The organism is Rickettsia endosymbiont of Gonocerus acuteangulatus, from assembly GCF_964026435.1.
In the GTDB taxonomy this organism is placed as follows: Bacteria; Pseudomonadota; Alphaproteobacteria; order Rickettsiales; family Rickettsiaceae; genus Rickettsia.
The window spans coordinates 1260480-1318150 of the sequence record NZ_OZ032147.1 but is presented as its reverse complement, the minus strand read 5'-3'; the positions used below and the strand labels follow the sequence as shown (position 1 = coordinate 1318150).

Genomic DNA, 57671 nt, shown 5'->3' with positions numbered 1-57671 from the left:
CAATATCCCTTTTGGGATGAAGAAAAGTTTTTTTTATAACTATAACCTAATTTATTAAGCAATCTTGATATCGTACTTGCAGATACTTTTTGACTCCAGTTATTACTAGCTCCATGGTGGTTTTATCAAAATTTAATTCTATAAATTTTTTAAATCCCTCTATGTCTCTTATTATTCTACGATATCCTGTATGATAACCACTTTTTGCTTTGACATCCCCAGTTTGTTTCTTTAATTTTTTCCACTCTATTATAGTCTTCCTACTAATAGAGTATATCTCTGAAGTCTCTTTTATTGTTTTACCATCTGTTAAACTTTTTATTACTCGTATTCTTAAATCGTATGAATATGCCTTTGCCATAAGTTTTTCATTTAGTATAATCCAACTCATACTATAAGTCACTACCTTATCGCATTAAGCTATACCGGACAGTTTTTATTCTATGTCATTCCCGCTTTAAGGCTTGCTTGCGTAGATCGAGAGTCGTCTGAACTACGCGAATGAAATGAGCGTGGCAATCCAGAAAAAATAATAAAAAATGCTATAAATTAGCATTTTTTAACTGGATTACTTCGTCAATTACTTCGTAATTTCCTCGCAATGACGGAAAAACTGATTCACGCAACAATGCCTACTCGCAATAACGTTTTATAGCATCAAAAAATTCAATGCGTAAAGATATCAATTTCATCCCAGCCAACTAAGTCTAAATTGGCTCTGGTTGGTAGAAATTTAAAGATATCTTGAGCAAGCTTAAATCTATTTTCTTTAACTAACATTTCTATTAAATGCTCTCTTAGCCTATGCAAATAAAGCACATCTTTAGCAGCATATTCTTGTTGGTCAGAAGATAGATTATCAGCACCCCAATAAGAAGATTGTTGTTGTTTGGAAATATTTACTCCTAACAATTCTCTACATATATCCTTAAGCCCATGGCTTTCAGTATAAGTTCTAACTAGCTTTGAAGATATTTTAGTACAAAAGATATTCTCTAAATCGATACCCAAATATTTTTTTATCGCTGCTAAATCAAATCTTGCAAAATGAAATATCTTGCAACGTTCTTTATCACTTAATAAATTTTTTAGGTTAGGAGCATTATAGTTTTGATCTAGAAAATGCACAAGGTGAGCATCACCATTTCCGTTACTAAACTGTAATAGACAAAGTTTATCTCTATGCAAATTTAATCCCATCGTTTCGGTATCTATTGCTAAATCACCTTCTAGATTAAAATCATCTGGTAAATCATTTTGGTAAAGTGTAATAGTCATAATATATTCTTTGGTTAAATTTTAGGTTTTGTGACAGAGCCTATGGTTTGCTATTGGTATTGAATACTTGTTCGTTTGGAGCTGCTATACCTAAAACTTTGCGTGCTTGCTCATCTAGCATATCTTTATCTAATGATTCGGTTCTAAGTAGTTTAACGTTATGTTCAAGCTCTACTCGTTCAGCTCGTAATAATTTCAATTCATCATAGGCTTTTTCAAGCTGTCTATTTACTTTTAAATATGCAATAACTCCTTTATTGCCGTAAATACAGTGAAAAACAAAATATCCAAGTAGTAATGCTAGAAAGATATTTAAAATTATTTTTTTCGTATGATTATTAGAAATTATTAAATTAAGAATACTCATAAATATAATCTATTTATAATAAACAATACTGGAATAGTTAAAATTATACTGTCAAATCTATCTAACACTCCCCCATGACCAGGTATAATATCGCCGCTATCCTTAATATTAAACTTTCGTTTAAAATACGAAATAAATAAATCACTTAACTGAGCTATTAAAGCTAGCGTGCAACTAATTATAAACAAATAAATCCTATTTGAGGAATAGTAATTTTCAATGTAAAAACTTGGTATAAAACTAATTAAGATTGCAACTAAGCCTGCAGATAATATTCCTGTAATTAAGCCGCTCCAAGTTTTTTTAGGGCTAATTTTTGGAGCAAGTTTTGCACCACCAAAGGTTTTACCACCAATCATTGCAAATGTATCTACCGACCAAATTATGCAAAAATAAAGCATAATAAGCCAGTTATTTATAGGATTGCTACTTAAGGATATTAACAAGCTTATGGGAATTGGGATAATAATTAACCCTATTATTAGATACATAGTAGAAGAATAGGTCATATCATACCACTCGCTAAGCATACCTATAGCTACTAATATCATTAAAACATAGAATAAAGGTTTAAGCCATAATATGGCTACCACAAACGATGGTACTAATACTATACCGGACAGTATTCTTAAATATAAATTTGATTTTTGTTTATCTTTTGCCAAATGTTCTTTTCCTTTTTGAATAATCATCTATAGCGTTTATTATGTCTTCTTTATTAAAATCAGGCCAATATTTTTGAGAAAAATATAGCTCAGCATAAGCTGCTTGCCAAAGCAAGAAATTACTAATCCGAAAAACACCGCTAGGTCTTATTAATAAATCTACATCCGGCATTTCCGGATCATACAGTGCATTCTGTATATCGCTCTCAAGAATTTCTGTTTTACCACTTGCAATAATTTTAGTGCAAGCATCTGTTATTTCTTGACGACTACCATAGCTAAAAGCTATACAAAGAGTTAATTTGTTATTATCTTTTGTTAATTCTATAGCATTATTTATTTGTTTTTGCAATGAGTCGCTTAATAAATTAAGCCTACCTATTACTTTTATTTTAATGCCGTTTTTATGCAAATTATCTAGCTCTTTTTTTAAATAAATATTTAATAATCTTATTAAAAATGATATTTCTGTAGTTGAGCGTTGCCAGTTTTCGGAAGAGAAAGTATATAGCGTAACGTATGGGATTTTAAGGTTAATAAATTCCGGTAATAATTCATGTACTTTATCAGCTCCGGCTCTATGCCCCTCAGATTTAGGTAAGTTATGCGTAGCTGCCCAGCGTGCATTACCATCCATTATTATTGCTAAATGTTTTATATTAGTCATTATTAAATATATATTTTTGGTTCTTATCCATATAGTTTATGTGTCATTCCTGCGAAAGCAGGAATCCAGTCATAAAAAACATAAATATAATGAATTTTTAAAATTAAAAGCTCAATTTATTTCGCTTTAGCCTGGATTCCCGCCTACGCGGGAATGACATCGGAGCTATGCAACAACCTAGGGACAAGCCACAGGATTATACATTAATTATAAGTAGGAATTTCTACTCTAACCGACAGCCCACCTAAATCCTTGCTATCTTCTAAGTAAAGAAATCCGTTATGATCTTTTATTATCTCACGAGTAATAGCAAGTCCAAGACCTACATTACTTGAATTATCTAACTGTCTTGCTTTATCCGATCTATAAAATGGCTTTAATACTAAAGGTTTTTCTGCGTTATCTATGCCGCTGCCATTATCTTCAATGATTATCGATAAGTTAGATGAGTTAGCATTTAACGAGATTCTAACTTTAGTACCATATTTTATAGCGTTACTGATTAAATTAGACAAGGCTCTTTCAAAAGAATGTGGTTTAATTCGAAGTTTTATTCCATCTAATTTAGTAGGGTTTATAAACTTTATATCTATATGTGACCATTTATTTAAAAAAGATTTAATCCAGGATAAAATAAAAACCTCTTTAAATTGTTCTGCACTTTCGCCTCTTGCAAAATCTAGATAGGAGTTTATCATTTGCTGCATAGTTAATATATCTTGCTTTAGTCCGTCAGTTTCTTCATTTTCGTCCATTAATTCAAGTTGTAATTTCATGCGTGTTAGAGGAGTTCTTAAATCATGAGAAATCATAGCAAGCATGGTAGTTCTTTTGGTAATTTGCTTTTCTATACGAGATTTCATCTTTAAAAAAACAAGCCCTGCTTTTCTTATTTCTAAGGCACCGGTAGGCTTAAAATTCTTACTTTTTAAGATACCTCGACCGAATTCATCCATGCTATCTGCAAGAGCAACTATTGATTTAATTTGATTTTTAGAGAAAATAATGGAGATGGAAAGTAATATAATAGTTAAAAATATAATCCATAGAACAAAGATATATACTGTTGGGTTAAGTAATAATTTGGCTGGAAAAGAAATATTTAATATCTCGTTATTTAGTTCTAATAATACTTGAATTCTGTTTTCCTTAGTTAAGTTAATTATATTTTTTTCATGAATTTTTGTATTTAAAATATTTTTAAATATAGTTAAGGGTTCGTTTAACTTAGGCTGTTTTGCTAATAGTTTCTTATTAGGCTCAAATTGATAAGATAAATTGAGATAATTTTCTGATAATTGTGTTATTTCTTTGGGATTGTCTTTATGCTCTTTAATTAAAGATTCTATTTCATTGATAATAATGGTGCTAGTATAATATGAAACATTATACCAATGACGATCATAAAACAAAAATATAGCAACTAGTTGTCCTATCAGAATCGGCATAATTATGATAAGCATAAATCTTAGGAATAAAGTCCTAGGTAATAATTTAGATATAAAGTGCATATCCCTCATTACGCACGGTTTTTAAATATTTCGGTTCTTTAGGATTATCTTCTAGCTTATTTCTTATTCTGGTAATTTGTACATCAATAGAACGTTCACTAAGACCTCCCATAATTTTTGAAAGCTCAAGGCGGCTAACAGAAGTACCAAGACGTTCTATAAATATCTCAAGTAACTTCTGCTCAGTAGAGCTAAGCGGAATTATCTGATCATTTTTAGTAAATTCTTTAGTATTATAATTATAAAAATTATTGCCAAATTTAGTTATATTTTTTTCTTTTTTGGGATTATTATAATTATTGATCAAGTTATTTATACGCAATAATAATTCTCGTGGTTCAAAAGGTTTAATAACATAATCTGATGCACCAGCTTCAAGACCTTTAACACGGTCATCAGCTTCCGATAAAGCAGTTAGCATTACTATAGGTATATTATTCCCGGCATCCCTAATGGTAGTGGCAAAATCAAGCCCTGTAACGCTTGGTAACATGACGTCTAAAATAATCAAGTCATAATTAGAAGTTTTTAATAAATCCTTTGCCTCTATAGCTGAGACAGCCGTCGATACTAAAAACTCATTTTTATTTAAAAATTGCTTTAAAAGTGCTAATATTCTGGTATCATCATCAACAATTAGGATATGTGCCTTATATTCTTGCATATATATTCGTTTAATTTGAAAAATTTTTTCCGTCATTGCGAGAAGCATAGCGACGAAGCAATCTTAGGAGTTTGCTTTATGAGATTGCCACGCTCCTTGCAGTCCCTCGCAATGACATAATTACTCTAGTACAAATAACAATTAATAACAATGACAAAAAATTCAGAAAATGATCTTTGGTATATTTGGATTAATGGTGAGTTAGTTCCTTATGAACTTGCTACAGTGCATGCTTTAACTCATAGTTTGCATTACTCAGGATCAGTATTTGAGGGTGAGCGGGCTTATAATGGGAAAGTTTTTAAACTTAAAGAACATACTGAAAGATTGATTAAATCAGCAGAAGCTTTAGGATTAAAAGTGCCTTATAGTGTGGAAGAAATTATAAAAGCTCATGAATTATTAATAGAGAAAAATAAGATTCAGGATGCATATATAAGACCGCTTGTTTGGTGTGGAAGTGAGTCTTTAAATATTATTAACCCTAAATTGTCGACTAATGTTTTGATTGCGGCTGTTCCCTCTATGCCACGAGCATTTGCTGCAGGATTTAATTTGTATGTAAGCAGATGGCGTAAAGCTGCACCTAATATGATGCCAGTGCAATCTAAATCCGCTGCTCATTATAACATGGCAATAACGAGTAAAAAAGAGGCGAAAGCTCTTGGTTATGATGATGCATTATTACTTGATTATGAGGGATATATTGCGGAATGTACTACAACAAATATTTTCTTTGTTAAAGATAATGTGCTATATACTCCAATTGCTGATAGATTTTTAGATGGAATAACAAGACAAACTATTATTGAAATTGCAAAAAATCTAGGATTGGAAGTAAAAGAAGAGCGTCTAAAATTAGAACAGATAGAAGATTTTACCAGCTGTTTTGCTACAGGTACGGCAATCGAGGTGCAGAATATTAATTCTATAGATATTGATAATAAGAAAGTTATTTTTAATGATCACAAAATTGCGAATGTTTTAAAAGAAGAGTATGGTAAAATTGTAAAGGAATGACATCGAAGCCACGGGATGACACAATAGGCTTGCAATGACGAAACAACACAAAAATGAAAAACAATGAATAATATATTTAAGGGTTTGATTACGGCAATAATAACGCCGTTTAAAGATAATAAACTGGATTTAGAATCGCTTGAAAAAATTTTGGAGCATCAAATAAAAGCCAAAGTAAATGCCGTAGTAATAGCAGGTTCAACAGGTGAGGGTAGTAGTTTAAACCTTGAAGAGTATAAATTATTATTGCAGACAACTAAGGATATTATAAATAAGCGTATTCCTGTAATTAGTGGATGTTCTTCAAATAATACCGCATATGCAATAGAGCTTGCGGCTGAATCTACAAAAATTGGAGTTGACGGCTTTATGATTAGCCCGCCGTCATATCTGAAGCCTACTCAAGTCGGGATCTATAAACATTTTGAAGCAATACATGAAGCTAGTAATTTGCCGATTATGTTATATTCAGTTCCGGGTAGAACTGGGGTTGACTTTACCGATGAAGTGATATTTAAACTCGCTAAATTACCTCGTGTTTTAGCTTTAAAAGATTGCGGAGTAGATTTAGAGCGTCCACTACGTATTAGGGCAGTAGTTAAAGAAGAATTTAACCTTTTAACCGGCAATGATGATGTAGCGTTAGCTTTTAATGCTCAAGGTGGAATAGGGTGGGTGTCAGTAGCTTCTAACGTTGCACCTAAATTATGCAAAGAGCTTCAAGAGAAATGGTATAACAATGATGTTAAAGGAGCTTTAGAGATTCATCAAAAATTATTACCTTTATATAAAGCATTATTTGTAGAATCAAACCCAATTCCAGTTAAGTATGCTATGCATTATTTAGAATTCTGCACAAATGAAATTCGTTTGCCTTTAACTGAAGCAGCAGATACAACTAAAAAACAAATTGAGGAAATTATAATATCCTTATCTATAAAAGTATGATGGAATATAAGAAAATTATTGCACAAAATAAAAAAGCTCTCTTTAATTATTTTGTTGAAGAAAGATTAGAAGCGGGTATTGTGCTTACAGGTAGTGAAGTTCAATCGCTTCGTCAAGGTAAGGCGTCAATTGAAGAAAGTCATGCAGCTGATACGGGAAATGAGGTATTTTTGTATAATTGCCATATTGCAGAATATGAAAAAGCAAATAGGTTCAATCATTCTACCAGAAGACCACGTAAATTATTATTGCATAAGAAAGAAATAAATAAAATTATCGGTAAAACTAAAATAAAAGGTTATACTCTAGTTGCCTTGTCTATGTATTTTAACAAAAAAAATAAGATAAAAATTGAGCTTGGCATCGCTAAAGGTAAAAAATTACACGATAAAAGAGAATCGATTAAAGAAAAAGATTGGAAGAGAGATCAGAGTAGATTGATCAGACAGAAGTAAAGGATAAGGTATGGTTGTCGCCCCGTGATTTATTCACGGGGTCCAGGAAAAAATATGTAATATTTTTTATTGTTTTTCTGGTTTCCGTGGTCAAACCACGAGATGACACAGTAGGAGTTGCATCTCCTCGCAATGACATACCTTAGCCCGAAACAAAATAAAATTAATTTTAAAGGTTATTTATGCAGCATATTATTGGAAAGATATTAGTTATATTTGTAGTAGTTATAGGAGTTTTATTTATTTTTAAGACTATAAAAACTTCTTCTACAAAACCTGTTTCCATAGAAGTTAAACAAAATGAAGGACCGAAACAATGTGAAGAAGAAAGAGTTAAGAAGATTATAGAAGAATATTTACTTAATACTCCTGAAATAATAATACAATCAATAGAAAATCTACAAAAGCGTAAAGTACAAGAAAGTGAAACCAAAGTTAATAGCTATATTAAGGATAACAAATTAGATATCGAAAATAGCCAAAATTTCCCTGTCATAGGTAATAAAGACGGTGATATAACTATAGTTGCTTTTTATGATTATTCTTGTTCCTACTGTAAAAAAGGTGATGTTTCTTTAAATGAGTTATTACAAAATGATCCAGAGGTGAAAATTTTGTTAAGACCATTACCTATCCTTGGTGATGCCTCTGATTATTTAGCAAAAATAGCTTTAGCAGTTTATAAAATTAACCCTAGCAAATTTAAAGCTGTTCATAGTGAGTTAATGAAGGCAAGAAATGTTTCTAAAGAAACTGTCGAAGAATTATTAGCTAAAAATGACTTAAATATTACGGAAGTTGAAGAGATAGCTGATAGTTCTGATATAAGAGATTTAATCGCTCAAAATATGCAGATAGCTAGAAATCTTAAAATTCAGGGTGTACCTGCATATGTAATTAATGCTAGGTTAATCCCAGGATCAGTAGATTTCCCTCAATTATTAAGCATAGTCAAAGAAATTAGAGATAGTAAGGATTCATAATTAAGCCTTGTGGGTCAAAGTCGTCATTGCGAGGAGATGCAAATATAATTTTCTCGCTATGACGGAAAAGCTGATCCACTTTTATTAATATTATAGTCAATTTTCAAATTAAACTTCGTCTACCAACTTTTCATTTAATAGCAGTATATACTTGACAATATGCTTTTAGATTGTTAATATCCTTTTACATATATTAAAGCTTTATAAAGCTAACAAATAAAATTAATTCTTCAAGCCACAAGAATAAATCTAAAAATCTAGTTTGATTCCTAATTTAAAACAAACGTAATATTTCCTCTACATTTAAGGAATTAAATTTTTCATTCATGTCAACTATAATCTATTATAATAAAAATAATGAGTATAACTAATAAAGAATCCCCAGAACAACTAAATAACCCTGAATTTAATAATCATTATGCAGAAAACGGCAATATAATTAATTTAAAAGAATTAAAACGTAAATTGCCTGAAGAATTACAAGCTCAAGCAGAAGAGCTAAAAATTGAAAATGTTAGTTCTTTGCGTAAACAAGAATTAGTTTTTGCAATTTTAAAGAAATCTGTAGAGCAGGGTGGTTCAATAGTAGGTGAGGGGGTACTTGAAGTTTTGCCTGACGGGTTTGGTTTTTTGCGTTCTCCAGAAGTAAATTATTTAGCAGGACCTGATGATATTTATATTTCTCCAAGCCAGATTCGTCGCTTTGGTCTTCGTACTGGTGATACTGTGGAAGGACGAATAAGAGCTCCGAAAGAAGGTGAGCGTTATTTTGCTCTACTTAAGGTAAATAAAGTAAATTTTGAAGATCCCTCTAAGGCTTATCACCGCGTCAATTTTGATAATTTAACTCCTTTATATCCCGATGAAAAACTAGGCTTAGAGCTTGAAGATAACAGTAAAGATTTTAGTACACGTGTTATTGAGCTAGTCGCACCAATGGGTAAAGGTCAGCGTGCTTTAATAGTTGCACCTCCTCGTACTGGTAAAACTGTATTATTACAAAATATTGCACATGCTATTACCACCAATAATCCGGAAGTATTTTTAATTGTGTTGTTAATAGATGAGAGACCTGAAGAGGTAACGGATATGCAACGTTCCGTGCGTGGTGAGGTTGTTAGCTCTACTTTCGATGAGCCAGCAAGTAGACACGTACAGCTTGCGGAAATGGTCATTGAAAAAGCAAAGCGTTTAGTAGAACATAAAAAAGACGTAGTGATTTTAGTTGATGCTATTACCCGTCTTGCTCGTGCTTATAATACTGTAGTGCCATCATCAGGTAAGGTATTAACTGGGGGTGTTGATGCTAACGCACTTCAGCGTCCGAAAAGATTTTTTGGTGCTGCAAGAAATATTGAGAATGGCGGTTCACTCACCATAATCGGTACGGCTCTAATTGAAACAGGTTCACGTATGGATGAGGTGATTTTCGAAGAGTTCAAAGGTACAGGTAACTCTGAGATAGTGTTAGATCGTAAGATTGCTGATAAACGTATTTATCCGGCAATTGATATAAATAGATCAGGAACTAGAAAAGAAGATTTATTAGTTGATAAAATAGTGCTAAATAAAATGTGGGTTCTTCGCCGCATCATTGACCCAATGGGTAGCAGTGAAGCAATAGAATTCTTGCTTAAAAAGTTAGAACATACTAAAACTAATAGTGAGTTTTTTGAGATGATGAAAAGCCCAGCAGAACGTAAGTAAGTATACTCGATGAACTTGAAAAATTGGCTGCGTCGTCTTATAAGTTCTGTGGTCCTCACGTATTAAGTATACGCTGCGGTCCGAGGGCTTAGACTCCTTGCTCTTTTCCAAGTTAATCTTCGTATACAACGTTTATTTAGAGTATAGGTTATTGCGAGGAGCGAAGCAATGACGAAAAACTAAAAAACATATTGCAAAATGAATATAACACCTGATTATTTAATTGAAAGAAAACAAATAAAAGCTCGTTTATTAGTTTGGAAGTTAAGAGCAATTATTTTAATTGGTGTTTCATTCTTCCTAATTTGTAAAGATTTTGCTCCAACGGAAGTTTTAGCTAATAATGATTATATAGCTTCAGTATTAATTGACGGCATAATACTTGAAGATGAGAAGCGTGATAAAAAGCTTAAGAAAATCGTTGATGATTCTCATATTAAAGCCTTAATAGTTAATGTAAATTCCCCTGGTGGTACAGTAGTAGGATCAGAAAAAATTTATAATATTCTACTTAAAATATCAGAAAAAAAGCCGGTAGTTATAGTTATGGGAACGATGGCAGCAAGTGGTGGTTATTTAATTTCTCTTGCTGGTGATTACATCATTAGCCATAACGGAACTATTACAGGTTCAATTGGGGTAATATTGCAGACTGCTGAGGTAACTGACCTTGCACAAAAGCTTGGTATTACTTTCCTTAATTTTAAATCAGGTGAGCTTAAGGCTGCTCCAAACCCTACTGAAAAACTAACTGAAAATGTAAGAGTAGCGGTTATGGAAAATATTGAAGATACTTACAATTTTTTCATTGAACTCGTTGCTGAAAGACGTAAAATTCCTATAGATGAAGTTAAAAAACTCGCTGATGGCAGAATATATTCAGGTCGCCAAGCTGTAAAATTAAAGCTAGTAGATAATATAGGTAATGAGGATACAGCCTTAAAATGGCTACAAGATGAGAAAAAAATCGATGCTAAATTAACAATTAAAGACTATCAGCTAAAACCAAAACCTAAATTAGTGGAAATGATGCTTGAAGATTTCGACAGTTTAGTCCCTAGTTTTTTCAAAAATAGTTTTAATGGAATTAAGGCAATTTCTAATCATGGCTACTAAAATTGATTTGATAAATAAAATACATAAGCAGCTTGATTATCTTGCTAAAGAAGATGTTAGTGATTCTGTGAATTTAATCCTTAATTATTTAAGCAATTTTCTTAAAGAACAAAACCGTATCGAAATCAGAAACTTCGGTAACTTTTCTATCCGCACACGAAAATTCCCAGAAAGTGATAAATTTTATAATACTATTTATTACCGAATGCCTAAAAATTTCCTTAAAGACTAAAGTTATTACTTTACAAAGATTAAGATATATACAAATTGTGAAGTGGTCTAAATATAGTTTCTCAGAAAAACTTAAAATAATAAAAAGTAAAATAACGCATAATAATATCATATGCGTAGCTCTTCATACTTATGATTTAGAGCTTTTTGAAAAAATATTAATAACGGAAAAAATTAAAGATATTAATACGATGTTCCTTGTTCATTATGGATTATGTGAAGGCGATAAATATTATATTTTTTTACAAAAAATATATAATTACTTAAATGAAAATGATGTTATTTTAGATAAAGAAAAAGAACAATTATTAGACTATGTATTAAAATATATAGAAATATTTGATCCTTTAAAATTTACCAAAAATGAACAATTACAACCTTGTTATAACGATGAAGACACGTTAGAGTATTACGATCGTACTTCTAAAAATTTAAGTGTAAATAATACAAATCCTACTAATCAAATTGGAGAATCTTCTGAACTAAACTATGCAGATTTGGATTGGACAAGTTAATATCTATTTTCATAAGCAATAACATTACAATAATGCAACTATCCCACATAATTTATAAAATTTAAGACAAAACTTACGCTATGAGTAAAAAAGTGATAAATTATTGTAAAAATAATTAAACATGTCAAAGAGGATAAAGTTGCAAGCAATACCAATTAATAGGACAGATTATTGTCAATTTTTAATAGTTAGCCAAAAGAATTATAGTTTAACCTACTACGCTGAACATGCAAAGAAATGTAGTCATGATGTTATTAATAGATTTTTAAGGAATGAAAAATATACACCTTCTTTGTTATGGGAACACATCAAGAATGATGTTATTTTTTCATCTAATGGATATACAATATTTGATGATACGGTTTTAAATAAAAGGAATACGAAGCAAATAGAAATTGCAAGATCGCAGTACAGTGGAGCTACAGGTAGAGTTACTAAAGGTATAGGAGTAGTGAGTCTGGTATATTATAACCCTGATATTAATAAGTTTTGGGTAATAGATTATCGAATTTTTGCACCTGATCATGATGGAGCAACAAAACTAGAACACCTATTAAACATGTTAAATAATGCTGTTTATAGCAAGAAGATTCCTTTTCAAACAGTACTTTTTGACACATGGTATTCTACACACAAAATTATGCAACATGTTGACTCTCTGGGGAAATATTATTATGCCCCTATTAAAGCCAATAGAAACGTTAGTAAAACACACGATTCTAAACCTTATAAAGCTGTAAAAGAGTTGACATTTTCAGATGAAGAGATCAGGCATGGAGTAGAGATTCATATAAAAGGCTTTGCTAAAAATAAGCATGTTAATTTGTTTAAATTTACTGTTTCTACCAACAGAGTTGAGTATGTTGTTACCAATAACAAAACTCACAAATCTTCTAAAGCTGCACAAGATGAGTGTGGCTTTCGATGGGTAATTGAGAGCATGCACAGAGAAATTAAGCAACTTACTGGGATAGAACGTTGTCAATGCAGGAAACAGCGTATTCAACGTAATCATATTAGTTGGGCATTTTTAGTTTGGGCATTTCTCAAAAGGACTGCAAATACAATCGGTAAAACGGTTTACCAAATAAAGTTAGGGCTTTTAGATGACTATATGCAACAACAGCTGCGTTCTCCATCTTTACGATATTTAGAACCAAACATAGCGTAAGTTTTGAAGAAAATTTAATACTCGCTTGAGTTTGCTTTGAACTATCAACTGTCAAGGGATAAATCTAAAATAATTATAAATATTTATATTGAATAAACTCTTATTCTAGTGTCTACTTAAGAAAAAGTTTTATACTTAAATAAGATATAATTTTTTTCAATAATTAGCTTCTACCAACCCCATTAGTACTTATAATGAGCACAGCAAAAAAAAATAAATTTCAAATAAATACCAATAATAATTATAATGATTTACTTACACCTTTTGGTAAGGCAATCCTGCGAGATCGATATCTCATGAAAGGCGAAGATTTTCAAGATTTATTTGCTCGTGTTTCTAGTTATTATGCTGAAAATAAAGAGCATGCTCAGAAGCTATATGAGTATATGAGCAAAATGTGGTTTATGCCTGCAACACCGATTTTAAGTAATGGTGGCACTGATAGGGGGTTACCTATCTCTTGTTTCTTAAACGAGACCGATGATAGTTTAGATGATATAGTAAATTTATGGATGGAAAATGTTTGGCTTGCCTCACGCGGTGGCGGAATAGGAAGTTATTGGGGTAATGTTAGATCTATTAACGAAGCAATCCATAATAAGGGACATTCATCAGGTATTATACCTTTTATTAAGGTAATGGATTCTATGACCCTTGCTATTTCTCAAGGATCGATTAGACGAGGCTCATCAGCAGTATATCTACCTATTGATCATCCTGAAATCGAAGAATTTATTGATATAAGACGCCCGACAGGTGGGGATGTTAACCGAAAATCTCTTAATATTCACCACGGGATTGCTATAACCGATAAATTTATGCAAGCTGTTGAAAATAATACCGACTTCGAGCTTATTAGTCCTGCTACCAAAAAAGTTGTAACTAAAGTTAGAGCAAGAGATTTATGGGTTAAGCTGCTTACTACCAGAATAGAAACCGGTGAGCCTTATCTTTTATTTATTGATAGTGTTAACAAATCAATACCAAAACATCATAAAAAGCTAGGCTTGCATGTTAAGATGTCTAACCTTTGTAGTGAAATTACATTGCCAACCGGTATTGATCATTTAGGTAAGTCAAGAACTGCTGTTTGTTGTCTTTCTTCTTTAAATTTAGAATATTATGAGGAATGGAAAGACGATAAAGAATTCATACCAACCATTATGCTATTTCTTGATAATGTTTTAGAAGATTTCATCAATAAAGCACCTGATACTATGGCAAGAGCTAAATACTCAGCTTTTCGTGAGCGAAGCGTTGGACTTGGTGTTATGGGATTCCACTCATTCTTACAAATGAAAAAAGTACCGATAGAATCGGTTATGGCAAAGGTTTGGAATAAAAAAATATTTGAATATGTATCTAAGGAAGTAGAAGAAGCATCTGTTAAAATCGGTAAAGAGAAAGGAGCTTGTCCTGATGCATTAGATGCAGGAAGCAATGAGCGTTTTAGTAATAAAACAGCAATAGCTCCTACTGCTTCAATTTCAGTAATAGCAGGAAATGCATCACCAGGAATAGAGCCATTTGCTGCTAATAGCTTTGTACAGAAAACCCTAACTGGTTCTTTTAATGTACGTAATAAGCACTTAGAAAGATTATTAGAGGAAAAAGGATTTAATAATGATCAAGTCTGGTCTTCAATTAGTACTCACGAAGGATCAGTGCAGCATCTAACTTTCTTAACTGAAGAAGAAAGGCAAGTCTTTAAAACAGCTTATGAAATTGATCAAAATTGGTTGATAGAGCTAGCAGCAGATCGTACTCCTTATATTACTCAAGCACAATCTTTAAATGTCTTTTTACCAGGTAATGTTAGCAAAAAATATCTAAATGATATTCATTTTAAAGCTTGGAAAAAAGGAGTGAAAAGTTTATATTATTGTAGATCAACATCAATTCAGCGGGCAGATAAAGTTTCGCACGATGTTTTAAAGGCAGATTTTAAAGATTTAGAAAAACAAAATGACGAGCTAGCTGAAGCTAATAAATATGAAGAATGCTTGGCTTGCCAGTAATATAATAGTACCGGACAGTTTTAAAAAATACCTCATTTTATTTAGGTATAGGTGACCTTATATGTCATTCCCGCGTAGGCGGGAATCCAGTAATAAAAAAGTACAAATATAATAAATTTTAAAAGCTAAAAGCGTAGGTTATCTCGCTTTATGCTGGATTCCCGCCTACGCGGGAATGACATAAAGTAGAAACTGTTCTATACTATTCAATGATATACTAGAAGAACTTCGTATAGTTACTGTTAATATAAAAAATAAATTAAAAAGAAAGCATATGTCATTACTTGATGCAAGTCCGATTTATAAGCCGTTTTCATATCCTTGGGCATATGAAGCTTGGCACACTCAACAAAAAATTCATTGGTTGCCGGAAGAAGTACCGCTTGCTGATGATGTTAAAGATTGGAAATATAATTTAACCCCAGGTGAGAAGCATCTATTAACGCAAATATTTCGCTTTTTTACACAAGTTGATATTGAAGTAAATAATTGCTATATGAAGCATTATTCAAGAGTATTTAAGCCGACTGAAGTGTTAATGATGCTGTCTGCTTTTTCTAATATGGAAACAGTGCATATTGCAGCATACTCACATTTGTTTGATACTGTAGGAATGCCTGAAGTAGAATATTCTGCGTTTCTTAAATATAAAGAAATGAAAGATAAATATGATTATATGCAGCAATTCGGAGTTACTACTAACGAGGATATAGCAACTACGCTTGCAGTATTTGGAGCTTTCACCGAAGGATTACAGCTATTTGCTTCTTTTGCTATTATGCTTAATTTTCCACGTTTTAATAAAATGAAAGGCATGGGGCAGATTATCGCTTGGTCAGTACGTGATGAAACACTACATACTAATTCTATTATTATGCTCTTTAAAACTTTTGTTAGAGAAAATCCTGAAGTTTGGACAGAAAATTTACGTAGTCGTATCTATAAAGCTTGTACAACTATTGTACATTTTGAAGATGCATTTATTGCTCTTGCTTTTGAAGTAGGAGGAATTGAAGGGCTAACAGCTGATGAAGTAAGATTATATATTAGATATATCGCAGACAGACGTTTATTTCAGTTAGGGCTAAAAGATATTTACATGGTAAAAAATAATCCTCTACCATGGCTTGATGAAATGCTAAACGGGGTTGAGCATACAAACTTCTTTGAAAATAGGGCAACCGAATATTCAAAAGCAGCAACTACCGGCTCATGGGAAGAAGTATTCACTGATATAGATAGGAAGTAGTATACTCGTTTTATTTGAAAAATTGGCTATAGCTATTTTAGAAAGCGCGATACAAGCGAATTTTGCAAGATTCGCCTTTGCTCACCGTACTAAGAATGTACGCTCCGCAGGCTCCCCTTTAAATTCATCTTGTCTAGAACTTTCTAAAATACGCTGGACGTTGTCTTTTGCTGATAATCCTCACGTATTAAGTATACGCTGCGGTTATCAGCTTCAAGACCGATTCCTCTTTTCCAAATAAAACTTCGTCTACCAACTCTTCATTTATTAGATGTATATTGTCATTTTTGCGGTGGTGTTATTGCTTGGCTTGGAAAACATCCAGTATGTCATTCCCGCAGAAGTGGAAATCCAGCATAAAGCAAGAGAAATTGAGCTTTTAATCTTAAAATTTTGCTATTTTAAAATTTCTAATTACTGGATTCCTGCCTTTGCGGGAATGGCATATAGCATAAGTCATTAAGGTACTGACAGAGCGAGAGTATCATGTTATAGTAAGCAAATATTAACAAGCATGTAAAGAGATATGGCACGAGCATATGCAATAGAACTAAGACTAAGAGTTATAAAAGCTGTAGAAGCAGGGATACGAATAAGTAAGGTAAGTAAATTATTTAATGTAAGTCGTGATACTATATATAAATGGAAAAAATTAAAAGATAAGCAAGGTACTTTAGAAGCAGCAACTGGTTATCAGAAAGGACATAGTCATAAGATAAAAGATTCAGAATCTTTTAAAGAATTTTTTAAAGCTAATATGAATAAAACATCAAAGGAGTTAGCAAAGCAATGGGGTAATATTGCATCTGTAACTATTTTAAGACAAATCAGAAAACTTGGCTATAGCTATAAAAAAACTCATTTTCATCCGAAAAGAGATATTAAATTAAGAAATGAATTTATAGCAAAGATACAAACCATCACAAAAGACAAATTAGTCAAAACTTACGCTATGAGTAAAAAAGTGATAAATTATTGTAAAAATAATTAAACATGTCAAAGAGGATAAAGTTGCAAGCAATACCAATTAATAGGACAGATTATTGTCAATTTTTAATAGTTAGCCAAAAGAATTATAGTTTAACCTACTACGCTGAACATGCAAAGAAATGTAGTCATGATGTTATTAATAGATTTTTAAGGAATGAAAAATATACACCTTCTTTGTTATGGGAACACATCAAGAATGATGTTATTTTTTCATCTAATGGATATACAATATTTGATGATACGGTTTTAAATAAAAGGAATACGAAGCAAATAGAAATTGCAAGATCGCAGTACAGTGGAGCTACAGGTAGAGTTACTAAAGGTATAGGAGTAGTGAGTCTGGTATATTATAACCCTGATATTAATAAGTTTTGGGTAATAGATTATCGAATTTTTGCACCTGATCATGATGGAGCAACAAAACTAGAACACCTATTAAACATATTAAATAATGCTGTTTATAGCAAGAAGATTCCTTTTCAAACAGTACTTTTTGACACATGGTATTCTACACACAAAATTATGCAATATGTTGACTCTCTGGGGAAATATTATTATGCCCCTTAAAGCCAATAGAAACGTTAGTAAAACACACGATTCTAAACCTTATAAAGCTGTAAAAGAGTTGACATTTTCAGATGAAGAGATCAGGCATGGAGTAGAGATTCATATAAAAGGCTTTGCTAAAAATAAGCATGTTAATTTGTTTAAATTTACTGTTTCTATCAACAGAGTTGAGTATGTTGTTACCAATAACAAAACTCACAAATCTTCTAAAGCTGCACAAGATGAGTGTGGCTTTCGATGGGTAATTGAGAGCATGCACAGAGAAATTAAGCAACTTACTGGGATAGAACGTTGTCAATGCAGGAAACAGCGTATTCAACGTAATCATATTAGTTGGGCATTTTTAGTTTGGGCATTTCTCAAAAGGACTGCAAATACAATCGGTAAAACGGTTTACCAAATAAAGTTAGGGCTTTTAGATGACTATATGCAACAACAGCTGCGTTCTCCATCTTTACGATATTTAGAACCAAACATAGCGTAAGTTTTGTAGTATATCTTGATGAATCTGGAATAGAGGATAATGCTTGCAAAGAGTATGGATGGAGCATTATAGGACAAAGGTGTTATGGAGAAAAGGTGTATCAACATAAATTTAGAATAAGTATGATAGCTGGTCTTTGTAATGGTAATCTTATTGCTCCTGTAATATTTGAAGGTAATTGTAATACAGAGGTCTTTAAAACTTATATTAGGGATGTATTAATTACAGAATTACAACCTGGGCAAACCGTTATTATGGATAACATTAATTTTCATAAAAATTCTAAAGTTAAAGAGTTCATTGAATCCGTTGGTTGTACCATATTGTATTTACCAACTTACTCTCCTGATTTAAATCCTATAGAGCATTACTGGTTTAAGATAAAAAATGAAATTAGGAAAGTTGTAGGAGATTTTGAAACATTTTATGATGCTGTTTTTAATACTATTAAATTGTCAGTATCTTAATGATTTATGCTATATTATGTTAGACATAAAAAGAAAACAAGAGCATATCGAAATTAATCTTACGAAGAATGTTGAATCCGGCTTAAGTAGCGGATTTGAGTCAGTTCAGTTTGTGCATAATGCCTTACCGGAAATCAATTATAGTAGTATAGATACAACTACTACTTTCTTAAATAAAACCTTACAAGCACCTATTCTAATTTCTAGTATGACAGGCGGAACACCTAGGGCAAGAGATATTAATTGTAGATTAGCTGCTGCTGCTCAAAAAGCAGGTATCGCTATGGGACTTGGTTCTATGCGTACGCTAATTAGAGCACCAAGTACTTTAGATACATTTACAGTGCGGAATAATGCTCCTGATATAGTATTACTTGCTAATATTGGTGCGGTGCAACTCAATTATGGCGTAACACCAAAGCAATGCCAATATTTAGTAGATAGCGTTAAAGCTGATGCCTTAATTTTACATCTGAACGTGTTACAGGAATTAACTCAGCCGGAAGGTGATAAAAATTGGGAAAATCTTTTGTCGAAAATAAAAGAAGTCGTAAATTATCTTTCTGTCCCTGTAATTATCAAGGAAGTAGGGTTCGGCTTATCTAAAAAAATAGCCAAGCAATTTATAGATATAGGAGTTAAGATTCTTGATGTTGCAGGAAGTGGTGGAACATCGTGGAGTCAAGTAGAAGCTTACCGTGCTACAAATTCATTACAAAATCGTATAGCTAATAGTTTTATCAATTGGGGAATTCCGACGCTAAATTCCCTTAAAATGGTGCGAGAAGCTTCAAAGGATATTTCGGTTATTGCAAGTGGCGGCTTAAAGTCGGGTATTGACGGGGCTAAAGCTATTCGCATGGGAGCGGATATTTTTGGTCTTGCCGGTCCATTTTTAAAAGCAGCTGATGTTTCAGAAAATCTAGTATCTGAAGAGGTGCAGTTAATAATAGAACAGCTCAAAATTACTATGATGTGTACAGGATCGTGTAATTTGGAGGAGTTGAAAAAGGTTGAATTATTGTAATTGTCACCAACTATGTCATTCTTAGCAGCGGCGGGAAAACATTCAAAACTTACGCTATGAGTAAAAAAGTGATAAATTATTGTAAAAATAATTAAACATGTCAAAGAGGATAAAGTTGCAAGCAATACCAATTAATAGGACAGATTATTGTCAATTTTTAATAGTTAGCCAAAAGAATTATAGTTTAACCTACTACGCTGAACATGCAAAGAAATGTAGTCATGATGTTATTAATAGATTTTTAAGGAATGAAAAATATACACCTTCTTTGTTATGGGAACACATCAAGAATGATGTTATTTTTTCATCTAATGGATATACAATATTTGATGATACGGTTTTAAATAAAAGGAATACGAAGCAAATAGAAATTGCAAGATCGCAGTACAGTGGAGCTACAGGTAGAGTTACTAAAGGTATAGGAGTAGTGAGTCTGGTATATTATAACCCTGATATTAATAAGTTTTGGGTAATAGATTATCGAATTTTTGCACCTGATCATGATGGAGCAACAAAACTAGAACACCTATTAAACATGTTAAATAATGCTGTTTATAGCAAGAAGATTCCTTTTCAAACAGTACTTTTTGACACATGGTATTCTACACACAAAATTATGCAACATGTTGACTCTCTGGGGAAATATTATTATGCCCCTATTAAAGCCAATAGAAACGTTAGTAAAACACACGATTCTAAACCTTATAAAGCTGTAAAAGAGTTGATATTTTCAGATGAAGAGATCAGGCATGGAGTAGAGATTCATATAAAAGGCTTTGCTAAAAATAAGCATGTTAATTTGTTTAAATTTACTGTTTCTACCAACAGAGTTGAGTATGTTGTTACCAATAACAAAACTCACAAATCTTCTAAAGCTGCACAAGATGAGTGTGGCTTTCGATGGGTAATTGAGAGCATGCACAGAGAAATTAAGCAACTTACTGGGATAGAACGTTGTCAATGCAGGAAACAGCGTATTCAACGTAATCATATTAGTTGGGCATTTTTAGTTTGGGCATTTCTCAAAAGGACTGCAAATACAATCGGTAAAACGGTTTACCAAATAAAGTTAGGGCTTTTAGATGACTATATGCAACAACAGCTGCGTTCTCCATCTTTACGATATTTAGAACCAAACATAGCGTAAGTTTTGATTATTTTTACAATAATTTATCACTTTTTTACTCATAGCGTAAGTTTTGCATTATTGCGTGGATCGAAAAACGCCCTAAGGTAGTCATCTAGTTCCCAAGCCACGGGGTGACAAGGGAAAATGATCTACGCAACAAAGCCTGCATTTTTCCCAGAATGACGTTTCTACAGTTCTAAATAAGATTTTAATGCCAAAATTAATATCTCATCTTTTTTGGCATCTAAATCTTTTGTTAATTCTTCATAAACTTGTTCGTCTGATAGGGTAGTGAATTTTTTAAAGAGCTTTACTATTTCTAGAGACGGCATAATCTGAAAAGCATCTTTCAATATTTTGATCTTTTTCTTATCATTCAGATTATTATTTGAATTCAAATAAAGTTCTAGCAGAGGGATGTTTACGAAATTTGTATTTATAGCCGACTCCAAATATTCTGCATCATTTGCCAGCAAATAGTAATCAGCAATCTTTAAAGTATCTGAAATAGGTATAGCTTTATGAAGCTTGGCAATTTTATTTGTGATAAAAGTAAATTTAGACCATAAAGCAAGTTGTCCGTAACAATAAGCTAAAGTAACTAAATTATCTGCATCATATTCATTTGAATTATAAGCTTTAATAGCATAATTCTCAGCTTCTTTATAAAGTCCTTTATCGTAATAAAGTCTGGCTAAATTTTTATTGCTATAAAAAGCAAATTCTTTTGATTTAGAAAGATTTTGCAAATAAGTGATTTTCTTATCTATATCCTCTTCGGTTTCGGCTAAAATTAAGTTATGAAATTCTTTTAAATTTTCACAAGATGAATTCTTGCGGGCAATAGAGCCTGCTTTAGCTTTATTACCAGTAATATATTTTGCAAAGGCTAGAACTAATGAATATCTATCATTATTAATTTTACGATTACTGAAAATATTATGTATCTTAATTGGTAAGTCGATAATTAATACTAAAAATTTTATGGCAATAAAACCAAATACTATTAATAGAATCAAGCTAATTAGACTAAAGAAAAAAGTAGTTTCAATATTATAATTATATAAACTAATAAAGACCTTTGAATCAAAGCTCTGCGTTAAGGTAAAGCCAAAATAAAGAAGAAAAAGAGCAGCACATATTAATAATAATCTAAACATCTTTATTTATAAACTCCTGCATAAATTTTTCTGAATAAAGAAAATTAATTAGATATTTTAATTTTTCTAGGATCAATGATTTATCTTGTTCTTTTATAGTTATACTAGAAGGTTTTTTCTCAATTTTAACAAATTTTTCAAGCCATTTATGATTTAATGGGAAAATTACTTCTACTCTTTCAGATTTAGAAATAAGGTAATTATTATTATACTCTTCTAAATTTGCTAAAATATTTTTTATTTCCTGAGGTAGCGGCAGGGATTTTAATACTGTTAATTCTTTACTATATTCCTGATCTTGTAAGAAATTATATGTTAACAAATTTGCATTTAGCAGATAATGAATATAATCAGGTGAATATATTTTTTGCTGAGGCTCAGGTTTTTGTTCTAATGCAGCAGTAGGAGCTTCAGGAAATTTTAAGGAATCTATATAATTAAAAAATGTTTTAGTAGATAGCAAAGGTGCTTCTTCTTTTACTACTTCTGTAATATTTGTTTCAATATCCTCTGGGACATCAAGAGTTTGACTTAAATTTTTATTTTCTCTTTTAAATAATTTTAAAATATCGTTCCTATTATTATAAAGCGTGAAGGAAGATAAAGTAAATATTACTATCGCTATAAAAAAGATATTTCTGCTTTTAAATAAACTATTGAATTTTTGCATTATCAAATAATAATTTGATTAAATCGTTAGGATTTTGGTCATCACAATAAACCACATTTTTAAAAAAAGGTCTAACTATATTTGCAACTTTTGAACTTATAGCTATAACTAAACTATTTTGTAAATATTCTAATAAATTATTTTCACTCAATAACTTTAACAGAGTCTTAGCACTATTTTGAGAATAAAGTAAAATAAAATCAACAGAATTTTTAAGTTCTTTTACAACAGATAATGGAAGATCATTTAAATATTCTACATTATAAATAATATAACGTTTTATTTTATCAGGCAAATCTTTAGTGATTTCGTTTGAAGATAGATATATAGCTTGTTCATACAAATCAGCCAGAAAATGCTGCATCAAATCATCGACGTTTTTACCGGCATAGGCTATTTTTAAACCTTTATTTTTTAGTAATTGTTTTGATTTATTACCCACTACCCAAATGTTATGATTTAATTCATATTCAGTAATAATTGTGGCGGCGTATTTGCTAGTTATTATTATATTTGAGTAGTTTTTTAAAATATTAATGTCAAAATCTAGAGTTTTATACTTAATTACAGGGCAGTTAATATAATGAAAATATTTACCTATTTCCTGAGTAGTTTCTAAATTAGCTTCCCAGCTTCTAGTTAATAAAACCGACTTCATATAATATTTGTATTCCTATATAAATAGCTACTGCCCAAATTATAATAGCTGCTATTTTATTAACTATAGCTAAAATTGTGCTACTTTTATTCAGCTTTCTAATATTATAACCAGCAAAACCTAAAGAGAAAAACCATATCCAAGATACAAGCACACAAGTTAAAGTAAATACAGTTTTTGTAAGTCCCTCATATTTTAGGCTACTTGTACCTATTACTACTATTGTATCCATAATTGCATGTGGATTTAATATTGATACTGATATAGCAAATAGAATCTGTTTTTTAGCTGAAAGTGCGTTTGAGGTATTAGTAAGATCAAGAGGTGGCTGATTCCAAGTATTATATCCCATATATAATAAAAAAATAAATCCTAAGATAAATATAGCAAGTTTTAGAGCAGGGATTTCAAAAATTATTAAAGACAAACCAAAAACGGCAGAGCAGATAAGAATAGTGTCGCATATAGAAGCAGATATTATACTAGGTAAAACTTTTTGAAGCTTTTGCTGTGTAGCTCCTTGATTAAATATAAAAATATTCTGCACTCCTAAAGGTACAATTAAGCCAAGTGCTAAGAGTATTGCATGAAAAAATGCATTTAATATTTCGTTCATTTTAAATTAACCAATGTATCCAAGATTTTATAGTAATTACTGTTTGCGGTAAATATATTAGTGCTATTCCCCAAATTGTTATAGCTCCTACCTTATTAAGTATTTTTAAAATTATAGCCCCTTTACTTAGTTTTCTAATATTATAACCAATTATTGATAATAATAAAAACCATAGATAGATAGGTATAAGTATATATATTACTTTAGTATTATAATCTTGATATTTATAGAGAACTGTATTTAGCATATCTAGAATGAAAGGATTAAATATTGATAATACTAATATATATACTATATACAGGTTCTAAAAATAGCTTTTGAATAGAAACCGATTCAGGGATGTTTATTGAATTAAAATATGATTGATGCCAAGTATTATAGCCCATATACATAAAATAAATCCAATTATAAAAATAGGTATCGCTATGAACCATAGCATATAAATAAACAAGAACTCAGTATTAAAGATAATTATGTATATGATAATGCTATAACTTATGCAAGCAGCGATCATACTAGGTAGAGCTTTTTTAAAGCTGCAATATTTTGCACTTTGGTTTAGTATAAAAATACTTTGTATAATCGAGGATGAAAGTAAAATTATTGCATGTAAGAAAATAATTAAAATATCATTCATTGCTGTAATTTATTTTTTATTTTTAATAATACTAACAAAGATGGGATAGTTATAATAGTAGTAAATAAAAAGAAATTTTGCCAGCCAAAATTTACTACTATATAACCTGAAATTATTGGAAAAATTGATCTTGAGATTCCCATCATTGATGAAAAGAATGAATATTGCGTAGCACGAAACTTGCCTTGACATAATGATGAAATAAAAGCGATATAAGCTGTCATCGTCATACCACCCGTAATACTTTCCGCTCCTATTGTAATAAATAATAGTGTAGAATTTTTTCCGTATATTTTAAGAATAATAAATAATATATGAGCTAAAGCATGAATAATACCAAATAGTAGTATGCTATCTAATATATTCTTTTTCTTCATGATAAAACCGCCGAGCAATCCTCCAACAATAGCCCCCATAACTCCCCAAAACTTCCCGACACTCGCTATTTCAAAAGCATCATAATTTAAATGAAGTAAAAACGGGTTGATCATGACGTGAATAAAATTGTCGGGTAATCTATATAATACTAGGAAGACTAATATGAGGATAATAAAAGAGATAGAGCCTATCGGTTTCAGAATATTCCTTATATAAGCAAAAATGCCATCACTATTATTTGTGGTTTGTTCTATATATTTATTTTGATTAAATCTGCAATATTTTACACCAACTATAAGTAAAATAAGATAAATAAATATTAAAATTGCAAAAATTTTGTATATTTCGTTGAACGTTAAATATATAGATAAATATATAGCTCCTGAGTTTGCAAGAAGCATACCGAATCGGTAACCAAATATATATATTCCTGAAGCAAAACCAAGAGATTCCTTATTAACTATTTCTGTTCTAAAAGCACTTAATATAGTATCTTGCATAGAGCTGAAAAATGAAATAATCAATGAGATAGAGGCAAATAATAATAAATTATCAGAAGGATTTAAAAAGCTTAAAATATATACAAAAAATACTAGTGCTATGGAAGTTAAGCAAATCCAAGATAATCTATGACCAAAAATTTTGTCTAAATATTTAATCTTTAAACTATCGAAAATTGGTGCAAATAAAAAATTGATAGAGTAGGGCAAAGTTATAAGTGATAATAAGCCTATCGTTTGCAAAGATATATTTTCTTTAGCAAGCCAATAATTTAATGTATTACCGGTAATCATTAAGTTAAAGCCGCCAATAAGTCCAAATAACCAAATAATAGATAAACTACGTGACATATTGTTTTTAATTGTTATAAATAACGCCTAGAATTATAAATAATAAATGAAAATAGCTAAATAATCTAATATAATTATTGCGGGTTTTATTATTAGTTGATAAATTCTTTTAAACTAATTAGTTATAAATTTAAATGTTTAAAAAAAGGTCTAAAAAAAATATTTTTGTTACCATTAAAATTCCTCTGTTACTTCTTCTAATTTTAATAATGTTTATAGTTATTATAGGATTTTTTACGAGTAATTATAAAATGCATTCAGAAAATTATTGTATTAGGGATATCTCTACCTATAGCTATCAAAAGTTTTATAGTATTATGCGTGAAGATCTATTCAGCTTTAATTCAGCACTTGAGAAGCTAGAAGATAAGCCGTTAAGCGTTAAAGATAAGGTAAAATTAGAAAAAATTTGTACTTTTAAAATAGAAGACGGAAAGGTACGTTTAGAAGTCGCAAAAGGTTATGATTGTTTGCTGCAGCTATATTCGGGTGAGGATGCTACTTTAGTAGAGAAATATAAAGCAATTAAGAATGGTAGTTATGGTCTTGATACTTTATATACTAAAAATGCTGCGATTAATTTAGCAAAATTAATAATTTCAGGTTATGAAAAAGAAGTAAAAGAACATTTGAATATAAAAAATGATTCTGACTTAATAAAATATTTTAGCGGTTATACAAAAGATGAAATTCCTGCTCTAAAAAGTCTAATTTCTCTTAATATAGCTGAGCTTACAGCAAGATGTTTGTATAGGCTTAGCATGATTCACCTACTTGGTAGACCTTCACTTAATGAGCAGGATATAGAGTTTGATTATAAGCTTGCCATAGAGGAAATACAAAATGTAATTAAGTTAACTGGTATTAAACAAGATAATATATTGGATATAGCGTTAATTATTAATGATAAGTTTGCTCAGCATGCTGCGACGGTTATTGCTTCAAGTTTAATAAATAGTGATCTAGATAGTTTTTATAAATTTCATATTGTGATGAATCCAAACGATTCGCTTACAGAAGAATCAATGGAAAAATTAGCTTCCATGAAACATATAAGGGACTATTCTATAGATTTTGTTCCTTTTCCTGAAAATGTATTAGATTTGAATTTAGCTAATAAAAAAATAGAATTTTCGGATATGTGGCCTCCTTTAGTAATGTATAGGTTATATTTTGATCAAGTCTTTCCAAATTTAGAGTCTATATTATATCTCGATGCCGATATTATTGTGTTGCGTGATTTAAATTCTTTCAAAAAGTTAGATATGTCAAACTATATAGTTGCTGGTAGTATGGATACGGCTCTTACTTATTGTAATTTAAAAGTAGAAGAAGAATGTAATAGGAAAATAAATAATTTTTATAAAAATAGTGGTATAGTATTTTTAAATCTACAAAATATGCGTGAAAAGCAAGCAAAGAATATGGTTTTAGATGCGATGCATAATTCAAAATGTAGTTTTGCTTTCCCTGATCAAGATTTATTGAATATTGCTTTTCATAATTATATATATCCATTATCTATGAGATGGAATTTTTATACCTACTTTATAGATAGAGATACTTATTTTTCATATTTTATTATGCATTATGCTGGTAAAAAGAAACCATGGAATAATGATCAAACAAAATGGACGAAAGATATTTTAGAAAAGTATCAAGAAATTAAAAAATATTATTGGCGATATAGAGAGTTTACTCCTTGGGGCAATAAAGATTTTAATTGACTTTAATGAGTAAGAGATTTAAAAGTTTAGATTCTATGAATATTTAAAAAAATTCACAGAATTTAATTTAATTTTTATGTAAGGTTACAATATAAATGTTGCCGCCCAAAACCTTTTTTGAGAAAGTTAAGGAAATAATTTGGCCAATAGAAAGAAAGGAATTAAAGCTTTTCATACCTATGGCATTAATGATGCTATGTATTCTTTTCAATTTCGGAGCATTGCGTTCTATAAAGGATAGCTTAGTAGTACCCTCTATGGGAGCAGAGATTATTAGCTTTTTAAAATTATGGCTAGTATTACCCTCATGCGTGATCTTTACAATACTTTACGTTAAGCTCAGTAATAAATTCAATTTTGAATATGTTTTTTACATTATAGTTGGTAGCTTTTTATTATTCTTCTTATTTTTTGCTTATATTATTTATCCAAATCAAGAAGCTTATCATCCTAATGATGAAATAATAAGTAGCTTGATAACATCTTATCCTAACTTCAAATGGTTTATTAAAATAGCCAGTAAATGGAGTTATGGGCTTATGTATATCTTTGCAGAGTTATGGAGTGCTGTAGTTATAAACTTAATGTTTTGGCAGTTTGCTAACCATATTTTTGATACTAATAAAGCAAAAAGATTTTATCCAGTCCTGGGGATGGTTGGTAATATGGGACTAATACTTGCAGGTAGCGTTTTGGTATTTTTCTCAGGTAACAAAATAATCAATCCTGAATTATTACCAAATTCTTTTGATGCTTCAATTAATTTGACCTCTCAAACAACTGAGATGTTACAACCTATTATGTCAATAATTGTTGCAGCGGGTATTATTTCTATGCTGCTATTTAGAATAATAAATAAATTTATTTTGACTGATTCTATAAATGTTTTAGATTCAAAGAAAGTTAAGGCTAAAACAAAAACTAAACTTTCAGTTTTGGAAAGTATTAAGCTAGTAATTAATTCAAAATATATAGGTCGTATTGCCTTATTAATAATCTGTTATGGATTGTTGATTAATATCGTAGAAGGACCTTGGAAAGCAAAAGTAAAAGAACTATATCCAAGTACTATAGATTATGTTCATTTTATGGGCAGATTTAATATTTTGATGGGTATATCATGCGTCACTTTTATGATAATAGGCAGCAACATCCTTAGAAGACTAGGTTGGTTTGTTTCTGCATTATTAACACCTATTATGTTATCTATAACCGGTTTAATGTTTTTTATTTTCATAATCTTTATCGAAGAAATAGGTTCATGTTTTGGTAATTTTAACCTTTTATATGCAGCAATAATTGTTGGAGCAATTCAAAATATCCTGAGTAAATCATCTAAATACTCACTCTTTGATTCAACAAAAGAAATGGCGTATATACCTTTATCGCTTGAACTTAGAACTAAGGGTAAAGCTGCCGTGGAGGTAATAGGTACAAAATTTGGTAAATCACTCGGTGCATTTATTCAGTCTTTAATATTTATAATCATTCCAACGGCTACTTTTGACTCTATAATAATATATCTATTAGTAATTTTTATAGTTATGATTAGCTTATGGATTTGGGATATTGTAAAGTTGAATAAAGAATATACTGAGTTGTGTAAGTGATGCATCACGTCATTGCGAGGAGGCATTGCCTGCGTGGATCATTTTCCCCTGTTATCCCGTGATTTATGAACTAGAGCCAGTTAAAAATACTAATAAAATTAGTATTTTTTATTATTTTCTGGATCTAGTTCCCAAGCCACGGTATGACAATTATGACATTAAATCAAAATCATATGAAAAAAATTTTAAAAATAATATTTTTTGTATCTATTCTTGCTGTATTAACTTATAGCGTGCTATGGTTTGCTGTTTTATTTTCCTTATCAAATTCTATAAATCAAAAATATTCTGATACTTACCTTAATATCGATGATTCTCAGCAATATTTTGTTAAATTTTCTAAAGCTAAGCCTTATGGTTTTCCTTTTAAATTTGGTGTCTCAATTATTAATTGGCAAGAAGAAAGCGTTAATAGAAAAGTCGAATTTAATTCGCCTATAAATATTGGTTATGATTTATTAAAGCAGCAAATATTTATAGATTTTTCAGGAGGGGCGGTTGGCAGATTTAAACCAAATGAGAGAGGCTTTGGAGTAAAATTTTATAACGATAATTGCATATTATCAGCAAAAATGCCTTTAAGTTTTAGATTATTTAAAATTATAAAAGAGAAAAAGGATTTTTTTGAAATAGTAAATTTTATAGAAAATGTTAAATTTACTTCAAATAAAGCAGAAATTTTTGATTTAGTAGATAATAAAAAGCTATATGAAGAGGGTCATACTCTATTTACTTTAACATTTGATAAGAGTAAGTATTATACAAGTAAACAAAATTTTCTTGATAATATACCACAAAAATTAGAGATTAATTATGATACAGAAATAATACAAAGTGATCTTGAAGATAGAATAATTCCGGCAGGGCTGTTATTATATAGATTAGCATGGCATAATAACTTTAAATTTTCAGCTAATTTTATAGTAACTGCGGGTAGCCCAAATTTTAAAGACTTTGCTAAAGACCTAACAATTAAAATTACTAATGCACAAATAAATAGTAATAGTTTTGAAAATAACATTAATTTACTATATAAAGGTAAATTAGATGGTTTAGGTAATAATAACGTTAATCTTTTAATAGATTCAAAATTTAAGCTAAAGCAAGACTCTATAACAAATTTTTTAAGTTTTATAAGAAAATATTATGACAGGCAAAACTATCTGCTGACAATTTCAGATAATGAGTCATATAAAAATTTAAACTCTAAACTAAGCTATGTTTTAGATAATAATCAGCAGTTTGATTTTAGTATTTTGGAAAACAGAGAATATGATTTTAAATTAAATGCTAGTTTATTTACTGAGTTAAATAAGTTAACTAGAGCTCAAATAAATACTCTAAGTTTGTATTCAAATAGAACAGGGTTTAATATAACAAACGAAACATTAGTAAGTATATTTAAAGATTCTTATAGTAAGGGTGATATTATAACCAATAATTATCCTAAAATAATGGAAGTGCTAAGCTCTTATATATATAAAAATCTTTCGGAAGAAAGTAAAGAAATCTATAAAAATGCTTTTATATCTTTTTTTAAAACTATTTCCGATCACCCAAATTCTTCTAACTTAATTGATGTTAGTTTTGAATATAATTTTGATTTATCAGATTTAAATAAAACTAAAATAGGTACTATAGATGATATAAATAAAATTCTACCTTTATATTATTTGTCTTTATATCAAGCAGCAGTAAAGGAAGTTAAAGCAGATGATAATTTAAAAGAAAAAATCATGGAGCTAATCCCGGATTTTAAAGAACATCAAAAAATACTAGAAAAATGTATGCTACCAGGCTTTCAAGATATTAATGAAACTATGTGGCAAGAGATTACAAAATAATGGATATTATAGTAAAAATACAGCAAGATTTAAAAGATGAAGTAACACAGTTAAATAACTTGATTATTAGCTGTTTAAAAAGTGATGAAGAGTTAATAGAGAAAGTCGGTAAATATTTACTGGAAGCAGGTGGCAAACGAATTCGTCCTCTATTAACTATTATAACTGCTAAAATGTTTGATTATAATGGTGATAGTCATATAAAGCTTGCTAGTGCTGTGGAATTTATTCATACAGCAACACTACTTCATGACGATGTAGTAGATGACAGTTCGCTTCGAAGATTTAAGCCAACTGCTAATGTTATTTGGGGAAGTAAAACAAGTATTTTAGTCGGTGATTTTCTTTTTAGTCAATCATTTAAATTAATGGTAGCTTCTGGCTCTATTAAAGCCATGAATGTTTTAGCAAAAGCTTCAGCAATAATTTCAGAAGGTGAGGTAGTGCAGCTAGTTAAGCTAAACGAGCGTCGTCTTATAAATATAGAAGAATATCAGCAAATAGTTAAGTCTAAAACTGCTGAATTATTTGGTGCTTCTTGCTCTGTTGGAGTTATTATAGCAAATCAGAGTGATGATATTTCTAAAGATATGGAAGAGTTTGGAAGATTACTTGGCACTATATTTCAGGTTATAGATGATCTGCTTGATTATCTCGGTAATGATAAGCAGGTAGGAAAAAATATCGGTGATGATTTTTTAGAGGGGAAAGTTACACTGCCGCTAATCTTCTTATATGACAAATTAGAGAAAGATGACAAAGCTTGCCTTAAAAATATGATAAAGTCAGATAATCGTACTAAGGAAGAATTTGTAAAAGTATGTGATTTGATGGTAAAGCATAAAATTAGTAAGGATATTATAAATCATCTGAATAGCTTGGAAAACGAAGCTATTAGCGTACTTAACAAAATCCCCGTTCAAAATATTTATAAAGAATATTTATTTTCTATTATTAGGTTCATTTTAGACAGATCTTATTAGCCATTGTCATCCCGTAGCTTGGGCACTAGATCCAGTTAAAAATACGTTAATATTTTTATTATTTTTTGAATGCTATGGTCAAGCCACGGCATGACTACCTTAGGGCGTTTTTCGATCCACATAACCAGTTAATGTATTTAGATTTAGTCGCTTGGATCATAATCACCTGCTAATTCAAGTCCATAATCTTTAAGTTTAAGTTGATCTATTAAACCTGAGGGTAAAGCATTAAGATTGTAAAGTTCAGGATTTTTAATAATTTTAAATATTAATAAATTTTTCAAAGTATTATTGTTCAAAGTATAGCATAAGTCATTAAGGTACTGACAGAGCGAGAGTATCATGTTATAGTAAGCAAATATTAACAAGCATGTAAAGAGATATGGCACGAGCATATGCAATAGAACTAAGACTAAGAGTTATAAAAGCTGTAGAAGCAGGGATACGAATAAGTAAGGTAAGTAAATTATTTAATGTAAGTCGTGATACTATATATAAATGGAAAAAATTAAAAGATAAGCAAGGTACTTTAGAAGCAGCAACTGGTTATCAGAAAGGACATAGTCATAAGATAAAAGATTCAGAATCTTTTAAAGAATTTTTTAAAGCTAATATGAATAAAACATCAAAGGAGTTAGCAAAGCAATGGGGTAATATTGCATCTGTAACTATTTTAAGACAAATCAGAAAACTTGGCTATAGCTATAAAAAAACTCATTTTCATCCGAAAAGAGATATTAAATTAAGAAATGAATTTATAGCAAAGATACAAACCATCACAAAAGACAAATTAGTATATCTTGATGAATCTGGAATAGAGGATAATGCTTGCAAAGAGTATGGATGGAGCATTATAGGACAAAGGTGTTATGGAGAAAAGGTGTATCAACATAAATTTAGAATAAGTATGATAGCTGGTCTTTGTAATGGTAATCTTATTGCTCCTGTAATATTTGAAGGTAATTGTAATACAGAGGTCTTTAAAACTTATATTAGGGATGTATTAATTACAGAATTACAACCTGGGCAAACCGTTATTATGGATAACATTAATTTTCATAAAAATTCTAAAGTTAAAGAGTTCATTGAATCCGTTGGTTGTACCATATTGTATTTACCAACTTACTCTCCTGATTTAAATCCTATAGAGCATTACTGGTTTAAGATAAAAAATGAAATTAGGAAAGTTGTAGGAGATTTTGAAACATTTTATGATGCTGTTTTTAATACTATTAAATTGTCAGTATCTTAATGATTTATGCTATACTATATAGATTCAATTTATTATCAATTTTTTCTATAAATTCACTTTCTTCAGATGATTTCGCAGGCAACAGAAGATTTTTAAGGTAATATAGTGTATGTAAATGTCTAGGAAAGTGATTAGAATTTATAGGACTTATTGAAATTTGCCAATCAAATAATTCATTTATATCTTCGATAGTAATATCCAATGTAAAAAATATACGCTTAAGACTTTGGTTTTGCAAACTATATGCAAGTTCTAAGAAAGTTTTGAGTTTAGGCTCATTAGTAGGTACTAATTCCCTAAAGTTAGAAAAAAGTTTTAATGGGTCTGAAGATCGAGGATTAAGAGCAGCACCGTATTATAACAGTAATTTAATTACTTTTTTTTTCCTTTACAAATAGCTAATTGAAGAGGAGTTTGATCAAGCAAATTTCTCATTTCTGTTGAAGCTCCTTTTTGTAATAAAAGTTTGAGTACATGAGATTCACCCGTTTTATTATGAGTATTTCCGACTATTACATGTATGTAAAGGGGTTGTTGCTAATTTATCAGGAGTATTACAGTTAGCTTCTCTTTTTATTAAAAATTCAGCTACATCATAGTCATGATGTTTAATAGCTATAAGTAAAATAGTATTATCATTATCTTTATCTAGCACATTAATATTAATTCCTTGCTTTAGAGCTTTATTTATAAGAAGTTTTATATCGCTTTCGAGTATATTAGGACGGTAAAATATGCTAAATATCTCCTGCAAAGAAATAAACTCTATAGGAAATATTGGAGGACCATAGCAAGATATATTACCTTTTAATAGCCCATCAATTATTTTAGAAGTAAAACCGCTTTTTCCAAATAAAATTTGCCAAAACATATAATTTTTCAAAAATTAATTACTAACACTAAGTTAATATATTAAACAATTTAAAATTGCAAGATGATATTAATAATGTTGGTATACTAGTATAAACGATTCTATTCAACACTGTACACTTTTACTTTTAATAACAAATATTAGTGGTAATTTTTTGAATTTGAATATAAGATGAAAATAAAAAAGGTGTTAATATGGAATATGCATTATTAATTTTTAGTATTATAGCTATTTTGGTTATAATCCAAATGGTTAAAGTTGTGCCTCAGCAACAAGCTTGGGTAGTAGAAAAATTAGGGAAGTTTGATAAGGTGCTGCAACCTGGATTAAATCTATTAATTCCAATAATTCAAAGAGTAGCTTATAAACATACTTTGAAAGAAGAAGCGATAGATGTTACTGCACAAACTGCTATTTCAAACGATAACGTAACATTATCTATTGATGGTGTTTTATATGTAAAAATCATTGATCCAATGGCAGCTTCTTACGGTGTTAATAATCCTTATTACGCTATAACTCAGCTTGCACAAACTACTATGCGTTCGGAAATTGGTAAATTACCGTTAGATAGAACTTTTGAAGAACGTGAAACTTTAAACGTTGCTATTGTTGCAGCCATTAACCAAGCAGCGATAAATTGGGGCATACAATGTATGCGTTATGAGATCAAAGATATCCAGCCACCGCAATCTATCCTTAAAGCTATGGAGTTGCAAGTAGCGGCAGAGCGTCAAAAACGTGCACAAATCCTAGAATCTGAGGGTAATAGACAAGCAAAAATTAACCATGCGGAAGGAGAAAAAGCACAAATAGTTCTAAATTCAGAAGCTTCCTATACTGATCAAGTTAATAGAGCAAAAGGTGAATCGGAGGCGATTGGTTTAGTTGCAACAGCAACAGCTAAAAGTATTGAGACTATAGCATCAGCAATGCAAAAAACTGGTGGTAGTGAGGCGGTATCTCTTAAAATAGCCGAGCAGTATATTAACGCATTCGGTAATTTAGCTAAAGATACTAACACAGTAATTTTACCTGCAAATCTTTCAGAGCCAAGTAGTTTTATCACTCAAACTCTAGGTATATTTAACCAATTAAAAACTTCTTCAGAAAAGAAAGAAAGTAAATAAAATTTGTGAAGATTTATTGTTGTAATAATGATTAGTTTTATATATCATAATCAGGTTGTTAACTAAAAAGGTGAGAATATGCTAAAAAATGAGAATGTTTGTGAAAATATGAAAGTATTTGTTGGCACAACTGCCCCAGATTTTACAGCTACAGCAATTATGCCTAATAATTATGTAGAAGGTGAATTTACTCTTAGCCGTTATGCTAAAGGACATAAAATTATATTGTTCTTTTACCCGTTGGATTTTACTTTTGTATGTCCATCGGAAATTATAGCATTTCATAATAAACTTGGTGAGTTTACTGAAAGAAATACTAAAGTAGTGTCAGTTAGTGTTGATTCACATTTTAGCCATTTAGCTTGGAAAAATACTCCTCATAGCAAAGGTGGACTTGGACAGGTTCAATTCCCAATGGTTTCTGATCTTAAAAAAGAAATTTCTTCAATGTATAACGTGCTTAATGATGGTGGTATTTCATTACGTGGTACTTTTTTAATAGATGAAGATTTTGTAGTGCGTCATATGTTAGTTAATGATCTGCCTATAGGTCGTGATATTAATTATACATTGAAAGTAATAGATGCATTAGCTCATAATCAAAAACATGGTGAAGTTTGTCCAGCAGGTTGGCATAAAGGTGAAGAAGCTATTACTCCATCGCATGAGGGTATAGCACATTACTTAAGCTCACATGCTGAGAAATTATAGTGTAGGTGTCATCCCCGCGTAGGCGGGGATCCCCAGCATAAAGCGAGATAAATCAAGCTTTTATTCCTAAGATTTTACTGTATTATACCTTTTATTACTGGATTCCCGCCTACGCGGGAATGACATCAATGTCATGCAACAACGTCCATAGGCGGGGATGATATAGAAATCATGGGAATGACATAACCACGGGATAACAATAATCCACAACACCAAACAAACTTTACCTAATGCTAAAAGAACTATTTTCTGCTCCTACTTCTAAAATATCTTATGATCTTGAAACAATTAATATTTTACGGCTTATTAGAAGTGAAAATGTAGGACCTAAAACTTTCTACAGCTTAATAAAGTTATTTGGTGATGCAGCAACTAGCATAGAAAATATTGGGGATTTTTCACTAATAGGTGGAAAATCAAAGCCGATTAAGATTTTTAGTAAAAGTGATGCTGAGAAAGAATTAGAACTGCTTAAAAAAAATAATGCTAAACTTATCACATATAAATCTCTAGAATACTCACGATTATTATTTGAAATTTATGATCCCCGCCAGTATTAAGCTATAAAGGTAATATAGATTTACTAAATCATCATAAATGTATTGCGATAGTTGGAGCTAGAAACGCCTCAGCAAATGGGAGAAGCTTTGCTCATAAAATTGCTGCCGAGTTAGCAGAAGAGGGTTATGTAACTGTTTCAGGCTTAGCAAGAGGGATAGATAGTAGTGTGCATCAAGCAGCAACTTCTAAAACTATTGGAGTTATTGCTGGCGGTATTGATCATATATATCCACCAGAAAACAAAAAATTATTTGAAAATTTAGCAGAAGAGGGGTTGATAATAGCTGAATTACCAGTAGGATCTACGCCACTTGGTAAGCATTTCCCGCAACGTAATAGAATAATATCTGGTCTTGCTCTTGCTACAGTAGTAATAGAAGCCAGCCTAAAATCTGGCTCTTTAATTACTGCAAGATTTGCTCTTGAACAAAACAGAGAAATTTTTGCCGTGCCAGGTTTTCCTTTAGATCCAAGATGTCAAGGTACAAATAGACTTATTAGACAAGGGGCACATTTAGTAGAATCAGTTAATGATATTGTAGCTAATTTGCCGCAATATGAAGAATTTATGAAGAAAGATGAAAGCTTATTTAAAGATTTTGCTGAGTTAGATGCTAATTTTAAACCACTAAATACAATGCAGATAAAAGAACCATCAGAAAAAGAGCGTGCTGCTGTTGTAGAATTATTATCTGCAGTACCTACAGATTTTGATTATTTACAAAAAATGACAGAATTACCGCTGCCTATTATATATACAATAATATTAGAATTAGAGCTTGCTGGTAAAGCAATGCGATACCCCAGCAATAAAATATCATTAATTTATAACGTTGATAAGTAAAAATAGTTGTTTTTATAATAAAATTATACAAATTAGATAAGTATATAATAAATAGTAATAATTGATGAAATTAGTAATAGTAGAATCGCCAGCAAAGGCAAAAACAATAAATAAATATTTAGGTGATGAATTTAAAGTTATTGCCTCATTTGGTCATATTAGAGATCTTCCATCTAAAAAAGGTTCTGTAATACCTGATGAAAATTTTTCAATGAAATATGATATTTCAGAGAAAGCAGGTAAATATGTGGATGCAATAATTAAAGATGCAAAAAAAGCTGAATCAGTATATCTTGCAACCGATCCAGATCGTGAGGGTGAATCCATCTCATGGCATATTGCAGAAGTAATTAAAGAAAAAAATAAAGTCAAATCCGATGATTTTTTTAAGCGAGTAGCGTTTAATGAGATCACCAAAAAAGCAATTACTCATGCTATAGAAAATCCTAGAAAACTTGATAATAATTTAGTAAATGCTCAACAAGCACGAAGAGCTTTAGACTATTTAGTCGGTTTTACACTGTCACCTCTCTTATGGCGTAAGCTTCCTGGGTGTAAATCAGCGGGGCGTGTGCAGTCTGTGGCACTTCGTTTAATATGTGAGCGTGAAGATGAGATAGAACGATTTAAGTCGGAAGAATATTGGGATATTAGCCTTAAAATGTTAAATAGTAATAATGAGTTATTTACCGCTAAATTAACCCATATAAATGACCAAAAGCTAGAAAAGTTTTCGATTATTAATGATAAAAAAGCAAAAGATTTAACTGAAAAGCTTAAATCTCAAAATTTTCATGTTGATAAGATAGAAAAGAAGCAACAAAAACGTCAGCCGCAACCGCCTTTCATTACTTCATCCCTGCAACAAGAAGCTGCACGAAAATTAGGTTTTAGTGCTAAAAAGACCATGCAAATAGCCCAAAAGCTATATGAGGGTGTAGATATAGGTAAGGAAACTATTGGGCTTATTACTTATATGAGAACTGATGGCGTTACCTTATCAAACGATGAGGTAGATGAAATACGTAAATTAATAAATAAGGATTACGGCGATAAGTATCTACCAACTAGTCCTCGTATTTATAAATCGAAAGTAAAAAACGCTCAAGAAGCTCACGAAGCTATAAGACCGACAAATATTAACTATACCCCTAATGATTTAAAGGAAAAGTTAGAGAAAGATTATTATAAGCTTTATGAATTAATTTGGAAAAGGACTATAGCCTGTCAAATGGAAAATGTCATAATGGATTTAGTAAATGCAACTTTAGCTTCAGAAAATAAAGAATATTTGGCAAGAGCGAACGGATCAACCATAGCATTTGATGGGTTTTATAAAGTCTATCGTGAAAGTATAGACGATGAGGCTGAAGAAGAAAATAAGATGCTACCGCCTTTAAAAGAACAAGAGCATTTAAAAACTAAAGAGATCATTCCAAATCAACATTTCACCGAACCACCGCCAAGATATTCGGAAGCTAGCTTAGTAAAGAAACTTGAAGAGCTTGGAATTGGTCGTCCATCAACTTATGCTACTATTTTATCAGTTTTACAAGATCGTAAATATGTGACGTTAGAGAAAAAACGTTTTATGCCTGAAGAACTAGGGCGTTTAGTAACAGTATTTTTAGTTGGTTTCTTCAAAAAATACGTTGAATATGATTTTACAGCAGGACTTGAAAATGAACTAGATGAAATAGCTGCTGGCAGACTTGAATGGAAATCCGCTTTAGGTAATTTCTGGAACGGCTTTAACCATAATATAGAATCTGTAAGTAAACAAAATATTACGGAAATTATTAGCTATGTGCAGCAAGCTCTTGATTATCATATATTTGGAGAAAATAAAGACTCTAAAGTTTGCCCATCATGCAAAACTGGTGAACTAAGCTTAAAACTTGGTAAATTTGGAGCATTTTTGGCATGTAGTAATTATCCTGAATGTAATTTTAGAAAATCTATTGTTAGTGGTAATGATAATAATGAAGCTGATGGGAAGGCTAAAGATATTGTTAATGAAAACAAAGTTTTAGGCAAGGATAAAGAGGGAATAGAGATATATTTGAAAAAAGGACCTTATGGACCTTATATTCAATATGGTGAGCAAGTTGATAGCAAAATAAAGCCAAAACGTTCGCCTTTACCTTCTGGTTTAAATCAAAATGATATCACTCTTGATATGGCATTAAAGCTTTTGAGTTTACCGCTTAAAATAGGTATGCATAAAGATAGCGGTGAAGAAATTCTAGTCGGATATGGTAAGTTTGGTCCATATATAAAATATATGGGTAAATTTATTTCGATACCTAAAAAATATGATTTCTTAAATTTAAGCTTAGATGATGCAATGAAGTTAATTGAAGAAAAACTAAGTGCAATTGCTGCTAAACAACCAAATCCTCTAAATATGGATGAGGTAACTAATCTTGTCGATAAAAAGATAAAAGTTAAAAGGACAAAAAAATAAGTAAAAATGACAAAAGTTATAACACGATTTGCTCCATCACCGACAGGTATGTTACATGTCGGTAATATAAGAGCAGCACTACTTAATTGGCTATATGCGAAGAAGTATGATGGGCAGTTTATTTTAAGATTTGACGATACGGATTTAGAGCGTAGCAAACAAGAATATAAAGATGCTATTGAAAAAGATCTGAAGTTTTTAAACCTTAATTGGAATCAAACATTTAATCAATTAAGTCGTTTAAATAGATATGACGAAATCAAAAGGTTATTATTAGGCAAAAAAAGATTATATGCCTGCTATGAAACACCGGAAGAACTTGAATTAAAGCGCAAATTTCAGCTTTCTAAAGGGTTGCCTCCTATTTATGATCCAGCAGCCCTAAATCTAACAGAAGATCAGATACAAAAATATATAGAACAAGGACGAAAGCCACATTATAGATTTTTGGTAAATCATAAGCCTATTACTTGGCATGATATGATCAAAGGCGAAGTTAAGTATGAGGGCAAAGCTTTGAGTGACCCGATAGTAATAAGGGCAGATGGAAGTATGACTTATATGTTATGCTCGGTTATTGACGATGTTGATTATGAGATCACTCACATTATTAGAGGTGAAGATCATGTTAGTAATACTGCTATTCAAATTCAGATGTTTGAAGCTTTAGATAAATCTCCACCAACTTTTGGACATCTAAGCTTAATCATTAATAAGGATGAAAAAATTTCAAAAAGACTAGGGGGGTTTGAGATTGCAACCTTAAGGGAAGAAGTGGGATTAGAAGCCATGGCAATTGCGAGCTTCTTTAGTTTGCTTGGATCAGCAGTACAAATTAACCCATATAAAAAGATGGATGAGTTAGTAAAACATTTTGAGATAAGTAGTTTTTCTAAAAGCCCAACTATTTACCAGCCGGAAGATCTAGAAAGATTAAATCACAAATTACTAATAAGTCTAGATTTTAATGAGGTAAAAGATCGCCTTAAAGAAATAGATGCTGAATATATTGATGAAAATTTTTGGCTTTCAGTAAGACCTAATTTAAAAAAATTATTTGATGCAAAAGATTGGTGGGAGATTTGTCATAAAACTCCAAACATAAAAGATTTGAATTTAGATAAAGAATATCTAAAACAAGCAGCAGAGTTATTACCTGAAGAAGAAATTACCGCCGAGACGTGGGGGATATGGACTAAAAAACTCGCAGCAATAACAAATCGAAAAGGAAAAGAGTTGTTTTTACCATTGCGTCTTGCTTTAACCGGTAAGGAATCAGGACCGGAAATATCAAAGGTGCTACCTTTGATAGAAAGGGAAGAGATAGTCAAGAGGTTGACTTAAAATAACGTCATTGCGAGAAGCAAAGCGACGAAGCAATCTTAAGGATATTGTTCTTAAGGATTATTGTATTGTTTCATGAGATTGCCTCCGTCCTCTGCTATGCATATCCTCACAATGACGTGTCTACTACAAAACCTATTGCAAGAATAATACATTTATGGTAAAAACGATGCCATAAAAATAAAGTAATATATTATGAAAATATTGATTTTAGGTGCAACCGGCATGCTTGGTAATAGTATGTTTAGATTTTTGAGTACTGACAAAAATCTTGATGTTTACGCAACAAGCCGGAGCAGCTCAGCTCGTTCTTATTTTTCTAAAGATTTAGCAGATAAAATAGTTTCAAATGTAGAAGTTGAAAATCACGATTCGTTAGTTGAAGTATTAAATAAAGTAAAGCCTAATGTAGTAATAAATTGTATAGGACTGGTAAAGCAGCTCGCTGATGCAAATGATCCTTTAAAAGCGTTACCGATTAATAGCTTACTGCCACATAGGCTTGCTGGTTTATGTGAACTTGTTGTTAGCAGGTTAATCCATATTAGTACTGATTGTGTATTTTCAGGAAAAAAAGGCAATTACAAGGAAAGTGATTTTCCGGATTGTTATGATTTATATGGTCGTTCTAAATTTCTTGGTGAGGTGAATTATCCACATGCTATTACGCTTCGTACTTCGATTATAGGTCATGAACTTTCAGGAAATAGAAGCTTAACTAACTGGTTTTTAAGTTCAAAAGGGTCAGTAAAAGGTTTTGAAAAAGCTATATATTCAGGTTTTCCGACTGTAGAGCTTGCAAGAATAATAAAGGATTTTGTGCTACCTAATAAAGAACTGCATGGTCTTTATCATGTTGCATCAAAGCCGATTAATAAACTGGAGTTGCTGAAATTAGTAGCTGAAATTTACGGTAAGAAAATAGAAATTATACCGTCTGATGAGCTTGTTATAGATCGCTCGCTAGATGCTACTCGTTTTAATGAGGTTACGGGTTATAGCCCACCTGATTGGAGGGAGTTAGTGAAGCGTATGTGTGAGTTTAAGTAACGTCATTGCGAGGAGAGATTCATCTGCTCTTGTTATTCCGTGGACAAGCCAGCATTGTTGCATGGCTCCTATGTCATTCCCGCATAGGCGGGAATCAAGTAATTAAAATCTTGATTTCTCTTGCTTTATGCTGGATTCCCGCCTATGCAGGAATGACACCGAAGGTTTTTTCGAGCCATACAACAACGCCGGACAAGCCACGGGATGAAATACTATCTTAATAACAATAGATATGGAATAAATAATGTTTGTAGATAAAACTTTGTTGATTACCGGAGGTACTGGTTCATTTGGTAATGCAGTACTTTCTCGTTTTCTTAAAAATGATATTATTAAAGATATCAAAGAAATCAGAATTTTTAGTAGAGATGAAAAAAAGCAAGAAGATATGCGTATTGCTTTGAATAATTCAAAAATTAAATTCTATATCGGGGATGTGCGTAATTATCACAGCATTGATGACGCAATGAAAGGTGTAGATTACGTATTCCATGCTGCTGCTTTAAAGCAAGTTCCAACCTGTGAATTTTATCCGATGGAAGCAATAAATACCAATATTTTAGGTGCTGAAAATGTTTTAAGGGCAGCAACAATTAATAAAGTTGCAAAAGTTATAGTACTTAGTACTGATAAAGCTGTGTATCCAATTAATGCGATGGGGTTATCTAAAGCATTAATGGAAAAGTTAGCAATAGCAAAAGCACGTATGAACGTAAAAGATAAAACAGTATTTTGTGTTACTAGATACGGCAATGTTATGGCATCCAGAGGGTCAGTAATTCCTTTATTTATCAATCAAATTAAGCAAAATAAGGATTTAACTATTACAGAACCTTCAATGACGCGTTTTTTAATGTCGTTAGTTGATTCTGTAGATTTAGTTTTATATGCATTTGAACATGGTCACCAAGGTGATATTTTCGTACAAAAATCTCCAGCTAGTACTATTGAAGTATTAGCTAAAGCATTACAAGGGATATTTAACAGTAAAAATAAAATACGTTTTATCGGCACACGTCATGGTGAAAAACATTATGAATCATTGGTATCATCGGAAGAAATGGCGAAAGCTGAAGATTTAGGCAATTATTACCGCATTTCTATGGATGGTCGTGATCTTAATTATGCGAAATACTTTGTTGAGGGTGAAAAGAAAGTAGCACTTCTAGAGGATTATACCTCACATAATACAAAGCGTTTAAATCTAGAAAAAGTTAAAGAGTTGTTACTAAATCTTGATTATGTACAAGAGGAGCTAAAAAATGCTTAAGGTAATGACTATTGTCGGTACTCGCCCAGAGCTTATTAAGCTGTGTTGTGTGATCTCTGAGTTTGATAAATATACCAAACATATTCTAGTTCATACCGGTCAAAATTATGCATACGAATTAAATCAGGTTTTTTTTGATGATATGGGAATCAGAAAACCGGATTATTTTTTAGAAGTTGCAGCAGATAATACAGCTAAATCTATTGGGCTTGTTATTGAAAAAGTAGATGAAGTTCTTGAGAAAGAAAAGCCTGATGCAGTGTTATTTTATGGTGATACTAATTCATGCCTTTCTGCAATTGCTGCTAAACGCCGTAAGATTCCAATTTTTCATATGGAAGCAGGAAATCGTTGTTTTGATCAAAGAGTGCCAGAAGAAATAAACCGTAAAATCATTGACCATATTAGCGACGTTAATATTACATTAACCGAGCATGCTAGGCGTTATTTAATCGCTGAAGGATTACCGGCTGAACTTACTTTTAAGTTAGGTTCCCATATGCCGGAAGTACTTGACCGCTTCATGCCTAAAATATTAAAGTCAGATATTCTAGATAAATTATCACTCACACCAAAACAATATTTCTTAATTAGCTCACATCGTGAAGAAAATGTAGACGTCAAAAATAATCTAAAAGAATTATTAAATAGTTTACAAATGCTTATTAAAGAGTATAATTTTCCGATAATCTTTTCTACGCATCCGAGAACTAAAAAAAGACTTGAGGATTTAGAAAGTTTTAAAGAGCTTGGAGACAAAATAAGATTTTTACCGGCTTTTAGTTTTAGTGATTATGTAAAATTACAAATGAATGCTTTTTGTATTTTATCAGATAGTGGTACTATCACTGAAGAAGCATCAATACTTAATTTGCCTGCTTTAAATATTAGAAATGCTCACGAGCGTCCTGAAGGTATGGATGCCGGGACGCTAATTATGTCTGGTTTTAAAGCTGATCGAGTATTACAAGCAGTAAAGACTATTACTAGAGAACACGACAACAACAAGCGTATGCAAGCAATAGTTCCTGATTATAATGAAGCAGGGCTTGTATCGAAAAAAATATTGCGTATAGTTTTAAGCTATGTGGATTATATTAACCGCACAGTTTGGTTTAAATGATCGAGAAATATATAACATAATCATAAAGAAAAAATTAAAACATGATTAGTCTTCCATTATTATTTAGCATTTTTTTAGGATATAGCTTCTTTTTTAGAAGATTATTTAAGGTAGAGTTTTCACATGCCTTAATATAACAATGCCAAGTGGTATATTAGATGTTCATGTTGATGGAAATTATCATGATGCGACAGGTCTTAGTCGTCGTATGAATGTTATTTTATATTTAAATCCTAATTGGCAAAAAGGGTGGAGCGGAGAGTTTGGAATATACAATGAAAATGGTGATAAGTATCTAAAAAGAGTAGAGCCACTTTTTAATGTTAGCAACGGAAGTAAAATGATACAGGGCGACGGATAAAAATTGATACAGTATTAATAGTGTATCCTCCTGATAAGGAGGTAAAAAAGAATGTTAATACTGGAACAAATAATGGAAATAAAGATTTTACATAAGCAAGGTAAAAGCCTAAGAACTATAGCAGGAGAAGTAGGTATATCAGTAAATACGGTACGTAAGTATTTAAAATATGAAGACGCTCCTAAATACAAGAACAGACCACAGTTAACAACTAAGATTGGTCCATATAAGAACTACCTAGAGGATAGAATAAAATCAGCTTACCCTGTAGTTTTGCCTGGTACTGTAATGTTTCAAGAGATAAAGGAGCTGGGGGATATAAAGGCGGAATAACCCAGCTTAGAGATTACTTAAGGAGTATAAAACCGGTACCCCAAGCAGAAGAGGTAATAAGGTTTGAGACAGCTCCCGGTAAACAGATGCAAGTTGACTGGATTGAATTTGGCAAGGCTAAAAATTCTTTATCAGCTTTTGTAGCGACTTTAGGATTTAGTCGGTCAAGCTATGTAGAATTTGTCAGCAATGAGAAGCTTGCAACATTAATAGAATGCCATAAACGAGCATTTGATTATTTTGGAGGAGTACCCGAAGAAGTACTGTATGATAATATGAAGACAGTAATACTAAATAGGGATACTTATGGGGCTGGGCTACATCGGTTTAATAAAGGGATGCTGGATTTTGCCGGACATTACGGTTTTCGGTTAAAAGTATGTAGACCTTATCGAGCAAAAACCAAGGGTAAGGTTGAGAGGTTTAACAGGTATATAAGATATAGCTTTTATAATCCTTTAGTTACTAAACTAAAAACTTCGGGTTTGGTACTGGATGTAGATACTGCAAATACGGAGGTACTAAAATGGTTGCGTGATACTGCCAATCTGCGTATACATGGGACCACTGGAGAAAGAAGTCCCTGCAGAAAGATTAAAGCTTGAGAGGGATAATTTGCAGCCGCTACCGCCATGTTATAATGGTAGTCAGCCTGCTATAGCAGAGATTAAGGAAGACAAGCTGGAGAGATTCTCTACAGTTTCCTTGCAGCATTCCCTATCAATATACCAAAGAATACTGGAGGCATTATGAACCTGCAGTACCAACGTATTGAAGAACTATGCCGTTGCTTGGGTCTTATTCAGACAGCTGAAAGTTATCTTGATATTGCACAATCCTCTAGCAAAGAAGAATCAAGTTATACGGATTTTCTTGAATCAATATTAAAGACTGAATTGTTAGTACGGCAGAATAGGAGTAAATCAATACTTACTAGAATGGCAGGTTTTCCTGCTATAAAAACACTAGATGATTTCGATTATGATTTTGCTACAGGAGTAAAGCGTCAGGTCTTGGAAGGGCTAAAATCTCTGTCTTTTGTAGAAAAACAGGAAAATGTTATTCTTCTCGGCCCCTCGGGGGTAGGTAAAACCCATATAGCCATAGGCCTTGGTTATGCAGCCACACAAAGCGGGATCAAGACTAAATTTATAACAGCTGCAGATTTAATGCTTGTGCTTGATGCCGGATTAAATCAAGGAAACCTAAATTCCATATTTAAAAGAGTAATAATGCCATATAAGTTACTTATAATAGACGAATTTGGATATCTTCCTTTAAAGCAGGAGCAAGCCAGTCTGTTGTTTCAGGTTATAGCAAAGCGTTATGAAAAGGGTAGCGTAATACTTACAAGCAACCTACCTTTTGGGCAATGGCATACCAGTTTGGCTCAGGATAGTGCACTTACGGCTGCTATCCTTGATCGTCTGCTTCATCACTCCACCATACTCAATATTAAAGGTGACAGTTTTAGGCTCAAGGATAAAAAGAAAGCGGGCTTTCTACCAACGGAAATAATTAAAAAACAGGAGGGAATTATGATATGATTTGAATATAAGTTAATTTTTTATGGTACTGTAGCAATTTTCAACCGGCAATACGAAAAAATCTGTATCACTTTTCGTCCGTTGTTGACATTAATCGTTTAGTTGCCTTTGACACTCATGACAAAAGTTATTACGGTCTTCCTGATCCGTTAAATTTTCCTGAAGGTGAATATCGTAAATCTATAATACTATATTATTATACTAAAGCTCCACGTGATGAAGCTAATAATATTATAAAAGAGCCACATAGAATTTTATGGAAAAAGCATGATTTTACTGATAAAGATAAAAACTTTATAAGAAAATATTATTAATCTGAAATAATTATTAAAATGAAAATATTACAAGTAAATGGTTATGAATCGCCGGGGAGTCGTTTTCATGGGTTTGCTATTACGCCTATTTTAAAAGAATATGGCATAGAATCAAAGCATCTAATTTGGCAAAAAGATACTAACAATCCAGAAGTATTAACTTTTAGCGAAAAAGATCGTAAAATAAATCATTTTTTACATAGGGTAGAAAATATTTTATCTTTGCAGTCAGTTTTATATCGTAACGCTTTGCAGATGATAAAAATGCCGGAGTTTCAAGAAGCAGATCTTATTCATCTTCATATTATTCATTCTGGTTTTTTTAGTATAAGACATTTGCCTAAAATAACTGGTTTAAAACCAACAGTTTGGACTTTACATGATCCTTGGGCAATGACAGGACGCTGTATTTATCCAATGGGTTGTAGCGGATGGGAAAAAAATTGCGGTATTTGTCCTGATCTTAAAACTCCATTTGAAATGAGAAGAGATAATAGTAAGTTTTTATTTAATTACAAACGTAGAGTTTATAAAAAATCTAACTTCAACTTAATTGTAGCATCAAAATGGATGCAAAATATGGTTGATACTTCACCTTTATTTGATAAAAAAGTTAAAGTTCATCATCTACCTTTCGGTTTAGATTTAAAATTTTTCTCTCCTGATCATACTAAAAAAGCAAGAGAACGTTTTAATATTAGTGATGACAAAATAGTTATTTGTTTCCGTTCAGAAGATACTACTTTTAAAGGTTACCGGTATATTATGGATGCATTAGAAAGGCTGGAGACCACAAAACCTATATGCTTATTAACAGTTGGTAGACATAATTTGTTAGAGCGATTTAGAGGAAGATTTGAAATAATAGAACATGGCTGGACTAATGATGATGTGTTACTCCGAGACGTTTTAGCTGCTTCCGATATTTTCTTAATGCCTTCTGTTGCAGAAGCATTCGGTGTTATGGTAATAGAAGCAATGGCATGCGGTAAGCCAGTAATAGTTTTTGATGGAACATCATTACCTGAAGTAACTTTTGCACCTGATATTGGTATTTCTGTTCCTATGCGTGATAGTAATGCTTTAACAAATGCGATAAAGCGTTTAGTTGATAATTCTGAGGAGCGTTTAGAACGAGGTAGTAAAGGAAGAAAGGCAGCTGAATTACACTATGATCAAGATATGCATGTAAAGAACTTAGTAGATATTTATAAGAAAGTTCTAAATAAATGAAGATTTTACTTTTAACCAATATTCTTCCTTGTGAGAGTTGTATGGCAGGGTTAGTATACCCTTTTAAAGCAAGTTTAAAATGAAAATATTACAAGTAAATGGTTACGAATTGCCGGGGAGTCGTTTTCATGGGCTTGCTATTACGCCTATTTTAAAAGAATATGGTATAGATTCTAAGCATCTGATTTGGAAAAGAGATACTAATAATCCTGAAATCTTATCTTTTAGCGTAAAAGATCATATAATAAATAACTTTTTGTATGTAACAGAAAGGATTTTATCTTTGCAATCAATTTTATATCGTAACGCTTTGCAGATGATGAAAATGCCGGAGTTTCAAGAAGCAGGTCTTATTCATCTTCATATTATTCATTCTCGGTTTTTTAGCATAAATCATTTACCTGAAATAACTAGGTTGAAACCAACAGTCTGGACTTTGCATGATCCTTGGGCAATGACAGGACGTTGTGTTTATCCAATGGGTTGTAGCGGATGGGAAAAAAATTGCGGTGTTTGTCCTGACCTTAAAACTCCATTTCCAATGATAGTAGATAATAGTAAATTTTTATTTGATCACAAACGCAAAATTTATGAGAAATCTAATTTTAATTTAATTGTAGCATCAAAATGGATGAAGAATATGGTTAATACTTCACCTTTATTTGATAGAGAAGTTAAGGTTCATCATCTACCTTTTGGTTTAGATTTAAAGTTTTTCTCTCTTGATCATACCAAAAAAGCAAGAGAGCGTTTTAATATTAGCGATGACAAAATAGTGATCTGTTTCCGTTCCGAGGATACTCCTTTTAAGGGCTACAGATATATTATGAATGCATTAGAAAGGCTGGAGACCACAAAACCTATATGCTTATTAACAGTTGGTAGACATAATTTGTTAGAGCGATTTAGAGGAAGATTTGAAATAATAGAACATGGCTGGACTAATGATGATGTGTTACTCCGAGACGTTTTAGCTGCGTCTGATATTTTCTTAATGCCTTCTGTTGCAGAAGCGTTCGGTGTTATGGCAATAGAAGCAATGGCATGTGGTAAGCCAGTAATAGTTTTTGATGAAACATCATTACCTGAGGTAACTTTTGCACCTGATATCGGTATTTCTGTTCCTATGCGTGATAGTAATGCTTTATCAAATGCGATAAAGCATTTAGTTGATGATCCTAAGGAGCGTTTAGAACGAGGTAGTAAAGGAAGAAAGGCAGCTGAATTACATTATGATCAAAATATGCATGTAAAAAATTTAATAAATATTTATAAGGAAGTTTTAAACAAATGAAAATTTTACTTTTAACCGATATCCCTCCTTGTGAAAATTATACTGCAGGGTTGGTATTAAAACCTTTAGTAAGATTTCTACCTCTAGATCAAATCGTTATGTGTACAGTTTCACATCCGGCTTTTGAATTTAAAATACCACCAGAATTAGAAAAAATTCCTCATTTAAAATTATTTAAATTTATTGAAAGGATGAAATCAGGAGGCTTGGTTGCTTATATTTTAGAGTTATTTAATGCAATAAGAGTAAAATATTATTTACTTCCTAAAATTATTAAGTTTGCTAAAGAACATAAAGTTGACACTATATGGGTTGTTTTGCAAGGTCAAACCATAGTTAGGTTAGCACGACCTTTAGCTAAGAAATTATCGGCATCATTATTTACTCAAGTATGGGACTCTTTTGAATGGTGGCTTCATGCTTGTAAAACTGATAAGCTTACTCAAAAAAGACTTTTAAAAGAATTTGATAAAGTGCTAAGATATAGTACCTGTTGTGCTACTGCTTCTTGGGGTATGTCTGAGGAATATGAAGCTAAATATAATATACCAACTATACCGATAGTTGCTGGATTGCCAAAAGAATTTGCAAAGCTTCCTGCTGTTACTTATAACAATACAGATGAGTACATTATTAGCATATCTGGGCAGTTTTATGCAAAAGATGAGTGGTTATGTTTTATAAATGCTCTTAATAGAGTTAATTGGAAAATAGCTGGTAAAAATATCAAAATTCGTGTAATGGGTGGAGATTTTGAGATACTTAGACAGCTATCACCTGCTAATATTGAATATTTGGGCTGGCGTTCACAAGAAGAAGCAATTAATTTGCTTGCCAAATCAGATCTTCTTTATATGCCATATTGGTTTTCAAAAGAATTTTACAAAGAATCTAGTACAAGTTTTCCTTCAAAATTAGTAACTTATTTTGCCTCAGGTAGACCAGTTTTTTGTCATGCTCCTCCATATGCATCTCCTAGCAAATATATAATGAAACATAATGCGGGGTATATATGCAATTCGCTAGATACGCACGAGATAATAAATGTTTTAGAAAAAGCAATATCCGATAAGGAATCTTACAGTATATTTGCTCAAAATGGACATAATTGTTTCTTGCAAGATTTTACATTAGAAAGTATAAAAGAAAATTTCTTAAAATTTTTAAATATGAATGGTAGTAAATGATGATGAAAATAGATAATAACCGTATTGTTTGGGTAGATTTAGTAAAAACTCTAGCTATTGTTATGGTGGTATTACTTCATTCTATAGCTCCATCATTCTATAAATATTCATCTATCCCTTTTTCTAAAAGTTTTGTTTTATCTAATCTTATAGATTCTTTTTGTAGGGTAGCTGTTCCTTTATTTATAGTAATTTCGGGTTTTTTAGCACTTAAAGGTAATATGCCGATAGAAAAACTATGGTCTAAAATAAAAAGGTTATTAATTCCATCAATATTTTGGAGCATTCTATATAAATATTGGATTTTATATAATAATAACGAAACATTTAATATTTTTGCTGTATTAAAAAGTATTTTTCGTGAACCTGCAATGTATCATCTAGGTTTTGTTTATTATATGCTAGGAGTTTATTTACTATTTCCAATTCTTTCGTTAATTGTTAATGAAATGCTTAAAAATACAAAATTTGCTTGTTATTTTCTAATATTATGGTTTGCAATTAATTCTGTTAATTGCTACTATGTATTTAAGATAATAAATTGGATGGCAGTTAGTAATTTTTTAATTATTCTGGTTATGCGGTTTTAGGAGCTTATTTAATAAGAAAAAATATTGGATTAAAGTTTCCTAGATATTATTGGTTAATTTTATACTTGTTAAGAAGTAGTTTTACGTTTATTATAACATGGATTTTAAATATAAATTTCTGGTAATGCTGATGAGACAGCTTATTGGTATTTATCCCCGAATGTTGTTATAGCAGCTATAGGAATGTTTTTAGCAATACAAAATATTAATATATCTGCTCAGTATAATAAATTATTAAAATGCATTTCTAAAAACTGTTTTGTTATTTATTTTATCCACGTTTGGCTATTAGATAGACTGCAATATTTAGTATCAAACTTTTTCAACGACGGTATAATGATTCATCAGGTAGTTGACGGTCTAATTTTAAGTATTGCTACTTTTATAATTAGTTTGCTAGTTAGTATATTAATTGGATTAGTTCCTTATTCTCAAAGATTAGTTGGATGAAACAAAATACATATTTCCCCTTAGTTTCAATTATTATCCCTGTATATAATGGTGCAAACTATTTAAAGGAATCTATAGATAGTGCTTTAGCTCAAACATATAAAAATATTGAAATTATAGTTGTTAATGATGGCTCAAAAGATAATGGGAAAACGGAAGAAATAGCATTATCATATGGTGATCAAATACGTTATTTTTCTAAAGAAAATGGTGGATGTGCTTCGGCTTTAAATGTCGGCATAAAAAATATGAAAGGGGAATATTTTTCATGGCTTAGTCACGACGATTTATATTATCCTAATAAAATTGAACATCAAGTTAATATATTAAATAAATTAGATAATAAGAATATTATAATTTATGGTGGTTATGAACTAATTGATGAAAAATCACAAACTATAAACATAATTAAAATAACAGATAGAATCCCTGAAAATAAACTTAATATTTCATTATTTCCTCTTTTTCATGGTTTATCATATGGTTGCACTTTATTAATACCAGCTATATATTTTAAAAAAGTTGGGTTGTTTAATGAATCTCTGAAACATACTCAAGATTATGATTTATTTTTTAAGATCTTTCGGATAGCAAAAATTCATTTTGATCCTCAAATTCTTGTAAAATGCCGTCAACATTCAACACAAAGTAGTCGTGTTGTTCCTAACAATTTAGAAGAATGTGAAGAATTGTGGGCAAGATTTTTAAAAGAGTTAACAGAAGAAGAAATGCTAGAAATGGGCGGCTGTTCTATAACGGTATTTTTATTTGATTTTGTAGCCTTTTTAAAATGTTATACCCCTTATAAAAAATCAGAACAATTAGCCTTAGAAATGGCGAATAGATATTTAAATAATACTAAAGTTAGTGTGATTATTCCTCTATATAATAGGATAAATTGGACTATAGAGGCTATAGAAAGTGTACTTATTCAAACTCATCAAAATTTTGAAGTGCTTGTAATAGATGATGGATCAACTGATGATGTATCAAAATTGATTGAAATATGTAAAAAAGATAAGAGAATAAAATATTTTCGCAGAGAAAATGAAGGTGTTAGTGCAGCTCGTAATTTTGGAATTGAAAAAGCCAAAGGAGAATATATTGCTTTTCTTGATTCGGATGATTTATTTATGCCGAATAAAATTGAAACTCAATTAAGGTTTATGGTAGAAAATGATAGATTATTTTCTCATACTTCTTATCAAAAAATAGATGAGCAAGGGAAATATCTTTATTCTGTCGATTCAGGTGATTTTTTTGGTCAAATTTTCCCACAAATTATTAATTACTGTCCAATAGCAGTGCCAACAGTTATGGGTAGAACTTCTTTGTTTAGACAAAATTTATTTCCTGAAAATATAAGAAATGGTGAAGATTTTTGTGTATGGATTTCTATTGCAAGTAAGAATCAGATAGGTGGTATTAATAAAGAATTATCTAAAGTAAGAATAACTAGTACTAATACTTTGTCAAATCCTAGAAAACATGCAGAAAGTTTGATAAATACAGCATCTTATATTATTAATGATCCTTATTTAAGTAAATATAGCTTACTAACAGTTAATTTGTTATCAAGAGCTATAACTGAATTAAAATCGTTAGAAAAAGAAGTTGATATTATAGAAGATAATCCTAGTAATGTAATAAACAAAACACAATTAAATTTTTCTATTATACCAAGCCTAATTAGATTAACCATTTATTCTATAAAATATAGAGGAGTGCGTGCAACTATATCTAAAATAAAAAGATGGTTTGAAAAACATAGAAATTTTAACTTATTCTTCTAGTATTTTTACTTTTGCACCATCGCTTATTTGGGGCATGCCCTCTGTAACGATTATATCGCTGTCTTTGATGTTATCGGAAATAATCTCGATTAAGCCATTGGTTCGTAAACCAGTCTTTACATATAATTGTTTTGCCGTATCACCATCTATTTTATAAATGAAATTACCTTGATTATTACGTTGTATAGATTTTTCTGGTACAGCTAAATTTTCATGCGGGTTGATTATCAACTTAACATCCACATAGCTATTATGTAAGATATTTGTATTATTTGGTAAGGCAATTTTAGCGGTTATAGTACCATTATTTGATAAATAGTGTGAGATAGCAAAAACTTCACTATGGATTTTGCCATTAACTATTGCTTTTGTACCGGCGAGGACCTTGCCACTTAAAGATTCCGGTAGCTCAATAAAAACACTTTGTGATTTATCAGCTCCTGTAATACTAAAAAGATAATCACCTATTTTTACTTCATCACCGACCATAGGCTTTATCACACCGATTTTACCATTAAAAGGTGCGGTAATTATCATGTCATTGTAAGTTTTAAGAGCCATCGTATAATTAAATTTAGCCTCTTCAAGGTCACTTTTCAATTTCTTATATTCTTGAATACTTACATATTTTTTTGCAAGTAAAGCATTTTTTCTGTCATATTCGTCTTGTTTAGTATTTAGTAAAGCTGCAGCTTTTGATTTAGTAGTTTCCGCTACATCTTTATCTATAACTAATAATATATCACCTTTTTTTACTATTTGTCCTTGCATAGCTGAAACTTTCTCAACAGTACCAGCAGCATTAGCATAATAATCACGGCTATTATTATTTTGGCATCGCCCTACGATATTAAAGACTTCATAAAGCTCTGCTGTATGGGCTTTAGTAACTTTTACTCCTGTAATTTTTTCTTCTATTTTTTTACTTGCAATAGTAGAAAGCGAAAAAAATAGGACAAAAAGGATAATAAGTTTTGTAGGCATAATTAATATTATTTATTTAATTTTTTAAGTTTGTGATCCGTTAACCATTTATATTCTTTTTCTAAAATCTCAAATCTAATTTTTTCTAGTTGTTCGTTAAGATCAGGTTCAGGAACTATTGCAGAACCCATAAACTCAAACCCTTGGTAATTAATTTTTAGTTTACTACATGTCTTTTGTAATGATAATAAATTTTCTTCTATATCATCTATAAATATTACCGATTTCGGAAAATAATTTGTTTTTTGCAACACATATTCAAGCACAGCTCCCTTATCATATTCTGCGGTGTAAATTATCCCATCTTTTAAAATAGGATCACCATAACCGGCATTAAAATCTTTTATTACTACTTCGTCATTTAAAGGTGATAATTCTTGAAGATTCAATTTTAATGAAGTTAGTTCTCGTACTCTCCACTCTATCATATCTTCAATTACGCCAAATTTACCGGTAGGAAGTTTTGTAAGACCCATTGCAGGGATATTTTTTTCTTTAAGTAGAGCAAATATGGTTAAAATATCATCATTTACAAACCTGGCTTTGCGGTCTTTCAGAACTACGCTCATTAATAATTCGCACTCTTTACGAGAGAGCCTTTTTTCAATGTCATTTACTAATATTTTACGGTAATCATGCGTTAATCTAGATTCATCTGAATCCATCACTATTACTTCATCAACATCAAAAAGCATTAAATAAGTTCCATCTGCTTTTTCTATTGCTTTTATAACTTCTTTAAAATCATGAATTTTATTTATTTTACTAAACATATTTATTATTTTCTTTATTTAATTTTTTGTAATTAGCATTATTGTCATCCCGTGGCTTGACCACGGGATCCAGTGTAAAGCGAGATAAATCGAGCTTTTTGCATTTATATTTTTTATTATTTTCTGGATCTAATTTCCAAGCCACGGGATGACACAAAAGATGTTTTTCAAGGCACACAACAAAGCTGCAATACTTCCTCTAATGAATTTGTCATTACCTTTAAGTCTTCTTCTCTAGATAGGTTATGTTTTGCATCTTTAACTAATTTCAATACCATTTGTTTGCTTGTTATTTTTTTTAATAGTTTAAGAGAAATTTCATAAGGCACATCTTCATCTAACATACCATGGATTAAATGCACCGGAATATTTATATCAATTTTGTTCTTTGTCAATAGTAAATGCTTTTTTGCATCTTCGATTAATTTATAGCTAATAGGGTATCTATATTCACAACTTCTACCTGATATTTCTAGTACACTTTCTTTTTGTATTCTAGATTGATCTTTTGGTGATAGATTGTGCCAAATATCTTCCGTAAAATCAGCTGCAGGGGCTAAACAGATAAGTCCTTTAACCTTATTCGGAAACTTTAAAGCTGCAAGAAGTGCAAGCCATCCTCCCATGCTTGAGCCGACTATTATGGCTTGATCATCAATTAATTCATCTAAAACTAGAGCTACCCCTTCTAACCAACTACTAATAGTTTGATCTGTAAATTGTCCTGCAGCATGACCGTGACCAAAATTATCAAAAATAGTAAAATTATAATTGTTTTTTTTACAATAATCTATTAAATAAAGAGCTTTAGATGAATGCATACCTGACATTAAGCCGTGTAAAAAAATTACAGGTGGAATATTTGTATTAACAATTCTATAATTATTATAGACAACAAATTTGTCTTGTGTTCTAGTATAAAGCTTGTGCATTTTAAATAATTATTTAAATAGATGAAATTATAATGCCTTCATTAAATTCAAGTAAACGATACAATAAATATACTATTTTGCAAGTAGTTCCTGCTCTAGTTTCGGGAGGAGTTGAAAGAGGGACTATAGAAGTTGCAAAATATCTTAAAGTTCTTGGTCATACTCCGATTATAATTTCAGCTGGCGGTGCTTTAGTTAAAGAGTTAGATAATGAGGATATACTACATATTCAAATGAATAGTAGTAGTAAAAACCCTTTTATAATTCTAAATAATGCTAGGTTAATAGCCGAAATAATCAAAAAATATAAGGTTGATATAGTTCATACAAGGTCAAGAGCTTCGGCATGGAGTTCATATCTAGCAGCAAAATGGACGAATACTAAATTTTTAACAACCTTTCATGGTATTTATAACGCTCCTAATGATTTGAAGAAATATTATAATAGTATAATGTTAAAGGGAGAGAAAGTTATTGCCGTCTCTAATTTTGTGAAGCAGCATTTACTTAAAAATTATAATGTTGATGAAAGTAAAATAGTGGTAATTGAGCGTGGTGTAAATTGTGATTATTTCGATCCAGCAAATTTAACACCAGAAAGACTTAAAAAATGTCGTGATAAATATGATGCTCCAGATAATGTACCGATAATATCAATGCCCTCGAGAATGACTAACTGGAAAGGGCATCTTGTTTTAGTAGAGGCATTAAGCAAATTAAAGCACAGAAACTTTTATTGTTTAATGGTCGGTGATTTATCAAGACATCCTAGTTTTACCAATAGAGTAAAAGAACTTATAGCAAATTTAAAACTTCAAAATAAAATTCAAATTTTTGGTAATGATTCTGATATCATAAATCTTTATGGTATTTCAGATATTATTGTTTCTGCTT

At 31.0% G+C, this 57671-nt stretch carries 57 protein-coding genes and 3 pseudogenes (2 of these 60 cut by a window edge); 42 read left to right on the top strand and 18 right to left on the bottom strand.

The annotated features are described in order from the left end of the window. From AAGD55_RS08090 to AAGD55_RS08060, 7 genes and pseudogenes are all read right to left on the bottom strand, one after another. A pseudogene (locus AAGD55_RS08090) lies at positions 1–361 on the bottom strand (IS630 family transposase); it reaches 554 nt to the left of the window's first position. A 305-nt stretch (positions 362–666) separates the two neighbouring features. Beyond that, complete coding sequence (locus AAGD55_RS08085) at positions 667–1278, bottom strand: ribonuclease D (RefSeq protein WP_341791099.1); 612 nt, start codon at positions 1276–1278, stop codon at positions 667–669. A 40-nt stretch (positions 1279–1318) separates the two neighbouring features. Next, positions 1319–1645, bottom strand: coding sequence for a septum formation initiator family protein (locus tag AAGD55_RS08080; protein ID WP_341791098.1), 327 nt, complete (start codon positions 1643–1645; stop codon positions 1319–1321). Next, positions 1642–2337, bottom strand: coding sequence for a phosphatidate cytidylyltransferase (locus AAGD55_RS08075; RefSeq protein ID WP_341791097.1), 696 nt, complete (start codon positions 2335–2337; stop codon positions 1642–1644). The genes AAGD55_RS08080 and AAGD55_RS08075 overlap by 4 nt, the downstream gene beginning before the upstream one ends. Then, positions 2297–2977, bottom strand: a complete 681-nt coding sequence (uppS, locus tag AAGD55_RS08070; RefSeq protein WP_341791096.1) for a polyprenyl diphosphate synthase — start codon at positions 2975–2977, stop codon at positions 2297–2299. The genes AAGD55_RS08075 and uppS overlap by 41 nt, the downstream gene beginning before the upstream one ends. A gap of 203 nt (positions 2978–3180) precedes the next feature. Next, positions 3181–4488, bottom strand: a complete 1308-nt coding sequence (locus AAGD55_RS08065) for a sensor histidine kinase (protein WP_341791095.1) — start codon at positions 4486–4488, stop codon at positions 3181–3183. Then, positions 4472–5152, bottom strand: a complete 681-nt coding sequence (locus AAGD55_RS08060; RefSeq protein WP_341792562.1) for a response regulator transcription factor — start codon at positions 5150–5152, stop codon at positions 4472–4474. Before AAGD55_RS08060 ends, AAGD55_RS08065 begins: the two co-directional genes overlap by 17 nt. Positions 5153–5302: 150 nt before the next feature. Between AAGD55_RS08060 and AAGD55_RS08055 the strand changes: the two genes are divergently transcribed. From AAGD55_RS08055 to AAGD55_RS07970, 18 genes and pseudogenes are all read left to right on the top strand, one after another. Then, positions 5303–6172 carry a branched-chain amino acid transaminase gene (locus AAGD55_RS08055; protein ID WP_341791094.1) on the top strand — a complete coding sequence of 290 codons (870 nt, stop codon included), beginning with the start codon at positions 5303–5305 and terminating at the stop codon, positions 6170–6172. A gap of 63 nt (positions 6173–6235) precedes the next feature. Beyond that, complete coding sequence (gene dapA / locus AAGD55_RS08050) at positions 6236–7120, top strand: 4-hydroxy-tetrahydrodipicolinate synthase (protein ID WP_341791093.1); 885 nt, start codon at positions 6236–6238, stop codon at positions 7118–7120. Continuing rightward, the gene (smpB, locus tag AAGD55_RS08045) at positions 7117–7575 is read left to right on the top strand and encodes an SsrA-binding protein SmpB (protein WP_341791092.1); all 459 of its coding nucleotides are present in this window, start codon (positions 7117–7119) and stop codon (positions 7573–7575) included. Before dapA ends, smpB begins: the two co-directional genes overlap by 4 nt. Before the next feature lie 182 nt (positions 7576–7757). Beyond that, entirely contained in the window at positions 7758–8558 is an 801-nt protein-coding gene (locus tag AAGD55_RS08040) for a DsbA family protein (RefSeq protein WP_341791091.1), read from the top strand. Between the two features lie 357 nt (positions 8559–8915). After that, positions 8916–10265 carry a transcription termination factor Rho gene (gene rho, locus AAGD55_RS08035; protein ID WP_341791090.1) on the top strand — a complete coding sequence of 450 codons (1350 nt, stop codon included), beginning with the start codon at positions 8916–8918 and terminating at the stop codon, positions 10263–10265. A 198-nt stretch (positions 10266–10463) separates the two neighbouring features. Beyond that, positions 10464–11381 carry a signal peptide peptidase SppA gene (sppA, locus tag AAGD55_RS08030; protein WP_341791089.1) on the top strand — a complete coding sequence of 306 codons (918 nt, stop codon included), beginning with the start codon at positions 10464–10466 and terminating at the stop codon, positions 11379–11381. Next, complete coding sequence (locus AAGD55_RS08025) at positions 11371–11613, top strand: HU family DNA-binding protein (protein WP_341791088.1); 243 nt, start codon at positions 11371–11373, stop codon at positions 11611–11613. Before sppA ends, AAGD55_RS08025 begins: the two co-directional genes overlap by 11 nt. A 37-nt stretch (positions 11614–11650) precedes the next feature. Continuing rightward, entirely contained in the window at positions 11651–12127 is a 477-nt protein-coding gene (locus AAGD55_RS08020; RefSeq protein WP_341791087.1) for a hypothetical protein, read from the top strand. 121 nt (positions 12128–12248) lie between these two features. Then, positions 12249–13298 (top strand): transposase, encoded by a 1050-nt coding sequence (locus AAGD55_RS08015; RefSeq protein WP_341790834.1) that lies wholly within the window; start codon positions 12249–12251, stop codon positions 13296–13298. A gap of 194 nt (positions 13299–13492) precedes the next feature. Next, positions 13493–15316, top strand: a complete 1824-nt coding sequence (locus tag AAGD55_RS08010) for a ribonucleoside-diphosphate reductase subunit alpha (RefSeq protein WP_341791086.1) — start codon at positions 13493–13495, stop codon at positions 15314–15316. 274 nt (positions 15317–15590) lie between these two features. After that, a complete protein-coding gene (locus AAGD55_RS08005; RefSeq protein WP_341791085.1) occupies positions 15591–16565 on the top strand; it encodes a ribonucleotide-diphosphate reductase subunit beta in 975 nt (324 codons plus the stop codon). 295 nt (positions 16566–16860) lie between these two features. After that, positions 16861–17028, top strand: coding sequence for a hypothetical protein (locus tag AAGD55_RS08000; RefSeq protein WP_341791084.1), 168 nt, complete (start codon positions 16861–16863; stop codon positions 17026–17028). 63 nt (positions 17029–17091) lie between these two features. Continuing rightward, the gene (locus tag AAGD55_RS07995) at positions 17092–17556 is read left to right on the top strand and encodes an IS630 transposase-related protein (protein ID WP_341791083.1); all 465 of its coding nucleotides are present in this window, start codon (positions 17092–17094) and stop codon (positions 17554–17556) included. Positions 17557–17558: 2 nt separating this feature from the next. Further along, entirely contained in the window at positions 17559–18122 is a 564-nt protein-coding gene (locus AAGD55_RS07990) for a transposase (protein ID WP_341791082.1), read from the top strand. Further along, positions 18112–18606 carry a transposase gene (locus AAGD55_RS07985; RefSeq protein ID WP_341791081.1) on the top strand — a complete coding sequence of 165 codons (495 nt, stop codon included), beginning with the start codon at positions 18112–18114 and terminating at the stop codon, positions 18604–18606. The genes AAGD55_RS07990 and AAGD55_RS07985 overlap by 11 nt, the downstream gene beginning before the upstream one ends. A 5-nt stretch (positions 18607–18611) precedes the next feature. Next, positions 18612–19073, top strand: a pseudogene (locus tag AAGD55_RS07980) (IS630 family transposase); the annotation flags it as partial. A gap of 16 nt (positions 19074–19089) precedes the next feature. After that, positions 19090–20100, top strand: coding sequence for a type 2 isopentenyl-diphosphate Delta-isomerase (gene fni / locus AAGD55_RS07975; protein ID WP_341792561.1), 1011 nt, complete (start codon positions 19090–19092; stop codon positions 20098–20100). Between the two features lie 97 nt (positions 20101–20197). Next, positions 20198–21247: a transposase gene (locus AAGD55_RS07970; protein ID WP_341791080.1), complete on the top strand. Its 1050-nt coding sequence runs from the start codon at positions 20198–20200 to the stop codon at positions 21245–21247. Between the two features lie 170 nt (positions 21248–21417). On the opposite strand, the gene AAGD55_RS07965 is transcribed toward AAGD55_RS07970, so the two are convergent. The 5 genes from AAGD55_RS07965 to AAGD55_RS07945 form a co-directional block, all read right to left on the bottom strand. Further along, positions 21418–22389: a tetratricopeptide repeat protein gene (locus AAGD55_RS07965; RefSeq protein WP_341791079.1), complete on the bottom strand. Its 972-nt coding sequence runs from the start codon at positions 22387–22389 to the stop codon at positions 21418–21420. Then, positions 22382–23059 carry a hypothetical protein gene (locus tag AAGD55_RS07960; protein WP_341791078.1) on the bottom strand — a complete coding sequence of 226 codons (678 nt, stop codon included), beginning with the start codon at positions 23057–23059 and terminating at the stop codon, positions 22382–22384. The genes AAGD55_RS07965 and AAGD55_RS07960 overlap by 8 nt, the downstream gene beginning before the upstream one ends. Then, a complete protein-coding gene (locus AAGD55_RS07955) occupies positions 23043–23717 on the bottom strand; it encodes a uroporphyrinogen-III synthase (protein ID WP_341791077.1) in 675 nt (224 codons plus the stop codon). Before AAGD55_RS07955 ends, AAGD55_RS07960 begins: the two co-directional genes overlap by 17 nt. After that, positions 23695–24333 carry a LysE/ArgO family amino acid transporter gene (locus tag AAGD55_RS07950; RefSeq protein ID WP_341791076.1) on the bottom strand — a complete coding sequence of 213 codons (639 nt, stop codon included), beginning with the start codon at positions 24331–24333 and terminating at the stop codon, positions 23695–23697. Before AAGD55_RS07950 ends, AAGD55_RS07955 begins: the two co-directional genes overlap by 23 nt. A 633-nt stretch (positions 24334–24966) precedes the next feature. Beyond that, positions 24967–26199: an AmpG family muropeptide MFS transporter gene (locus AAGD55_RS07945; RefSeq protein WP_341791075.1), complete on the bottom strand. Its 1233-nt coding sequence runs from the start codon at positions 26197–26199 to the stop codon at positions 24967–24969. A 134-nt stretch (positions 26200–26333) separates the two neighbouring features. On the opposite strand from AAGD55_RS07945, the gene AAGD55_RS07940 reads away from it, so the two are divergent. The 4 genes from AAGD55_RS07940 (at position 26334) to AAGD55_RS07925 (ending at position 32363) form a co-directional block, all read left to right on the top strand. Further along, on the top strand, positions 26334–27926 hold the full coding sequence (locus tag AAGD55_RS07940; RefSeq protein WP_410526098.1) for a glycosyltransferase family 8 protein: 1593 nt from the start codon (positions 26334–26336) through the stop codon (positions 27924–27926). Positions 27927–28021: 95 nt separating this feature from the next. Beyond that, a complete protein-coding gene (gene tlc3, locus AAGD55_RS07935) occupies positions 28022–29536 on the top strand; it encodes a nucleotide exchange transporter Tlc3 (protein WP_341791073.1) in 1515 nt (504 codons plus the stop codon). Positions 29537–29709: 173 nt separating this feature from the next. Further along, on the top strand, positions 29710–31380 hold the full coding sequence (locus tag AAGD55_RS07930; protein WP_341792560.1) for a hypothetical protein: 1671 nt from the start codon (positions 29710–29712) through the stop codon (positions 31378–31380). Continuing rightward, a complete protein-coding gene (locus tag AAGD55_RS07925) occupies positions 31380–32363 on the top strand; it encodes a polyprenyl synthetase family protein (protein WP_341792559.1) in 984 nt (327 codons plus the stop codon). The genes AAGD55_RS07930 and AAGD55_RS07925 overlap by 1 nt, the downstream gene beginning before the upstream one ends. A gap of 143 nt (positions 32364–32506) precedes the next feature. Here the strand turns inward: AAGD55_RS07925 and AAGD55_RS07920 are convergent, their stop codons facing one another. After that, on the bottom strand, positions 32507–32662 hold the full coding sequence (locus tag AAGD55_RS07920) for a hypothetical protein (RefSeq protein WP_341791072.1): 156 nt from the start codon (positions 32660–32662) through the stop codon (positions 32507–32509). Positions 32663–32745: 83 nt separating this feature from the next. Here AAGD55_RS07920 and AAGD55_RS07915 point away from each other — a divergent pair, with 83 nt between their 5' ends. Then, positions 32746–33615 carry an IS630 family transposase gene (locus AAGD55_RS07915; protein ID WP_341790833.1) on the top strand — a complete coding sequence of 290 codons (870 nt, stop codon included), beginning with the start codon at positions 32746–32748 and terminating at the stop codon, positions 33613–33615. A 493-nt stretch (positions 33616–34108) separates the two neighbouring features. Here the strand turns inward: AAGD55_RS07915 and AAGD55_RS07910 are convergent, their stop codons facing one another. After that, a complete protein-coding gene (locus AAGD55_RS07910) occupies positions 34109–34486 on the bottom strand; it encodes an ankyrin repeat domain-containing protein (protein WP_341791071.1) in 378 nt (125 codons plus the stop codon). A gap of 194 nt (positions 34487–34680) precedes the next feature. Here AAGD55_RS07910 and AAGD55_RS07905 point away from each other — a divergent pair, with 194 nt between their 5' ends. The 18 genes and pseudogenes from AAGD55_RS07905 to AAGD55_RS07820 all read left to right on the top strand — a co-directional run bounded on the left by AAGD55_RS07905 (position 34681) and on the right by AAGD55_RS07820 (position 54088). After that, the gene (locus tag AAGD55_RS07905; RefSeq protein ID WP_341791070.1) at positions 34681–35616 is read left to right on the top strand and encodes a stomatin-like protein; all 936 of its coding nucleotides are present in this window, start codon (positions 34681–34683) and stop codon (positions 35614–35616) included. Between the two features lie 108 nt (positions 35617–35724). Continuing rightward, positions 35725–36327 (top strand): peroxiredoxin, encoded by a 603-nt coding sequence (locus AAGD55_RS07900; protein ID WP_341792558.1) that lies wholly within the window; start codon positions 35725–35727, stop codon positions 36325–36327. Between the two features lie 230 nt (positions 36328–36557). Further along, a complete protein-coding gene (locus tag AAGD55_RS07895) occupies positions 36558–36887 on the top strand; it encodes a DNA processing protein DprA (protein ID WP_341791069.1) in 330 nt (109 codons plus the stop codon). Between the two features lie 14 nt (positions 36888–36901). Beyond that, on the top strand, positions 36902–37732 hold the full coding sequence (gene dprA, locus AAGD55_RS07890) for a DNA-processing protein DprA (RefSeq protein WP_341792557.1): 831 nt from the start codon (positions 36902–36904) through the stop codon (positions 37730–37732). A 64-nt stretch (positions 37733–37796) separates the two neighbouring features. Then, the gene (gene topA, locus AAGD55_RS07885; protein WP_341792556.1) at positions 37797–40199 is read left to right on the top strand and encodes a type I DNA topoisomerase; all 2403 of its coding nucleotides are present in this window, start codon (positions 37797–37799) and stop codon (positions 40197–40199) included. Between the two features lie 6 nt (positions 40200–40205). Further along, entirely contained in the window at positions 40206–41543 is a 1338-nt protein-coding gene (gene gltX, locus AAGD55_RS07880; protein ID WP_341791068.1) for a glutamate--tRNA ligase, read from the top strand. Between the two features lie 195 nt (positions 41544–41738). Then, positions 41739–42593, top strand: a complete 855-nt coding sequence (locus tag AAGD55_RS07875; protein ID WP_341791067.1) for an SDR family oxidoreductase — start codon at positions 41739–41741, stop codon at positions 42591–42593. A 244-nt stretch (positions 42594–42837) separates the two neighbouring features. Further along, positions 42838–43863 carry a polysaccharide biosynthesis protein gene (locus AAGD55_RS07870; RefSeq protein ID WP_341791066.1) on the top strand — a complete coding sequence of 342 codons (1026 nt, stop codon included), beginning with the start codon at positions 42838–42840 and terminating at the stop codon, positions 43861–43863. Continuing rightward, the gene (wecB, locus tag AAGD55_RS07865) at positions 43856–44986 is read left to right on the top strand and encodes a non-hydrolyzing UDP-N-acetylglucosamine 2-epimerase (RefSeq protein WP_341791065.1); all 1131 of its coding nucleotides are present in this window, start codon (positions 43856–43858) and stop codon (positions 44984–44986) included. Before AAGD55_RS07870 ends, wecB begins: the two co-directional genes overlap by 8 nt. Positions 44987–45125: 139 nt before the next feature. Then, positions 45126–45347, top strand: coding sequence for a 2OG-Fe(II) oxygenase (locus AAGD55_RS07860; RefSeq protein ID WP_341791064.1), 222 nt, complete (start codon positions 45126–45128; stop codon positions 45345–45347). Between the two features lie 72 nt (positions 45348–45419). After that, positions 45420–46433: pseudogene (gene istA, locus AAGD55_RS07855) on the top strand (IS21 family transposase). Next, the gene (istB, locus tag AAGD55_RS07850) at positions 46430–47227 is read left to right on the top strand and encodes an IS21-like element helper ATPase IstB (protein ID WP_341791063.1); all 798 of its coding nucleotides are present in this window, start codon (positions 46430–46432) and stop codon (positions 47225–47227) included. The pseudogene istA and the gene istB overlap by 4 nt, the downstream one beginning before the upstream one ends. A 332-nt stretch (positions 47228–47559) precedes the next feature. Continuing rightward, positions 47560–48774 (top strand): glycosyltransferase family 4 protein, encoded by a 1215-nt coding sequence (locus tag AAGD55_RS07845; RefSeq protein WP_341791062.1) that lies wholly within the window; start codon positions 47560–47562, stop codon positions 48772–48774. A gap of 79 nt (positions 48775–48853) precedes the next feature. Further along, positions 48854–50068 (top strand): glycosyltransferase family 4 protein, encoded by a 1215-nt coding sequence (locus tag AAGD55_RS07840; RefSeq protein ID WP_341791061.1) that lies wholly within the window; start codon positions 48854–48856, stop codon positions 50066–50068. After that, positions 50065–51255: a glycosyltransferase gene (locus tag AAGD55_RS07835; protein WP_341791060.1), complete on the top strand. Its 1191-nt coding sequence runs from the start codon at positions 50065–50067 to the stop codon at positions 51253–51255. Before AAGD55_RS07840 ends, AAGD55_RS07835 begins: the two co-directional genes overlap by 4 nt. After that, entirely contained in the window at positions 51255–51845 is a 591-nt protein-coding gene (locus AAGD55_RS07830; RefSeq protein ID WP_341791059.1) for an acyltransferase, read from the top strand. The genes AAGD55_RS07835 and AAGD55_RS07830 overlap by 1 nt, the downstream gene beginning before the upstream one ends. A gap of 183 nt (positions 51846–52028) precedes the next feature. Further along, on the top strand, positions 52029–52295 hold the full coding sequence (locus AAGD55_RS07825) for a hypothetical protein (RefSeq protein WP_341791058.1): 267 nt from the start codon (positions 52029–52031) through the stop codon (positions 52293–52295). Further along, entirely contained in the window at positions 52292–54088 is a 1797-nt protein-coding gene (locus AAGD55_RS07820; RefSeq protein ID WP_341791057.1) for a glycosyltransferase family 2 protein, read from the top strand. Before AAGD55_RS07825 ends, AAGD55_RS07820 begins: the two co-directional genes overlap by 4 nt. Here AAGD55_RS07820 and AAGD55_RS07815 read toward each other — a convergent pair. The 4 genes from AAGD55_RS07815 to AAGD55_RS07800 are packed head-to-tail and all read right to left on the bottom strand — an operon-like array spanning position 54077 to position 56777. After that, positions 54077–55075 carry an efflux RND transporter periplasmic adaptor subunit gene (locus AAGD55_RS07815; RefSeq protein ID WP_341792555.1) on the bottom strand — a complete coding sequence of 333 codons (999 nt, stop codon included), beginning with the start codon at positions 55073–55075 and terminating at the stop codon, positions 54077–54079. The two genes, AAGD55_RS07820 and AAGD55_RS07815, sit on opposite strands and share 12 nt — an antisense overlap. Before the next feature lie 5 nt (positions 55076–55080). Further along, positions 55081–55845 carry a DUF2608 domain-containing protein gene (locus AAGD55_RS07810; protein WP_341791056.1) on the bottom strand — a complete coding sequence of 255 codons (765 nt, stop codon included), beginning with the start codon at positions 55843–55845 and terminating at the stop codon, positions 55081–55083. Further along, on the bottom strand, positions 55838–56023 hold the full coding sequence (locus tag AAGD55_RS07805) for a palindromic element RPE4 domain-containing protein (protein WP_341791055.1): 186 nt from the start codon (positions 56021–56023) through the stop codon (positions 55838–55840). The genes AAGD55_RS07810 and AAGD55_RS07805 overlap by 8 nt, the downstream gene beginning before the upstream one ends. Then, positions 56013–56777 (bottom strand): alpha/beta hydrolase, encoded by a 765-nt coding sequence (locus AAGD55_RS07800; RefSeq protein WP_341791054.1) that lies wholly within the window; start codon positions 56775–56777, stop codon positions 56013–56015. The genes AAGD55_RS07805 and AAGD55_RS07800 overlap by 11 nt, the downstream gene beginning before the upstream one ends. A gap of 32 nt (positions 56778–56809) precedes the next feature. On the opposite strand from AAGD55_RS07800, the gene AAGD55_RS07795 reads away from it, so the two are divergent. Next, positions 56810–57671 carry the 5' portion of a glycosyltransferase family 4 protein gene (locus AAGD55_RS07795; RefSeq protein WP_341791053.1) on the top strand. Its footprint extends 326 nt past the window's final position, so 862 of the gene's 1188 nt are visible here — the first part of the coding sequence; its start codon is at positions 56810–56812; its stop codon lies beyond the right edge, outside the window.

Coding starts and splice junctions, on each gene's coding strand:
- AAGD55_RS07950 (WP_341791076.1), bottom strand. CDS start 24,333: ATGAACGAAATATTAAATGCATTTTTTCATGCAATACTCTTAGCACTT.
- AAGD55_RS07965 (WP_341791079.1), bottom strand. CDS start 22,389: ATGTTTAGATTATTATTAATATGTGCTGCTCTTTTTCTTCTTTATTTT.
- AAGD55_RS07970 (WP_341791080.1), top strand. CDS start 20,198: ATGTCAAAGAGGATAAAGTTGCAAGCAATACCAATTAATAGGACAGAT.
- AAGD55_RS07830 (WP_341791059.1), top strand. CDS start 51,255: ATGATGAAAATAGATAATAACCGTATTGTTTGGGTAGATTTAGTAAAA.
- dapA (WP_341791093.1), top strand. CDS start 6,236: ATGAATAATATATTTAAGGGTTTGATTACGGCAATAATAACGCCGTTT.
- AAGD55_RS08040 (WP_341791091.1), top strand. CDS start 7,758: ATGCAGCATATTATTGGAAAGATATTAGTTATATTTGTAGTAGTTATA.
- AAGD55_RS07825 (WP_341791058.1), top strand. CDS start 52,029: ATGTTTTTAGCAATACAAAATATTAATATATCTGCTCAGTATAATAAA.
- AAGD55_RS08060 (WP_341792562.1), bottom strand. CDS start 5,152: ATGCAAGAATATAAGGCACATATCCTAATTGTTGATGATGATACCAGA.
- sppA (WP_341791089.1), top strand. CDS start 10,464: ATGAATATAACACCTGATTATTTAATTGAAAGAAAACAAATAAAAGCT.
- AAGD55_RS07915 (WP_341790833.1), top strand. CDS start 32,746: ATGGCACGAGCATATGCAATAGAACTAAGACTAAGAGTTATAAAAGCT.
- topA (WP_341792556.1), top strand. CDS start 37,797: ATGAAATTAGTAATAGTAGAATCGCCAGCAAAGGCAAAAACAATAAAT.
- AAGD55_RS07810 (WP_341791056.1), bottom strand. CDS start 55,845: ATGTTTAGTAAAATAAATAAAATTCATGATTTTAAAGAAGTTATAAAA.
- AAGD55_RS07955 (WP_341791077.1), bottom strand. CDS start 23,717: ATGAAGTCGGTTTTATTAACTAGAAGCTGGGAAGCTAATTTAGAAACT.
- uppS (WP_341791096.1), bottom strand. CDS start 2,977: ATGACTAATATAAAACATTTAGCAATAATAATGGATGGTAATGCACGC.
- AAGD55_RS08025 (WP_341791088.1), top strand. CDS start 11,371: ATGGCTACTAAAATTGATTTGATAAATAAAATACATAAGCAGCTTGAT.
- tlc3 (WP_341791073.1), top strand. CDS start 28,022: ATGTTGCCGCCCAAAACCTTTTTTGAGAAAGTTAAGGAAATAATTTGG.
- AAGD55_RS07845 (WP_341791062.1), top strand. CDS start 47,560: ATGAAAATATTACAAGTAAATGGTTATGAATCGCCGGGGAGTCGTTTT.
- AAGD55_RS07905 (WP_341791070.1), top strand. CDS start 34,681: ATGGAATATGCATTATTAATTTTTAGTATTATAGCTATTTTGGTTATA.
- AAGD55_RS07940 (WP_410526098.1), top strand. CDS start 26,334: ATGTTTAAAAAAAGGTCTAAAAAAAATATTTTTGTTACCATTAAAATT.
- AAGD55_RS07910 (WP_341791071.1), bottom strand. CDS start 34,486: ATGTTTTGGCAAATTTTATTTGGAAAAAGCGGTTTTACTTCTAAAATA.
- AAGD55_RS07860 (WP_341791064.1), top strand. CDS start 45,126: ATGCCAAGTGGTATATTAGATGTTCATGTTGATGGAAATTATCATGAT.
- AAGD55_RS08065 (WP_341791095.1), bottom strand. CDS start 4,488: ATGCACTTTATATCTAAATTATTACCTAGGACTTTATTCCTAAGATTT.
- AAGD55_RS08015 (WP_341790834.1), top strand. CDS start 12,249: ATGTCAAAGAGGATAAAGTTGCAAGCAATACCAATTAATAGGACAGAT.
- AAGD55_RS07800 (WP_341791054.1), bottom strand. CDS start 56,777: ATGCACAAGCTTTATACTAGAACACAAGACAAATTTGTTGTCTATAAT.
- AAGD55_RS07960 (WP_341791078.1), bottom strand. CDS start 23,059: ATGCAAAAATTCAATAGTTTATTTAAAAGCAGAAATATCTTTTTTATA.
- AAGD55_RS08055 (WP_341791094.1), top strand. CDS start 5,303: ATGACAAAAAATTCAGAAAATGATCTTTGGTATATTTGGATTAATGGT.
- AAGD55_RS07820 (WP_341791057.1), top strand. CDS start 52,292: ATGAAACAAAATACATATTTCCCCTTAGTTTCAATTATTATCCCTGTA.
- AAGD55_RS08005 (WP_341791085.1), top strand. CDS start 15,591: ATGTCATTACTTGATGCAAGTCCGATTTATAAGCCGTTTTCATATCCT.
- gltX (WP_341791068.1), top strand. CDS start 40,206: ATGACAAAAGTTATAACACGATTTGCTCCATCACCGACAGGTATGTTA.
- wecB (WP_341791065.1), top strand. CDS start 43,856: ATGCTTAAGGTAATGACTATTGTCGGTACTCGCCCAGAGCTTATTAAG.
- fni (WP_341792561.1), top strand. CDS start 19,090: ATGTTAGACATAAAAAGAAAACAAGAGCATATCGAAATTAATCTTACG.
- AAGD55_RS08010 (WP_341791086.1), top strand. CDS start 13,493: ATGAGCACAGCAAAAAAAAATAAATTTCAAATAAATACCAATAATAAT.
- AAGD55_RS07985 (WP_341791081.1), top strand. CDS start 18,112: ATGCCCCTTAAAGCCAATAGAAACGTTAGTAAAACACACGATTCTAAA.
- AAGD55_RS07900 (WP_341792558.1), top strand. CDS start 35,725: ATGAAAGTATTTGTTGGCACAACTGCCCCAGATTTTACAGCTACAGCA.
- smpB (WP_341791092.1), top strand. CDS start 7,117: ATGATGGAATATAAGAAAATTATTGCACAAAATAAAAAAGCTCTCTTT.
- AAGD55_RS07945 (WP_341791075.1), bottom strand. CDS start 26,199: ATGTCACGTAGTTTATCTATTATTTGGTTATTTGGACTTATTGGCGGC.
- AAGD55_RS07990 (WP_341791082.1), top strand. CDS start 17,559: ATGTCAAAGAGGATAAAGTTGCAAGCAATACCAATTAATAGGACAGAT.
- AAGD55_RS07870 (WP_341791066.1), top strand. CDS start 42,838: ATGTTTGTAGATAAAACTTTGTTGATTACCGGAGGTACTGGTTCATTT.
- rho (WP_341791090.1), top strand. CDS start 8,916: ATGAGTATAACTAATAAAGAATCCCCAGAACAACTAAATAACCCTGAA.
- AAGD55_RS07840 (WP_341791061.1), top strand. CDS start 48,854: ATGAAAATATTACAAGTAAATGGTTACGAATTGCCGGGGAGTCGTTTT.
- AAGD55_RS07835 (WP_341791060.1), top strand. CDS start 50,065: ATGAAAATTTTACTTTTAACCGATATCCCTCCTTGTGAAAATTATACT.
- AAGD55_RS07875 (WP_341791067.1), top strand. CDS start 41,739: ATGAAAATATTGATTTTAGGTGCAACCGGCATGCTTGGTAATAGTATG.
- istB (WP_341791063.1), top strand. CDS start 46,430: ATGAACCTGCAGTACCAACGTATTGAAGAACTATGCCGTTGCTTGGGT.
- AAGD55_RS07995 (WP_341791083.1), top strand. CDS start 17,092: ATGGCACGAGCATATGCAATAGAACTAAGACTAAGAGTTATAAAAGCT.
- AAGD55_RS07895 (WP_341791069.1), top strand. CDS start 36,558: ATGCTAAAAGAACTATTTTCTGCTCCTACTTCTAAAATATCTTATGAT.
- AAGD55_RS08075 (WP_341791097.1), bottom strand. CDS start 2,337: ATGATTATTCAAAAAGGAAAAGAACATTTGGCAAAAGATAAACAAAAA.
- AAGD55_RS08080 (WP_341791098.1), bottom strand. CDS start 1,645: ATGAGTATTCTTAATTTAATAATTTCTAATAATCATACGAAAAAAATA.
- AAGD55_RS07930 (WP_341792560.1), top strand. CDS start 29,710: ATGAAAAAAATTTTAAAAATAATATTTTTTGTATCTATTCTTGCTGTA.
- AAGD55_RS07925 (WP_341792559.1), top strand. CDS start 31,380: ATGGATATTATAGTAAAAATACAGCAAGATTTAAAAGATGAAGTAACA.
- AAGD55_RS08085 (WP_341791099.1), bottom strand. CDS start 1,278: ATGACTATTACACTTTACCAAAATGATTTACCAGATGATTTTAATCTA.